Origin of the sequence: Euryhalocaulis caribicus (genome assembly GCF_000412185.1) — a bacterium.
Classification (GTDB): Bacteria; Pseudomonadota; Alphaproteobacteria; order Caulobacterales; family Maricaulaceae; genus Euryhalocaulis; species Euryhalocaulis caribicus.
Window position 1 is genome coordinate 57,672 of sequence record NZ_ASJA01000010.1, and the last position, 55,481, is coordinate 113,152.

Below are 55,481 nucleotides of genomic sequence, written 5' to 3' on the forward strand. Positions count from 1 at the left end.
TTGTGACTCCACCGGTCGCACCAAGTGATCGCCGTGAATGAAGTCAAGCGGAATGACTGTCATGTAAACGCCGCTCAGGGTCCAGAGCACGGCCTGAACCCCGACAATCAACGTCAGCCATTTATGATACTTCCGGAAGAAAGATACGGCGCGCATTGAGGACAAAGCTCCGCTTCAAGAAAAAAAGGACCGGGCGCGCGGGTGGAGGATCGCGCGCGCCCGGTTCAACTCGCCCTAGTAAAGGGAGTACCGGAGACGAGCGTAGAATCGACGACCCAGAAGATCATAAGTCATCGTGTCGGTATTGGCGTCCGTCCAGCTCTGGATGTACGGCGGTTCCTCGTCGAAAAGGTTATCAACGCCGGCAGCCAGGGAAACTCGTTCCGAGACAGCATAGCTCAGCTGGGCGTTATGATAGAAAACGTCCGGTGTCTGGTAGCCGATATCTCCCTTCGCGGCGTTGAAGTCAGTCGCCTCGCCAATCCACTGGATCGAGTAGGCTCCGCTCCATTTCTCCCCAGCCAGGGCAAAGCTCGCATTACCGCGCCACTCCGGATATCCGCCATTACCACCGCCGATGAAGCCATCAAAAACGATTGGGTCAGCCCCCTCAAACGGCGTGACCTCGTATTTCTTGAGATAGGTCACGTTGAGGTCGATGCTGGCGTCCAGTCCACCAAGATCAAATCCGTAGATCGTCGCAAAATCGATGCCCTCGACCTCTTCACGACCCGTGTTCACCGGTTGGGCCGACAGGAAGTCGATTTCCCCGCTGATCGGATTCCGGGTGAAGCTTTCAGGGCTACAGAAGGGGTGACTCAGCCCCTGGGATTCGTAACAGGTCGCGAGCTTGGTCGATCCCGGGATAGCGCGAATAGCGTCCTGAATGTCGATATTGAAGTAATCGACTGTGAAGGTGAGACCTTCGGTGAAGACGGGCTGCCAGACAGCTCCGATCGTATAGGATTCTGCGCTTTCCGGTTTCAGGTCCTGGTTGCCGCCCACCGTTGTCAGGATGGTGTTGCTCAACTGGACAAAGTCTTCCGGCACGCCATCGGCGCGGCAATTTACCGCCACGGTGGAACTGGCGGGAAGAGTGCCATAACCGCTGCAAGGATCAGTTGTCGTGAGATTGCCTTCGGCTACGCCCCCGAACAGCTCCGGTACATTGGGAACCCGGAATGCCGTGCCGAGGGTAGCGCGCGCGCGGAACTGCGGAACGACCTGCCAGTCAACACCCAGCTTGTAGTTGGTATCGCCGCCGAAAAGGTCATAATCGGAATAACGTAGAGCCGTATCGATCGTCAGGCGATCAAAAAACGGCTTGTTTTCAAGCACTGGAATGGAAAGTTCGACGAAGCCTTCCGTTGCGGTGGTCTCGCCCGAGATCGGGTCCTGCTGATTGGTGTTGGCCACGCCAAGCACCGTCAACGGATCAGGATCACGCCAGCCCTTCTCTTTGCGGTAAACCGCCCCAAGCGCGAAGGCCAAGGGCCCCGCAGGCAACTCAAACAGCTCGCCGGTCAGATCCGCACTAAGGCTGAGCTGCTCGTTGCCGCCCGTATCCCGCATTGTGAACAGAGCGTAATCGAGCGCCTCGTCGCTGAGATCTCCGAATCCGAGATAATCGCCGCAAGGAATGCCATTGCTTCCACAGATCGACGTATCCAACGTGTCGGCGACGCGCTCGAGATTCGCAATATTGGTTGCGCCGTCCACAGCGGTGTTGCGGCCATAATTCGCCGCGGCCTCCCAACTCCACCCGTTTGGCAACTGACCATCAAAACCGCCTACGACCCGCCAGGTATCGACATCCTGAAAGAATTCCCGCGGACCGGCTTCAAGCAGACGGCGGCGTTGCAGCAGGATATCGTCACCCGTTGGATTGGTCGGATGACCCGCGCCGATGGGAATATCGATCAGGGTGCCGGGTGTGGCGATCTGGTCGGTTTCGCGGTGTGTGAAAAGGAACTCGGAGAAGAAATCGATGTCATCGGTGACATTCAGCCGACCGAACGAGGTCACCGAATATCGCTCGATCGGGCTGACCGCATTCAGGTAGGGGAAGTAAGCGAAATTATGCTTCGCAGGATCATAGGTCTCGTAGAAATCACCGTCGCCACCGGGATTCTGGTTGAAGTTGATGCGCGTACCATCGGGCAACAGGGCACGTCCGCCGATCGTGCTTGAGCTTCCGAAACATTCGAGCGCGCCATTGACCTCTCCCAAGGCGCAAGGCTCGCGATCCGCCATATTGACGGTTCCTGTTTTCTGATAGCTGAACGAGGCAGTAATGTTACCGCGGTCTCCACTCAGCCCCCACAGCAGATCGGCGTTATACTCCTTGCCATCTCCTTCGCCAGTGACGCCATAACGGCCACTCGCCTCAAGCCCCTCGAACTCCCGCGTAATGATGTTCACCACGCCGGCAACAGCATCCGCGCCATAAACCGCTGACGCGCCATCCTTCAGCACTTCGATCCGTTCAATGACAGACACCGGGATAACTGACAGGTCCACCGAGCTGTTTGCACCCGTGCCCCCGCTCACGACACGGCGGCCGTTTAACAACACCAGCGTCCGGTTCACGCCCAGACCGCGCAGGTTAACCTGCGTCGTGCCCCAGCCATTGGATGTCCAGTATGCGCTTGTCTGGCTTCCGGCAAAGCCCGCCGTCGACGGAAGCCGGTCAAGCAACTGATCGACGGCCATAACACCAGTATTGTCGATCTCCGGCTTGCTGACCACGTTTGCCGGTCCAAGTCCGGTAATATCCTGGCGTTTGATACGGCTGCCGGTGACAACGATCTGATCAGATTGCTGCGCCTCGGCGGATTGCCGGGCCTCCATAGCCTCCGATTGGCTCTCTTGCGCGAGGACCGCCGCCGGCCCCAGAAGCGCCCCCGTAAAGGCTGATGTCACCAGTAGCTGAGACAGGCGTTTGCGCGTGTTCATGATATCTCCCCGATCCATACGTTAACTGGAACGCGCAACCTGCTTGAACCTGTATATACATGTCAACAGGGGATGTTTGATTCCGCTATCTTTCTATCGAAAATGTGATGAGCGGACATGCCGAACAATCATGATTATCGAGGACATGACCCCGACGCGTGGTTTGCAGCTTCTATCCCACGCCAAGCAACCTCATCGCTTCCAACAACCGCTTCAGGCCTCGAGGCCACCTGCATAATGACGCGGCATCGGCAGGTAGAGAACGCCGCCGCCCCGGAAAAGCATGAATCCGAGCCGTCCGGTCTCTTCCGATGTCACATCAAGATCAACGAACCGGTACTCCGGCACGGTGATGCCGCGTTTCGCCAGCTCCGCCTCGAGAAAGGCGGCCATTGAGTCCGGCGCTGGCCGGGTTGTCATCTCTGCCAGCGGATAGTCCTCGTCCAGAAACAGGTAGCGACCGTCAGGAAGGTTCTGCATGCTGATATCAATGCCGCGCTGATGGAGCAAATCTTCCACGTTCCTCAGTGAAAGCGGAAACCGGACATACATCATCACCGCAAGGCGGATCACCTCGGGCGATGTCTTGAAGTAGCGGAAGGGATTGGCCATCCGGAAACGCTGGGGGCGTCAGGGCCGCGGCTCAAGCCGGTTTCCTCTGATAATGCCCCACTGACCTCCAGGAGAGCCCCGAAAAACAAGAAAAACTGCGCACCGATCATCGCGCATTTGACAGTTTGGATTATGGCTGGGACAGTGCTCTAAGGTGCTGCATTATGCAGTTTCTTGCACCGCTCTAGCTGGTCCAGCCAAGCCCTCAAAACATCGCGTCTCGGTCAATCTCTCATCGGAAGAATATCGCGAGCTGGAAGCTCTTGCGAAAAAGACGCGGATTTCCAAGGCGTGGCTTGGCCGTCAGCCAATCATTAAGTTCCTTGATCGCTACCGCGACCGGGATCTTCAGTTGCCGCTCGATCTTGCCACGCCACGACAAAGCGGGGACTAAAAACATGAACCGGCACACCCTCTCGGATACGCAGATCGTCCCCGGAATCGCTACCACCGGCGTCTTCAATTCCGCCAACCTTGAGACGGCGCAGGCCGGAGGGCTTACGCTGTTTTGGAGCCACCGGCTTCAGGACCTGGTCGAGTTTATCGGCGCGACGAAAGGACAAACCCCATGAACCAGGCACATGGCGGTCACGCCGGACACATGCCATCCAGCGGACGTGGAATGGCGATCTCGGCCTGGCTCACAGGCATCTATTTCATCATCGAGATGGGCATCGGCCTCTGGACGGGCTCGATTGCGGTCATCTCGGACGCTCTCCATACCTTTTCGGCGGTCGGCGGCGTGCTGGTCGCAATCGTCGCCGCCAAACTCGCCCATCGCCCGGCCGACGAGGATCGCAGCTTTGGCTGGTACCGCGCCGAAATCATCGGCGCGCTCGTCAATGGCGGCTTTCTGCTCGGCATGGCCCTTATCGTCATCGTCATGGGCGCGATGCGGCTCGCCGACCCGATTGAGCTGCCGACCACCCCGATGCTGCTCGCCGCAGCGGGCGGGCTGGTGACGGAATTCATCTCGCTCGGCCTGATCTGGAAACAAAGCAAGAGCGATCTCAACGTCAAGGGCGCGCTCTGGCACATCATCCAGACCTTCATCGGTAGCCTGATCATTATCGTCACCGCCCTGGTGATTTACTTCACCGGGTTCCTGCTGATCGACCCGATCCTCGGCATGGCCTTCGGCTTTGTCCTGCTCTGGGCAAGCTGGGGCATTCTGCGCGACTCCGCCCATCTGTTGATGGAAGGCACACCGTCCGACGTCAGCCTGTCCGATGTCACCGGCGCACTGGAGCAGGTTGAGGGCGTTGCGAACGCCCACCACATCCATGCTTGGGCTCTGACCAGTGGTCGTTACGTCTTCTCCGGTCATGTGCGCGTCGCCGACGGCACCGATCCGCAAGCCGTCCTGTCGGCAGCGCACGCCATGCTCAAGGAAAAATTCGAGTTCTTCTTCGTCACCTTGCAGGTCGAGGACACCTGCCTTGACGAATCCGGGGCCGAGGCCATCGACGTGACCCGTGCGGCCAGAGGCCGGAAATGAAGACCGTTCTCCTGCTTCTGCTGATCACGCTGTCGGAGGCCACCATCGGCGTCTTCGTGAAGCTCACCGACGGGCTGATCCCGATCCAGACGCTGAATTTCTACGCCCTGAGCTTCGCGGCCGCCTTTTTGATGGCGGTCATGCCGCTGGCCACCGGCCGACCCTTGCGCTTTCCGAAGGGCAACCTGAAAGACACCGCCATCATCGGCGTGCTGATCGCCACGCAGATCAGCGTCTTCAACTACGCCATGACGCTGGTGCCCATCGCCAATGCGGTGATCTTCTGGAGCGTCGCGCCGTTCTTCGTGTTCATCTTCTCGGCGCTGTTTCTCGGCGAAAAGGCGCGCAAGAGCTACATACTGATCTTCGCCATCGCGCTGACCGGTATCGTCCTTGCCAAGCCGCTTGAGGGCGGCCACATGATCGGCAACCTCATCGCGCTCGGCGACGGCGCGATCTACGCCGCCATGGTCACCTACATGCGTTACGAAGGAAAGACCGAGACCGGCAACGACATTGCCTGGTCGATGCTCACGGGGGCGCTGATCCTTTCCCCGGCATTCATTCTCGCCGGTCCCGGCGCGCCCGCCGCAACCATCTCCTATGACGCGCTCGGGATGGACCTGCCGGTGATGCTCTGGGCAGCGGGGCTGGGCATTGTCTCGACCGGCTTCGCCTATTTCGGTATCTCCATCGTTCTCAAGACGCTCGACGCCAATGTCTATGCGCTCGTCGATATCATCGTCTCGCCGGTCGTGGCGTCAACGCTGGGCTATCTGATCTTCGCCGAATTCCCGGCACAGGGCATGATCTATGGCGGCGCAATGCTACTCGGGGCCGGTTTCTGGCTGACCCGCGAGATGTCGCGCGGCGCGGAAAACCGGGCCGTGCATCCCTGCCAGTGTGCGTGAACCGAACAGATCAACTCGTGTGAATCCAGTCAGCAACGACACGAGACCAGGCAAAAAATACCAGTAGGTCGTGAAGTTTCTGTCGCGAGACGGATAGAGAATAGGGTGGAAGCCGAGTGACCGTTGGAACCATCGCGCAAATCATTCTGGTCATGTTGCTTTGGGCTGCCTGCTTCCCGCTGATAACCGTCGGCATTGAATTTGCCCCTCACCTGACATTCGCCACGCTGCGCGCGTTCCTGGCGGGCGCAGCGCTGATGATCGTCGCGCTTGCGCTGCGGAAGCCCCTGCCGAAAAGCCGTCGAGTCTGGGCGATGTTGGCCATCGTCGGCGCGGGCGCCACCAGTCTGGGCTTTTTGGGCATGTTCCATGCAGCGGAATTCGTTTCCCCCGGCATCGCCACGGTGATCGCCAACACCCAGCCGCTGCTGGCAGCAGGCCTGGCGGGTATCATCCTCAAAGAACAGTTGACCGCACTGGGCAAAACAGGCCTTGCCTTGGGCTTTCTGGGGATACTCGTCATCACTTCGCCCCAGATACTCACCGGCGGGCAAGAAAATTACATTCTGGGAGTAGTCTATATTGTCCTGGCCGCACTCGGCGTCACGGTCAGCAACGTTGTGATTAAACGAATTGCCGGAAAGGTGGACGCCCTTATGGCAATGGGCCTCCAGTTGCTCATCGGCAGTATCCCGCTCGCTGTTGTCGCCTGGGCTACGGAGGAGCCGACAACGATACGGTGGTCGTTGGAGTTCGTCAGCGCTCTCCTCGTTCTCAGTCTGTTCGGATCGGCGCTGGTGTACTGGCTGTGGTTTTCAGTGCTGGAGAGAATCCCGCTGAATCGCGCGAATGCATTCAGCTTCCTGATCCCGATTTTCGGCCTGACGATGGGTGCGCTGTTTTACGGCGAGACCCTTGGCTGGACGCAGATCGTCGGTATTGCCCTTGCGATACTCGGAGTCGCTTTGGTGACGCACCGAGGAACCAGGTCGGCCAAATTGGCCGGATAAGGACGACAACGATGATAGACAGGGTGCTGTCAGGCAAAAGCGAACCGGTCTCCGTAGAGCCGAGTTAAGCCGACCTCAGGCCGCGCCAAGCTGACGCCACTCGGCAAGAGCGGCGGCGCGATGATCCTTGAACGCTGAGCGGCGGTTGATATGGCGGTCGTGGTTGAAGTGGTTGAAGACGGAAGAATGGACGGCGGCGAATTTCTGCAGACTTCGCATCCGCCGGAATCGCTGCATCGCCCGCTCCCGTCTTCGCAATGGAAGGTGTGAGTTTTCCCCCCGATTATTGAGCCAGCGGCCCGCTTCCTGGCGCCCCTCCAGCCCCAGCTCCTTTAGCGCCGCGCCATAAGATCTGAGCTTGTCGGTCACGATGGATCTCGGTTCGCCGTAACGCTTCATCGCCTTGCGCAAGAACCGAAGCGCCGCCTGGCGATCCCGCGTCTTCGTGACATACGTCTCCAGCACCTCGCCCTCGTGATCAACGGCCCGCCAGAGATAGTGCGTTTCGCCGCGGATCTTCACGAACATCTCGTCCAGGTGCCAGCGCCACTGTGGGAACGACCGCATTTGCTGGGCTCGCTTCCGCCTGATCTCGCCGGCGAACATCGGGCCGAACCGGTTCCACCAGCACCGCACCGTCTCGTGGCTGACATCGATGCCACGCTCGTGGAGCAGATCCTCCACGTTCCTCAGTGAAAGCGGAAACCGGACATACATCATCACTGCAAGGCGGATCACCTCCGGCGATGTCTTGAAGTAGCGAAATGGATTGGCCATCCGGAAACGCTACTGCCGCGAGGTTGGCCGCTCAAGCCGGTTTCCTCTGACAGTGCCCTCGCCCTGGCTGGTCGGCGAAGGCACCGATGTCTGGAGGCTGCTGCGCGCCATCGCGGCGGGCTATGTGTTCTACGATCCCGCCGACACGATCTACGCCGACGGACGGGCCAAGGTGCGCTCCCAGTGGCGGGTCAACGCGAAGGACCTGAAAGGTCTGATGTCGCTGCTCTACGGCAAGGTCTCGGAAGTCGGCGTCTAGCCGCGGACCTCTCCCCGCGCCTCGCCGCTCTCCAGCCATCGCGCTGCCAGCTCGACCGGCTCGCCGGGCTCAAGACGCGTCTTTCCCTTCAGGGCGCACTCCCAGACATCCAGGACGCGCCATCCGCCCTCCAGAAGCGCCTGCCGCGCCTCGGCGTCGCGCGCCCGGTTGCGGCCGATCTTCTCTTCCCAGAACCCGGGACGCGTCGAGGGCATGCGGAAGAGATGGCAGTCATGTCCGTGCCAGAAGCATCCGTTGACGAAGACGGCGGCCGAGTATTTCGGGAAGACGAGATCCGGCCGGCCCGGGAGGGTCTTCTCGTGAAGCCGGAACCGGTATCCGAGCGCGTGGAGCCCCCGCCGCATGACCAGCTCGGGACGCGTGTCCTTGCCCCGGATGCGGCTCATCATCCGGCTCCGGGTCGCCGGATCGACAATGTCAGGCAATGAGCGGTTCCACCCGCTCGGGTCGGATCTCGTCGGCCCTGCCGGCGGCGTCGATGGCCAGCGCCTTTGTCAGCCAGGGCTGCATGTGCCGGGCGACCGCCTCGACGACCGGAACCACCACGGCGTTGCCGAACTGGCGGTAGGCCTGCGTGTCGGACACAGGGATCTTCCAGTCGCGGCCGCCATATTCGAAACCCATCAGGCGGCCGCACTCGACCGGCGTCAGGCGGCGCGGCCGGTCGGCGTGGCGCTGCCCGATCAGGATTTCCGAGCCGTCCTTGTGATAGCGGGCCGACAGCGTGCGCGCCACGTCCCCGGGACCGCACAGGCTGAAGCCGAAGCCGTTGCCGGCCTTCGTATGCTTCTCGCGATAGGCCTGGAGATAATCCCAGAGCCGCGGGGTCAGCGTGTATTTCGGGTCGATCTCGTTGTGCGACTGGAGAATGTCGCCGAGCACCGGCCACTCGCTCTCGGGCGGGATCTGGCTCCCGAAGCCGTCGAAGCTGAACTCCACATCCTCGCGGAAGCCCACGATGAAGATGCGCTCGCGCTTCTGGGGCACCCAGGGACGCGAGCTGATCACCCGGAAGTCGATATTGTATCCGAGCTCTCCCTCCAGCGCCTCGCGGATCACCGCGAAAGTCTTGCCGCGGTCATGACGCTCCAGATGCTTGACGTTCTCCAGCACGAACGCCGCGGGGCGATGGTGGCTGAGGATGCGGGCGATATCGAAGAAGAGATTGCCCTGCTGCTCGCACAGGAAGCCGTGCAGGCGGCCGAGCGAGTTCTTCTTGGAGACGCCGGCCAGCGAGAAGGGCTGGCACGGAAACCCGGCCAGCAAGACATCGTGCTCCGGGATTCTTTCCGGCTCGTCGCCGTAGGGGCGGATATCGCCGGCGAATATGTGCTCGGCGTCATCGTCGGGGAAATTGGCGCGATAGGTCTCCTGCGAGAACCTGTCCCATTCGCTCGTGAAGACGCACTTCCCGCCGATCGCCTCGAATCCCAGCCGGAGACCGCCGATGCCGGCAAAGAGGTCGATGAAGCGGAATGCAGGTTTGTCGACGCTCTTCGCCCTCCGGCGTTCGGACGCCAGACGCTGGAGCTCCTTCATGACCAGACCGGGCGGCGTGCACTCGTCCGCGTCATAGCGGCGGACCTGCCGCTCGGACAGTTCCAGCGCGCCGGCCGCTTCGGCCAGCGTCAATCCGGTCTGCTCCCTCAGCCGTGCGAACCGGTTGCCCGTAACCTGTGCCATCCTGTTCCCCTGATCCGTTGCTGCGCATTCTCTGGGATGATTCGTGACAGGATGGCATCCCGAGTCCCAGGGTCAAGTCGTTTGTTTCTCGTTTGTTCCACTCACCGTAACAATTTCGGACGAGATTCTCCTGATGATGGACAGAGCTCCGATTATTGTCGGCTCGGTCGGTTGTCCTTATACATCCCTGCCATGGAGCGCTTCCGGCCGAAAAGAGAAGTTACCCCTGCAGGTGTCGAGCAATCGAAGCCTACATTCAATTTATACCTCGCCACAGCCGTTTCCGGGCCCTTTCATGCCTGCCCGATTCGGTATTGAGACCCCGCAGAGCAGACGTTCGCTCCGCGGCAAGTCTGCCCCCCCTTGCGGAGGTTGGAACATTGATACCGTTCATGGCAGAGAGCGCTCGAACCAGCCGGAGGACATCTCTGTGAAAATATACTTCGACGAGAGCGGCCAGACTGGAACCCATTTGTTGGATTCCGAACAGCCCTACTTCACGCTGGGCAGCACGAATATCGAGGAGGAAGAGGCGGCTGAGATCTTGGGGCGATGCTTCCCTCACCGTCAAGGCAGGGAGCTCAAGTCCCAAAAACTGCTCCGCCGACCACAGGGTCAACGCGGATTTCTTGACTTTGCTCGGGAGGTTGGCAGAACTCCTGAACGCTTCTGCACAGTGAAAATCGACAAGCGCTTTGTCATTGTCTCTAAGATGGTCGACTTCCTTGTCGAGCCACTATTGCGTTCACAAGGCTACGATTTCTATGCGGGTGACTATGCGGTTCGCTTCGCGAACTCGGCCTGCTTTGTCTTTGAGCATCTACTAAAGAAATCGGAAGCCGAGAACCTAATGCGGTTGTACAACAAGTTCGCACGGGAACCGAGTATTGCCACGCTGCGCCCGTTCCAAGCCGCCCTAGAAGCCGCGGAACGCAGCGGGCCTCACGGCAGCGAAGTTACGCTCGGTTTAATGGCTGAGGGTGCACGACGATTCAATGCGTTGCAGGATTTAAACGCGTTCCAGGACAGCAACGATGTCCACGTCACGGCTGTCGTACGATGTATGGCGCACTGGCAGGCGCTGAGTCCGGGTCCGTTCGATGTCGTTCACGATGAAAGTATACATTTTTTCAACCGGTCAGAGCGTTGGAAACTTCTGATCAAACCAGATATCGAACCCCAAGCTCTCACACTGGGTGAGAAAACGCTTACTTTGCCCATCCCTGTCGCCTCTACCATGAGTGCCCGTAGTCACGAATGTCCTTCTCTTCAGCTCTGCGACCTGATCGCCGGGTTTGTAAGTCGGGCATCGGCTCCACGAAGCTTGGATGAAGAAAGAGCTTTCTTTCAGCAAGCGATTGAGGCGGGCATCGGCGAGCTAACGATCTTCCCTGTCGACGCCGGGACAGAATTCGCAAATGGCCCTCCCGAGCGTGCGTCCGGCCCGGACATTGTCGACAGGATCACGCGACTGGTTGCATCCCCTCCAGAACTTGAGGGCTGAACTGGCCTCCGACATCCGATTCGAAGAGACGGACCGTGCGACATGCAAGTCTCGGTCGGGCGCGGGCTCGCCCTACCGATCGGAACTCCTCAACTTCACATCGGGGAGTCGAGGAGTTCCGGATTTGGTCAAACGTCTGTCCGCTCTGAAAGGGTCAGGGCATCTTCTATGTCGACACCGAGATAACGAACCTTGCTTTCGATCTTGCTATGACCCAGCCAGTTCACGGCGTTCGCCTGGACCGACACCCTCAAGCGGGCCGGCGTGCGCGTCTCTATGGACGGCAAGGGACGTTGCATCGACAACATCTTCATCGAGCATCCGTGGCGGTCGCTTAAGTATGAATGCGTCTACCTGCATGCCAAGGAGACCGGTTCGCAGGGTGCTGTCAGGCTAATGCGAGCCGGTCTCCGTAGAGCCGAGTTACGCCGATCTCAGGCCACATCGAACTGACGCCACTCGGCAAGCGCGGCGGCGCGGTGTTCCTTGAAGACTGAGCGGCGGTTGATATGACGGTCGTGATTGAAGTGGTTGACAACGGAGGAATGGACGGCGTCGAACTTTTGCAGACTTCGCATCCGCCGGAATCTCTGCATCGCCCGCTCCCGTCTTCGTAATGGAAGGTGTGAATTCTCCGCTCGATTATTGAGCCAGCGGCTCGCCTCCTGGCGGCCGTCCAGGCCCAGCTCCCTCAGCGCCGCGCCATAGGATCTAAGCTTGTCCGTAACGATCAAATGGGGCTCGCCATATCGTTTCATCGTCTTGCGTAGAAAGCGAAGCGCTGCCTCACGATTGCGCTTTTTCGAGACATAGGCTTCCAGCACCTCGCCCTCGTGATCGACCGCACGCCAGAGATAGTGTGTCTCGCCGCGGATCTTCACGAACAACTCATCAAGGTGCCAGCGCCACTGCGGAACCGCCCGCATCTGCTGCGACCTTTTTCGCCTGATCTCGTCGGCGAACATCGGACCGAACCGGTTCCACCAGCAGCGCACCGTCTCATGGCTGATATCAAGGCCGCGCTCGTGGAGGAGATCCTCCACGTTCCGCAACGACAGCGGGAAGCGGACATACATCATCACCGCAAGGCGAATTACCTCCGGAGATGTCTTGAAATAGCGGAATGGGTTAGCCATCCGGAGAGGCTGCTCACGCTCGGCGGCGTGCTCAAGCCGGTTTCCCCTGACAATGCCATATCATAGACTTATCATCAGCATTGCAATAAATTTGAATAGGGAGGAGACGCCATTGATTTTAAGTTTATTCAGCGGTTGCGGCGGACTCGATCTCGGATTCGAGTCAGCAGGGTTTGAAACGGGGTTAGCATACGATCTTCGTCAGTCGGCCGTCGACTCCTGGAACGCTAACCGAATGGACAATCAATGCGCACATGTCGCCGATATCGCAGAAATCCGGCTGTCCCGCTTCGACAAAGATTTTGGATCGAAATTTGCCCCGTCGGCCGTTATCGGCGGCCCGCCCTGCCAGAGTTTCTCACGCGCCAACACTTGGAAAAGGGATGATGATCCGCGCGAGAAGCTGGTTAGCAAGTTTATCTCGATTGCACTTCGTTTGCACCGCCATCGGCGTTCCCTTGATTTCATAGTTATGGAGAATGTCCAGGAGCTTGCTGCCGGAAAGTACCAACACATACTTAACCGTCAGGTGGAGCGGCTTGAAGCTGCGGGCTTTAATGTTGCGACGCATGTCCTTGATGCACTCGATTATTCGGTGCCTCAACGAAGAAAGCGTCTGATTCTGGTCGCGTACAACCCTGACGCTTTCAGTGAGCGATATTGGAAGCCGCCGCCAAAGGCCGAGGATCAGCTCAATGTTGAAGACGCCATAGCCGGATTGGAGCAGCCGGCATTTTTTGCGGTTAATATTGAGCCCGACGATATTCCTCTGCACCGAAATCACTGGTGCATGGTGCCCAAGTCTAAGAAGTTTTTTGATGGCAGCCTGTGTCCGGGGACGAGCTATGGCCGCAGCTTCAAGACCCTGACGTGGGACAAGCCCAGCTACACCGTCTCGTACGGAAACCGCGAAGTGCATGTCCATCCCAGCGGAACGCGCCGTCTGAGTGTCTATGAAGCGCTGTTGCTTCAGGGATTCCCCAAGACCTTCCATTTGGAAGGCAATCTCTCCGACCAAATCACGCAAGTCAGCGAGGCAGTTCCGCCTCCTTTGGCAACGGCCATCGCGGAGCAGATTGAGAGCGACCTGAACTCCTCCGCAAAAGCAAAGGAGAGCGATCACTTTACCGCATTGATGACTGACGCCGGATAACCAGCATCTTCAAGCAAAGCCTTCATCCCTGCCACCACCGCGGCGTTCAGATCTGGATCGTTGCTTAAGCGACGATCGAGGTCCTCCATCTCCGCCACCTTCTTTACGGCACGCATCGATAAACTGACCGGAGCGTCGTTGTGTGCGGGAGTCGCAGGCGCTACGGCGATCCCATACCGGTCCTCTAGATGGTCATCGGGCGGAATGAACTCGTACGCAAGGCAGGGCATTGATGGCTGGCGTGTGGGTTTAGGCGTGGTCGCGTAGTAAAACGAGCTGTGGACTTTCATCTGCCAACCCTTGCTCTCCGCAAGATGCAAAAGCCATTTAGATAGGCCCAGCGAAACTAGCTGCACGAAACGTTTTCCTGTTGCTGCCGAGGCGGCAGCAACAGCCTCGGGCGCATTGCTCGCGGACTTCTTGAAAAGCTCGATGGTTTCGGCTCTGAAATCCGATTCTGCCTTTGCATTGGCAATAATGGCCTTGTTCAGCTTATCCAGCGTGTCCTCGGCGATGTTGCCCTTTCGGGCATCGGTCGTCACAAACAGCAACCAGGGTCCGCGTGAAGCGGCGAGCTGATAAGCAACAATGCGATAAACAGCATCGATCAATCGTGGCGGCTTCTCCGTCCGGGATAGCGATCCACATGCATCGATATTGACGATGTGGAATGGACCCTTGTTCCGCAAATCTTTGTACGTCGTGCTCGTCTTGGCCCAGACCTCTTCAATACGCTTACCGTATGTATGGGAGTTGATCGTTATCAGTTTTCTGTCGATCAACTCTTGCTGGCGCATCTCGGCGCGCGCGCGATAAGGATTATCCTCACCGCCGGCCAAAAAGCCTATCGATGTAAGTTTGAAACCCTTGTCTACGCAGTGTCGGGCGAGCACCTCCACATCGAAATAATCAGCTCCTGGCAAGGTCAGGTATTTGACCTCCTTTGCGCCATCGGCTTGAGCGCTAAGCGCGTGCGTACCATCGACTTTTTCCAGGAGTCGCGCGGCGTGATAAAGCCATTGCTTCTCGCGAATGAACTGCTTTCGCGGACTGTGCCATGGCTGCGTCGCGTTCAGCTCTACCGGCACCGCAGGAACGACAACCTGAACTGGCAGGACGTCCTTGGCGATTTGCCTGTCTGATTTTGAATCTCCCCCCGCCATAATCTCACTCGAAAATCTTAAGCAGGTCGGAGATAAGGCGGGCTCGATCCTTTGCGTTGAGCGAGGAAAGCAAGCCGTAAGCTTCCAGGACGATTGCCACTGCAGTTGCTACATCGCGATCATACGAATCTTGGGCGGCGGACCAGTCTATCGCTAAGCCCGCGATTTCCCCCGATGACCCATCTGGTGCCCCGCCAGACGGGATAGGCGGGTCGGCTTCGACTCCATACCGTCGTCCCCAAATTGCTATCGCCTTAGATTCGCGAGCAGCGCGGTTCTCCTGCTGCCTCGTCTCTTTTTCCCGTTCCAGGTCTTCCTTTGCGATCGCCTTGAGGCGATTGACTAAGAGTCGCAGTGCTTTGTGAAGCCACTGCTGAATATAGAGATAGTGAGGATGGCTATAATTGAATGACTCCCTGTCAATATTTATAGCACTATCAAGGCCCTTTTTTACAAAAATCTCGGCCGTGATCTGGCGAAGCCGGGTTTGCTCTGAAACCTGATAATTCATAAAGCTCGCATCAAAGAGAGTGCCACTAGCCTCACGGATGCGCACCAAAGCCCCTACGGTGTCTTTCGGAACAATCTGACTGTTCCAGTAAAGATACGCTTCGAATTCCAGCTCGCCCCCAGCCAGCTTCAGGTTGTTTTTTCCAAAGGGGGCTTTCTCGGAAGTCACCATCATCACGGGTGCTCCGACGCGAGATTTTTTTCGCAGATGAGTTTGCAGATGAATCGGTCTGCGTAACTGTACCCCATCGACAATTACGTCGAAAACTCCAACTGTCGATTTCTTTCCGGCGCTGAGCCTTAACCGATGCCGCAAAGTTTCATCGTAGCCGATCTTCAGCTGCTCGGCCTGCCCCTTATTCTTCGGTATATTGAGAAAAATTAGGCCGCTGGACCCTGTCAAATCAAATGGATGTCCGTCCACGTAGTCCAACGGGAGGGACAAACTCAGTTTCCAAAGCATCCGCAGATACTCGTCAAAGTGCTCCAGCGTGGCGGCTTTCCGAGCGTGCGCGGCAGTATCACCCGCAGCCTCGACGAATTTTTCGAACTTGCAAGTGGGACTTTCGCTATCATCCCAAGGAAGATGCTCCTTCAACGCACGGCTGCCATCATCCAGCACACCCGGCAACAGACCGATGTGATAGGTGGGGGCTTCAGCAACGGTATCTCCATCGACACCAGCCGCCTGAGATGCATCCCAGAGACGGACACTTTGCATTACCCGCCGGACTTCCGGCCGCAGATGATACAATGTTACCGAGGTGCCGTGTGTATCGATCTCGTCCTCAGGCACCTCCTCCGATATGATTTTCACAATACCGGCGACAAATTCCTCGTCCGGGTCTTTGTTTGCTAGTACATCCTCATTGTGCGTTTCGAGGAGAACCGTGGCGGAGGAACGGAAGCGATCTCCTTTGGCCTTAGTGATGATCTGGAAATGCTGGGTTAGCTGGGCGACGGCGAACAAACCGATACCGATTTTGCCGATGAGCTGTCGTCCACCCGGGCTCTGATCAGGGTTGCCGCTTTTTGCTGTGTGAAGATCGACTCCCTCAACTGTTCGCTTGGAGCTGCCACCGATGTTCTTGATGACATACGCCAAGGTTTCCGGCGTCATTCCGTTGCCGTCGTCGCGGACGACTACTTTCTCAAACTGAGGCGCGCCCGTTTCCACGACGACATTCTTGGCGTCCGCATCATAGGCGTTAGCGATGAGCTCTCGAAAAGCAGCCCAAGGCTCCCGATAAATCCCATCCGTAACCCGCGCGATTATGCGCTGACTCGTCGCTAGCTGAGTTTGTATCGGAGTACCGCTTTTCGCGCTTGTCCGGATTCCCCGCGCCAGCTCCTCAGCTTCTATTTGCTTGCTAGCCATAAGCCCATATAAACAAAGTACTGTCTTCCCCAACTTGGCATAACGCGAAATCAGTGCAACGTGTCAGATAAGTATGATCGAAACTCCCGCAAATAGATATTCTTAGTTTTGCCCCAACAAGCGCTCCGATAACCCCACTCTCCGCCCATGCAGTCGTCAACGTTAGAGAGTTACGTTTCGAAACGGGTGGGGCCAAGAAAGCGAACCAGCCGGTCCGTCAGCCGCCCTGTAGATTCGAGTTCGCATTCCCATATCGTCATTACCTCCCAACCCGCTCGACGTAGCCAATTCACATATTTCCGATCACGCTCGACATTACGCGTTAACTTCGCATCCCAATCGTCGGTGTTCGATTTTGGGCTTCGTCCATCCAAGCATCCCTCGGCCTAGTGTTGATGCCAAAAGCATCCATGGACAAAGATGACCGTACGGCGCGCTTTGAAGACAATTTCAGACTTACCTAGCAAGTTGGCAGCATGAAGTCGGTAGCGATATCCTGATCCATGGAGAAGCCGAACAGCCCATTCGGGGCGACTGTTGCGAGAGCGAATTTTACGCATGTTTTCGCTACGCCTGAAGGGCGAGAGCTTATCGGCCATTTAGGACGGTTCCTCGATTCTCTCCCGCCGTATGTGTCTCGTCAGAAAGATAGCGTAGGAGACGAGGATGTAAGATAGCTGCAAGAACGATCACCACTGCCTCTCAATGAGGGTTAGAGGTTGAGCTTTCGGCTATGAGGCCGACGAAGGCACCATTCGTTATCCTCCTTGCAAGTTTGAATCATGCGACGGCGACCGCTGCAGGAACGGATTTTCAAGGCGCTAAAGCGACCAGTCACATGTCCTCTGGCGGTCTTATGGACTTCGATACGGGGAGACGTCCGCTATTGAGCGCGACAAGCGACAGCCCCAAAGACCGCAATGGGCACAGAGCGGACAATACGGGTTCAAAAGCAATCTTCACGATTCCAGCTTGGAATGGCTTCAATTCGCGTCGAGCCCAAGTGGAAATGGTCTTCAGATCCGTCTGAACAGGTCCGCCTCATCGACCTCCAGCGCCTTTGCGATCCGCTCGACAATATCGATCGTCGGATTCCGGACGCATCGTTCGATGCCCGAGACGTAGGTCCGGTCAACGTCCGCCTCATGACCAAGCGCCTCCTGAGACAGGCCCCTTTCCTTGCGGAGCCGGCGCACATTCATTGCGAGTCGCTTGCGGATTCCCATGCCCCAAGCGCACGCTGGTGTAGACAATCAATCCACGGACTATGAGTCTCATTTTCCTTGACTTCCCCTGCGCCGCAAGCGTGTCTGGAAGCATGGGAACTGCAGCCGGATATTCACCCAGCCCTTCATCCGCCCAACTCGGGGCGGCGGCAGAGATTCTCGTTGCCGGCCGTCTTATGATGGTCTCGGGCGGACGGCTCTCCTGTTACGCGCCTCTGGTGGACGATGACGCGGTCGACCTGCTGATCCTGGACAAGGTGACAGGAGAGACAGTCGGACTGCAGATCAAGAGCCGAACCTACAAAAAGGGGGAAGCGCGGCCGCGCACTGTCCAGTTCGATGTCCAGAAGCCCAGCTGGAGGGAACACAGCCGCCTCTTCCTCATGGCGGTTACTGTCGACGGCGTTTCAGGCCAGACCGAGACGATCTGGCTTGTTCCCTCTAACAAGGTTGCGGAAGTCGGAGGCGACAAAGAGCGAAAATGGGCGCTGACTCCCAATCCGCGCCCCCAGAGCAGCGACCGCTATTCCCCCTACCGGTTCGACGACATGAACGCGGTCGTCGACCGCCTCATCACTCATCTGGAGCGTGTTGCCTCGGCGACCGACTGACCTGCCGCACGTGCCGGGTTTCGGGCGATTCAATCCTGAAGCACACCCTCCTCGCGGCCATGTGCATATACCAGGCTACGCGCGCTTGACAGTCCTATAAATGGATAGCCTCCGAAAACTATCTGGAGGCTGACATGCCTTTCGAAAACACAGAAATCCCGCAGTATGCGGGTCTCACCTTCTTCGGCGTCATGCCGGTATTCTTCAGCGATGACCGCACGGGCGAGCGCATCTCGTTTCCGGTCTTCCTGTACGTGGACGACGCGTCCGGCGAGCTGGTGACGGTTGCCGAGGACCGGTACGAACCGCTCCTCGACCGGCTGATCGCGTCGGGCGCGTTCGCCGGGGAGCCGCTCCTGTGAGCGCCCGGATCCGCGACCTGGGCGTCGAGACGGTTTCCGTCTCGACGCTCTCGCCCCGCGCCTCGAACCCGCGGACGCACTCGAAAAAGCAGCTGCGCCAGATCGCGGGGTCGATCGAGACGTTCGGCTGGACCAACCCCATCCTGGTCGACGCCGGTGGCGGCATCATCGCCGGCCACGGTCGACTGGAGGCCGCGCGCATGCTGGGGCTGGAGACCGTGCCGGTGATCCGCATCGAGGACATGAGCGAGGCGCAGAAGCGCGCCTATGTCATCGCTGACAACCGGCTCGCCGAGACCGCCGGCTGGGACGAGGAGATGCTGGCGATCGAGCTGCAGGGCCTCCTCGAGATGGACCTGGACTTCGACATCCAGGTCATCGGCTTCGACGCCCCGGAGATCGACGGCCTGATCACCGGGCTGGACGAGGGTGAAGCCGACGACGAGGCCGACGCGGCGCCCGAGCCCGACCCCGGACCGCCTGTCACGGATCCGGGCGACCTCTGGCTCGCCGGCCGTCACCGCCTCCTCTGCGCCGATGCGACGCTCGGGGACTCCTATGCGCGCCTGATGGATGGCGCGAAGGCGCAGATGGTCTTCACCGACCCGCCCTACAACGTGCCGATCGCCGGCCATGTCTCGGGCCTCGGCAAGCGGACCCACGCCGAATTCGCGATGGCGTCAGGCGAGATGACCGCGAATGAATTCTCGGCCTTCCTGAAGACGGTGCTGGCGCATCTGGCGGCGCAGAGCGCGGACGGCGCGATCCACTTCGTGTGCATGGACTGGCGACACATCCGGGAGCTGCTGAACGCCGGCCGCGAGGTCTACAGCGGGCTGAAGAATATCTGCGTGTGGAACAAGACCAATGGCGGGATGGGCTCGCTCTACCGCTCCAAGCACGAGCTGGTGGCCGTCTTCAAGGCGGGCGACGCGCCGCACGTCAACAACGTGGCGCTCGGCGCGCACGGCCGCAACCGCACCAATGTCTGGGACTATGCCGGGGTGAACAGCTTCGGCTCCGGGCGGGACGACGCGCTCGCCATGCACCCGACAGTCAAGCCGGTGGCGCTGGTCGAGGACGCCATCCTGGACTGCTCGGACCGCGGCGGAATCGTCCTCGATCCCTTCATGGGGTCGGGCTCGACGCTGATCGCGGCCGAGCGCGCCGGGCGGACCGCCTGCGGGCTGGAGCTCGACCCCCGCTATGTCGACGTGACCCTCCGGCGCTTCCGCCAGCAGACCGGCGTGGAGCCCGTGCACGCGGCCAGCGGACTCACATTCGGCGAACTGGAATAGAGAAGAGAGGAAACCTGTAAATGACAAGGAAGCACAAAAAACGCGACTACGAGATCGGCTATGGCAAGCCGCCAAGGCATTCCCGCTTCAAACCGGGGCAGTCAGGGAACCCGAAAGGCCGTCCGAAGGGGGCGCGCAACGCCGCCACGGTCATCCGTCGTCTGCTTGATACGAACATTGCAGTACGTGAAGGCGGCAAGACGCGCCACGCGCCATTTATGGAAGTCATGTTGCGCAAGATGTCCCACGGGGCGATCAACGGCAGCATGAAAGATCAGGTGCTTTTTCTGAAAACGGTACAGACCTACATGCCGGAAGCGCTGGAAGAGCCCAAGGTGCCGCTGGATGTCCGGGTCCGCTTTGTCGAAGCCAGAAACGGACGTCCTGTAGAGGTTCCGGAAGAGGATCTGGTCACCTACACACAGGAAGAATGGCTGGCCCGGGCCGAAGCGGAAAAGACGACCGGGAAAGGCCAGGCCGATGACAAGGCAGCCGAGACTGCAGGGTCGGCAGAAGCCGACGAGGACGACGACATGTCATTCCTGGACTGAGCCCATCCCTCTCCTTCACTGACGCCGCGATGGCGCCGATGGCGCCAATGGCGCGTGGACTTGCCGCGCCGCCGGAGCGTCAGTGCGCGGAACGCCGGAGTTCACAAAAAGGAGAGGAAGCCATGTTTGTCGAGGACAAGGCGATCGCGGCGCGGCTCATGGCGGACGCGACCGCCCGGCTGGAGGAGGCCGCCGGACGCGCCGCCGACGGCCAGAACCGCAAGCGCGAGACTCAGGATCTTCGCGCCATCGCCGCCGAGACGGCGGACCTGGCGCGCAAGGGCGCGGATCTCGCCAGCGCCGCGCAACTGATCCTGGAGTTCCGGGGCCGTTGAGCCGGAACCCGGCGCGATCAGGCTATGCGCCCTGCCGGCCGGCCTTGGCTGCCGGTTTGCGGCCGAGCCCGAGGCGGCGCGCCATTTCGGAGCGGCGTCTGGAGTATTCCGGCGCCACCAGGGGGAAGTCTTCAGAAAGCCTCCACTTCTGACGATATCCGTCCGGTTCCAGATCGTGCTCGCTGGACAGATGGCGCTTCAGCGCCTTGAACTCCCGGCCGCACTCCAGACAGACAACTGCGCGCGGCTTTACCGCGTCTTTCACCGGGACAGCCGGGACCGGCTCCAGGGCCCCGCCGGCTCCTTCCGCTTCCGCCAGCGCCTCATGCACGCTCCCCAAGAGCGCCGGAAGTGCTGACGCGGGAACCGTGTTCCGGGCCACATAGGCCGAGACGATGCCGGCCGACAGACCGGTCAGGTCATTCATTTCGCGGTCCTTCATGAATCTGCTCCCCCGGATGGTTCAGGTTGTTCGCGACAGACAGGATAGGGGTCCGGCAATGAAAGTCACGGCCCGCCCCGTTCGCGGCCACTCTGCGTGACCAGACGCCAATCCCTGAGCGGATATCATGAAAGAAGCGGATTTTCCGACTGGACTTCCGCGGCCACAGGAGCGTGCATGCGGAGACGGCGGACGGACCGGAATCCGGACCGCCGAAGCCCGGGCGAACGCATCGCCGCGCCGGGCTCTCCGGGGTGCAGGCCCCGGCATGCCGCCGGCGCTTCGAACCGACGGAGAAAATCCATGAGCAAATCTGAAACGAAAAAGAACCGCACCCGCAAGACGCCAGCCAAGGCGACCGGGACGGCAAAGGCGGAGATCGCACCGGCGCAAACCGGAAAGACGCCGCGGCCGGACACCACCCGCGCAAGGCTGCAAGCGCTTCTCCGGTCCGGGGACGGCGCAACTGTTGCGGAGCTCGGCAAGGCCATCGGGTGGCAGGACCACTCGGTCCGGGCGGCGCTGACAGGATTGCGGAAGGACGGCATCGCCGTTGAACGGCTGGCGCCGCGCAAGGACGAGCGCGCCAGCCGCTACCGCATTGCATCTTCTGCCGGGTGAATGTCGCGATGGCCAATCAGGAATCCATCGCAGAGCGACTTGCAGAGCTGGAATCGCTGGACCGCGACCGGCTTTGTGAGCTCTGGTCGCGGGAGATGGACGCGCCGCTGCCGCATCGTCTCAGCCGCACATGGATGATCCGCTTCATTGCGGACGCCCTGGAGGCGAAGGCATACGGGGCTCTCCCGCTGCGCGTTCAGAAACGTCTTGCTGCCGCAGCGAAAATGCACTGTCGGTCCACGCCACGCCTGAAACCCGGCGCGCGGCTTGTGCGCGAGTGGAACGGGATCGTGTATACGGTCGATGTGCGCGAGGCGGGGTTCGAATGGCGCGGAGAGCGCTACCGGTCCCTCTCGGCCGTCGCCCGCGCCATCACCGGCGCCCGATGGTCGGGACCGCGCTTCTTCGGGCTGACCGACCGGAGCGGCAGGGCGTGACCGGGCGGCGCGCCGTTCGCTGCGCGATCTATACCCGCAAGTCGTCCGACGAAGGGCTGGAGCAGGACTTCAACTCCCTGGATGCGCAGCGCGAGGCCTGCGAGGCCTATGTCGCCAGCCAGCGGCACGAGGGCTGGAAGACGCTTGGCGCGCGTTACGATGATGGCGGCCTGTCGGGCGGGACCCTGGAGCGCCCGGGCCTGCAGCGCCTGCTGGATGATGTTGACGCCGGAAAGATCGACATGATCGTCGTCTACAAGATCGACCGGCTGACCCGGTCTCTCGGCGATTTTGCCCGGCTTGTGGAAAAGCTGGATGCCCGGAACTGCTCCTTTGTCTCGGTCACGCAGGCGTTCAACACCTCGACATCGATGGGCCGGCTGACCCTGAACGTGCTGCTTTCTTTCGCCCAGTTCGAGCGCGAGGTCACAGCCGAACGCATCCGTGACAAGATCGCCGCCTCGAAGAAGAAGGGCATATGGATGGGGGGCATGGTTCCGCTCGGCTATGACGCCCGGGAGCGCGCGCTTCATGTCAATGAAAGCGAGGCCGGAACGGTCCGGACAGTCTTTGATCTCTATCTCCGGCACGGGTCCGTCCGCCTCGTGAAGGAGGAAGCTGACCGGCTGGGCCTGGTCAGCAAACATCATGTCTTCGAAAGCGGAAAGACGTTCGGAGGCAAGCCGCTTTCCCGCGGGCGCATCCATCATCTCCTCATGAACCCGGTCTATGCCGGCATGATCCGCCACAACCGCACCAACTGGCCCGGCCGGCACAAGGCCATCATTGACCGCGAAAAGTGGGACCGGGTCCAGGCGATGTTGTCCGGCGGCGCGGCCCGCAAGCGCCGGGTGGGGCGGCGCAACCAGAAGCCTGAAAAGGTCCGGCACGGCTCGCCGCTCGCCGGCACGCTGTTCGACGGGACGGGCGACCGGCTGACGCCCTCCCACGCGCGATCGGCAGGATCACGCTTGCGCTACTATGTCTCCAGCCGCCTTCTCAGGAACGGCGCGAAATCCGACCCGGCCGGCTGGCGGCTGCCGGCGGCGGCCCTCGAGACCCTGGTGGCCAGGGAAGCGGCTGCGGCCCTGGACAGAGCCATCGCAGGACAAAGACTGTTTGCGAGCGGCGAGGACAATCTGGACAGCGGGTTGAAGGAGCGCGCAACCCGGCTTGCGAGCGCTCTGGAGTCCGACCATGACCGGCTCTCTTCATTGCTTGATCGCGTGACGGTGAGCCGCGGCGAGATCGGCATCTCCATTGACCGCGGCGCGCTGGCGGAAACGATCGGAATCGATGAGGCGGGAATTGTGGAAGAGGCGCTGGTGGTTTCCGCGCCCTTCCAGCTGCGCCGCCGCGGGGTCGAAGCGCGTCTCGTCTCGGGCGAGACCGAACCCGAGCCCGATCCGGTGATGCTGAGGATGATTGCGCGCGCCCGCCTCTGGCGTGAGCGCATCCTGGCCGGCGACAGCTTTGATCACATTGCGGAAGAGGAAGGCGTGACGTCGGGATTTATCCGTACCCGGATGCTGCTCGGCTTTCTGTCACCGGACATTACCAAGGCGGTTCTCGAGGGGCGACAGCCAGTCGAGACAACCCTGGAGCGGCTCGTCCGGACCGAACTGCCGCTGGACTGGCGCGAGCAGGAACGCGCTCTGGGCTTTACCCGGTAACAGCGAATTCAGCTTCCCTGTTCCGCTCCCTGGAACTCCCTGCAAGGCTCCTGAAATTTCCCTGTTATAGCTTTTAGGGAATTTGATGCTTAAGCCCCTGAAATAGCAATGGGAATTCCTAGAGCAATGGCCGGAATCGCCCCGATTTAATCAATTTTCCCTGCAGATTCCCTGTTTATCAGGGTAAGGGAACCGATGCGGAAGCCTGACAGAGACCAAGGGCCACAGATTGCAGATTTCAGGCGTAGAGACGCGTCTCCGTCCGATCGGGGTAGAGGTAAGCGCCGGAAATTCCGGCGGAATTTCCGTGAAATCAGAGGACGGGGGTTTTCCAGGTGACTGGATGGCGGAGAGAGAGGGATTCGAACCCTCGGAACGCTTGCGCGCTCAACGGTTTTCGAGACCGCCCCGTTCGACCACTCCGGCACCTCTCCTAATCCAAGCGATCGGGCGCGGAACCTAGCGGCGACTTTTGGCGGTTTCAAGCAGGGCGCTGCGCGTGGTATCGGACGTGTAGCGGCGCTGTATGCGGGGCCTGCAATTCCTGTCCCCTCCAATTGACTCTGTGAGGGCGCGGCGATAGCTAAGCGCCTTCGAGTTTTCGCCGGTGCGTCGTGACGCGCCGGCTTTCGCGTTTCCTCCGCGCTTATGAAGCGGGAAAGGGACGCGGGCCAAGAGAATACGGACGAATTTACGATGTTTGCAGTCATCAAGACCGGCGGAAAACAATACCGTGTGAACGAGAACGACGTGATCGTCGCCGAGCGCCTGGAAGGCGAAGTTGGCGATTCTGTCGATCTGGACGTTCTGATGAGCGGCGACGGCGCCGATGTTAAATCCGGCGGCTCCGTCAACGCCGAGATCATCGAACAGCGCAAGGGCGACAAGATCACGGTGTTCAAGAAGCGCCGCCGCTCCACCTATCGCCGCACCAAGGGCCATCGTCAGTTCGAGACGGTCCTGCGCGTGATCGGCATTGGCGGCTCCAAGGCCAAGGCCAAGCCGGCCGCCAAGAAGGACGAAGAAAAGCCCGCCGCCAAGGACGCGCCGAAAAAGGCTGCGCCCAAGAAGGAAGCCGCACCCAAGAAGGACGAGGCCAAGAAGGCTGACGCGCCGGCGAAGAAAACCGCTGCGAAAAAGGGCGTCACCGGCAAAGCTGACGATCTGACCAAGCTGAACGGCGTTGGCCCGGCCTACGCCAAGAAGCTGAACGCGGCCGGCGTCACGACCTTTGAACAGGTCGCGGCCTGGAAAAAGGCGGACATCGAGAAGCTGGACGAGCAAATCAGCGGTCTGCAGGCGAAAGCCGAAAACGAAGGCTGGGTTGCCCAGGCCAAAGACCTGGCGAAGGAGAACTAGAGATGGCGCATAAAAAAGCTGGCGGTTCATCGCGCAACGGCCGCGACTCAGCAGGCCGCCGCCTCGGCGTGAAAAAATCCGGCGGTCAGTCCGTGATCCCTGGCAACATCATCATTCGCCAGCGCGGCACGAAATATCGTCCGGGCGAGAATGTCGGCATCGGCAAGGATCACACGATCTTCGCCAAGATCGCCGGTGTTGTGACCTTCGGGCGCGGCAAGAACGACCGTCCGACCGTGTCGGTCATGCCTGCCGAAACCGAATAGGCGAACTGCGGAAAATTCTCGGTTTGCCTCAATGAAGGCGAACCGTAACGCGAGAAGCGAGGGGAGACGGGCCGCCTGTCTCCCCTTTTTCTTTGCCCCTCCGCCAAGGAACGCCGAAACCATGAGTCCCGTGATCACGACCGAGCAGCTGTCCCTGCGGCCCTTCCGGATCGAGGATGCGCAGCGAGTCTCGAAACATGCCGGACGCCCCGCGATCGCGCGCATGGTGCAGAACGTCCCCTGCCCCTATCCGCAGCTTGCCGTGGAAGGCTGGATCATGCTGCACGACTCCCTGCGCCGCCGCCGCCAGGCATTTCCGTTTGCCGTGGCGACCGATGATGACGGACTTGTGGGCGCGGCGGGGCTTCACCGCACGCGCGGGGGCTGGATTCTCGGTTACTGGATTGGCGAGCCCTGGCAGGGCCGCGGCTATGCCAGCGAAGCGGCGGGCGCGCTCCGTGACTTTGCCGCCGGCCAACTGAACCTGCCCGTCATCAGCGCGGAGTGGTTCGAGGACAACCCGGCCTCGGGACGCGTTCTCGAAAAAGCGGGTTTCACGCCGACCGGAAAAACCGCCGAACGCTTCAGCCTCGGCCGCCGCGCCCGCGCGCGTTCGGTCGAAATGGAGTGGCGCTCCGGCGCGGCTCACTGATAGAACCGGAACCGACATGAAATTTCTCGATCAGGCCAAGATCTATATCCGTTCCGGCGATGGCGGCGCGGGCAGTGTTTCGTTCCGGCGGGAGAAGTATGTTGAATTCGGCGGGCCGAACGGCGGCGATGGCGGCCGGGGCGGCGATGTCTGGGCCGAAGCGGTGGAGAACCTCAACACGCTGATCGACTATCGCTACCAGCAGCACTTCAAGGCCAAAAAGGGCGAGCACGGCATGGGCAAGGACCGCACCGGCGCCGATGGCGAGGACGTGGTCATCAAGCTGCCCGTGGGGACCGAGATCCTGGAAATGGACCGGGAAACCGTCATCGCGGACCTGACCGAACCGGGCCAGCGCGTGCTGCTGGCCGAGGGCGGCAATGGCGGCTGGGGCAATGCGCGCTTCAAGAGCTCCATCAATCAGGCGCCGCGCCGCGCCAATCCTGGCGCGGCGGGCGAGGAGCGCTGGATCTGGCTGCGCCTGAAACTGATCGCGGACGCCGGGCTGGTCGGCCTGCCCAACGCGGGCAAGTCCACCTTCCTGGCGGCGGTCAGCGCGGCCAAGCCCAAGATCGCCGATTATCCGTTCACCACACTGCACCCCAATCTGGGCGTCGTGGAATACGCCCAGAAGGCGCGTTTCATTCTGGCCGATATTCCCGGCCTGATCGAAGGCGCGCATGAGGGCGCGGGCATTGGCGACCGTTTTCTCGGCCATGTGGAGCGTTGCGAGACCCTGATCCATCTGGTCGACGCCACGGGCGAGGACCCGGCCGGGGCCTGGCGGACCGTGCGTCACGAGATCGAGGAATATGGCGGCGGCCTCGCCGGCAAGCCGGAGATTCTCGCCCTCAACAAGATCGACGCGCTGGACGCGGAATCCATCGAGGAGGCGTCTGCGGCCCTGGAGGCCGTGGCCGGCGTAAAACCCAGGCTCGTCTCCGGCGTCTCCGGCGAGGGGGTGACGGAGCTGCTTCAGGACGCGGCCCGCCTGATCGAAAACCGCCGGGACGAGGCGCGTAAAGCGGCCGAGGAACCCGAGCCTTGGACTCCTTAAGCCATCGCCTGCGCCGTCCCAGCATCGCCCCGATGACGCACGGCGCGCCCGGCGGGCCTCCGCTGCGCAGCGAACTGCTCTATCCCGGCATGTCGGTGGGACTGTTCGGCGGGTCGTTCAACCCCGCCCATGCCGGGCATCTCCATGTTGCGCGCACCGCCATGCGGCGGCTGCAACTGGACCGGGTCTGGTTTCTGGTCAGCCCACAAAATCCCTTGAAAGACGCTTCCGAGACCGATCGCTACTGGCGGCGCGCCGCCGGCGTCTGGGCGCTGGGCGACTATCCCCGCATGACGGTCAGCGATGTGGAGCGCCGTCTGGGCGCGGCCTATTCCATGGAAACCGTGCTGGCCCTGAGCCGCCGCTGGCCGGAGGTGAATTTCGTGTGGTTGATGGGCTCCGACAATCTCGCCGGGTTCCACAGATGGCGCGGCTGGCAAACCATCATGGAAACGCTTCCCGTGGCGGTCATCGCGCGCCGCGGAACCGCGACCGGCGCCCGGCTGGGCCGCGCCGCGCGGCAATACGCCAATCACCGCGTCCCGGAACAGGGGGCAAAAAATCTGGCCCTTATGCGGGCGCCGGCATGGACATATCTGACCGCGCCCTTACATCCCCAATCCTCCAGCGCGATACGGGCCGAGGCCCGTTCTTGAGAACCGGGCCGAAAAAGGACCCCGCACCATGACCGACGCAGCCTCGTCGCCGGATCAGGCGGGGGATGACCTCGCCTTCTTCATCGACCTTGAGCCGCAGGATTCCGACATGATGGCCGAGGTCGTGGAAGGCCTGTCCGCCACGCCCAAGGGGCTTTCGCCGAAATATTTCTACGACCAGCGCGGATCGGAACTGTTCGACCGCATCACCATGGTCCCGGAATATTATGTCGGCCGCACGGAGATCGCCCTGTTACGCCAGATCGGAGCGGAACTGGCCGCCGATATCGGCCCTGACGCCACCGTCATTGAATATGGCTCCGGCGCCAGCGTGAAGATCCGCACGCTTCTGGACGCGCTGGAAAAGCCGCACCTCTATGCCGGCGTCGATATTTCCAGGACTTTCCTGCTGGAATCCTGCCGCGCGCTGAAGGCCGACTATCCCGACCTTCCCATCGGCGCAATCTGCGCCGATTTCACGCGCCCGTTCGAGATTCCGGCCGAGCTGTTTGGCGATCACTGGCGGCTGGCCTTTTTCCCCGGTTCCACCATCGGCAATTTCACGCCGGATCAGGCCGTCGACGTTCTGAAAGCGATCCGCAGCGAATTGCGCCCGGACGACAGCCTGCTGATCGGCGTCGATCTGAAAAAGGACCGCGACGTGCTGGAGCGCGCCTATGACGACTCGCAGGGCGTCACCGCCGCCTTCAACCTGAATGTGCTGCACGTCATCAATCGCGTGTTGCAGGCCGATATTCCGGTCGAGAATTTCAGCCACCGCGCGGTCTATAATGAAGAGAAGGGCCGGGTGGAAATGCACCTGGTCGCGGAGGAGGCGGTCAGCTTTACGATTGGCGGGCATGATTTCTCGCTGGAGAAGGGCGAGACGATCCACACCGAGAACTCCCACAAATACAGCGAGGAAGAATTCAACGCCCTCGCCGCCCGGGCCGGATTCAAGCCGCACCGGATATGGATTGACGATAACCGCCTGTTCAGCGTCCGCCTGATGCGGGCTGTCTGACGCGCATGGCAAGAATCGGGCGTCCGTGTTAGAAAGCGGATGCTTTTTGGGTTGAACTGAAAAAGGATTAGACGCCCTGAACACCGAAGCGGAAAGACAGTCTGCACAGGCCGGCGATACGCCGGACCAGGCTGGCGCCCTTGAACGGGCCGAGGGTCTCGCCGAATTGATCCTCAACAAGCTCGACGACGACAAGGCGCAGGACGTCGTCGCCATTGACCTCACCGGAAAATCCAGCGTGACCGATTTCATGATCGTGGCGAGCGGCCGTTCGCAGCGGCACGTCAACGCGCTGGCCGATCACGTGACCCGCTCCCTCAAGGAGAGCGGCTACGGGAACGCGCGCGTGGAGGGCATGCCCGCCTGTGACTGGGTGCTGATCGATGCGGGCGACGTGATCGTTCACATCTTCCGGCCCGAAGTGCGCGAATTCTACAATCTGGAAAAGCTCTGGAACGTCACCAGCCCGGCCGACGCGGCAAACTAGGCTGACAAGGCCCCATGCGACTGGACCTGATCGCCATCGGCCGGCTGCGCGGATCGCCCGAACGCGCGCTCATAGACGACTATCTGAAACGCGCTGAGGGCCTTGGCCGCGGTCAGGGCCTCGCCCCGCTGGACGAGCGGGAAATCGAGCTGAAGGGCCGCGTTAGCGCGGCCAACGAAACCGCAGCGCTGGCGCGCGCGGCGGAGGCAAGCGACCGCATCTGCCTTCTGGATGAACGCGGCGAGCAGATGGGTTCGCGCGATTTTGCGAAAATGCTGGCGGACTGGCGGGATCAGGGCGCGTCCGGAGCAGCCTTCCTGATCGGCGGCGCGGATGGATTTGACGCAGGCGCCGCCCCGAAAGCCCATAAACGCATCGCATTTGGAAAGCTGACCTGGCCGCACCGTCTGGCGCGCGTCATGCTGGCCGAGCAGATTTACCGGGCCATGACAATTCTGGCCGGCTCCCCCTATCATCGCGACTAGATGCTGACCGCCCTCCTCTTCCTTCTGGCGCAGACCGCCGCCGAGCCGCCGGACCCGGACCGGCTGGAGCAGGTTCGCGAGGAACAGGCCGAGGCCGAGAAGCGCGCAGAACAGCTGCGCGAGGAAGCCGAGGCGGCGGCCTCCGAGATCGAGGATCTGGAATCCGATCTGATCGCCTTGGCCGACGAAATCGCCGCCGCCGAGAAGCGCGCGAACGATCTGACCGGCCGCCTGTCGCGCCTGTCGGTGGAAGAGGCCGTGCTGACCGACGCGCTGAAAGAGGACCGCGCCACCTTGATGCGGGTCATGGCGGCCCTGCAGCGGGCGGAGATGCAGCGGCCGCCACCGCTGGCCGTCTCTCCTGACGACGCCTCTGACGCCGCCCGCTCCGCCGCCCTTCTGGCCGCTGTCGCCCCGCAGCTGGAGGAACGCGCCGCCGAACTTCGAAACCGCATCGATTCGCTGGCCGAGATCCGCGCACAGATTGGCGAGGACCAGACGGCGCTGGCCGAGGAAGAGGCCGAGCTGGAAAGCCGCCAGACCGAAATCGCCGGCCTTGTCGACGAACGCCAGGACCGCCGGGCGCAGCTGGACGAGACCGCCCAGGCCGAGGCTAAGGAGGCTGCGCGGCTGGCGGAGGAAGCGGAATCTCTGGAAAACCTGATCGCCGAGTTCATCAAGCGCCAGGAAGAGGAGCGCCGCCGCGCCGAGGCGGCAGCCGCCGCCGCCGCCGCGGCTCAGGCCGAAGCGGAGGCGGAAGCCGAGGCAGAGGCCGGGCGTCAGGTCGCATCCCGCGAAAATTCAGGTCCCGCGGTCAGCTTCGCGGCCGCCCGCGGCGCGCTGCGACCGCCCGCACAGGGTCAGGTTATCGTCGGTTATGGCGAGGATGACCGCATCGGCGAATCCTCGGGCCTCAAGATCGTGACCCGCGCCCAGGCGCAGGTCGTGTCCCCGTTTGACGCAAAGGTGGAATTCGCCGGCCCGTTTCAGGGCTACGGAGAATTATTGATCTTAAGCGTCGGCGACGGTTACCATATCGTGCTTTCCGGCCTCGCGCGCCTATATACCGTGTCAGGACAAAGCGTTCTGGCGGGCGAGCCGGTGGGCCAGATGCCGGATCGCGCTGATCCGGCGCCGGAATTGTATTATGAAATCCGGAAAGACGGCGCGCCCATTGACCCGGCCCCATGGATGAGGCCGGGTTCCAGGTCCGGTTAGAACGGGCTGCGGGGATAAAGAAGGTGAGGAAGACAATGCGGAAATGGTTTTTGGCTCCTGTGCTGGTCGCGGCGGCGGCCGCTGGCGCCCTCGCCTTCTCGGCCGAGGAAAGCGACAAGTCCGAAACATTCCGGCAGCTTGAGCTGTTTGGCGACATCCTGGCCCGCGTCCAGAGCGACTATGTCACCGAGACCGACGATCCGGAGCTGATCGAGAACGCTATCAACGGCATGCTGCGGTCGCTGGACCCCCATTCCAGCTACATGCCGCCCGACGCCTTCCGCGACATGCAGGTACAGACCAGCGGCGAGTATGGCGGCCTCGGCATCGAGGTCACGCTGGAAAGCGGCGTGGTGAAGGTCGTCGCCCCGTTTGACGACACCCCCGCGTCCCGCGCCGGGGTCGAGCCCGGCGATTACCTGACCGCCATTGATGGCGAGAGCATCGTCGGCACGACGCTGGACGAGGCTGTCGAGCAGATGCGCGGACAGGTGGGCGAACCCATCACCATCACCATCGCGCGCGAGAATGAAGACCCGTTCGACGTCGAACTGGTGCGCGAAACGATCGAAGTGAAACCGATTGCATGGCGCGTGGAAGACGGCTTCGGCGTTATCCGCGTTTCCACCTTCAACGAGAAAACCACGGACTCCCTGGCCGCCGCGGTGAAATCTCTGCAGGCCGAGCTTGGCCCCAACCTGCCGGGCCTGGTCCTGGACCTGCGCAGCAATCCCGGCGGTTTGCTGGATGAGGCCGTGGGCGTTTCCGGCGTGTTCCTGAATGGCGGCGAAGTGGTTTCCACGCGCGGCCGCGACCCGCGCGACACGGAACGCTATAACGCCGATGGCGGGGACATGACCGATGGCTCGCCGATTGTCGTGCTGATCGACTCCGGCACCGCCTCCGCCGCGGAAATCGTGGCCGGCGCGCTGCAGGATCGCGAACGCGCGACCGTTGCGGGCATGACCTCCTTCGGCAAAGGCTCCGTCCAGACCGTGATCCCGCTGCGCGGCGGGCGCGACGGCGCCATCCGCCTGACGACCCAGCGTTATTACACGCCGTCGGGCCGTTCCATTCAGGCCACCGGCATCGTGCCCGATCATGAGATCGCCAACGAGATCCTTGACGAATCCGCCCTCAAGCGGCTGCGCGAATCCGATCTTCCCAACGCCCTCAAGGCGGAGCTGGAATCGATGGCCGAGAACGAGGAAATCGAGCACGATATCGAGGAGCCGCCGGCCGATTACGAAGGCGAGGACTTCCAGCTTCAGCGCGGTCTGGAGATTCTGGCCGAGCTGAACGCCAGCCGGAAAACCGCCGCGGTCGCGCAATAATTCGCAAACGGATCAGTTCTGACGCGGTCTCTGCGCCGCGTTAGACTAATCTTTACCCTGTTATGGTTAATGCTGCTGGCGCGGCGCTGTATACCGGCGTCTGCGCCAGTAGCGATCTAGGAACCATGTCCGCGGCAATGCGATCCTCTTCATCCGTGAACCCTCATTTGCTGGGCGCCCTGGGCCTGACCCTGGCGACGGCCGCGGTGCTGGCCGCGATCCTGCTGTTTGGCGATCCCGATGGCGGCCGCCCGGCCGTACAGGTCAGCGTGCCGCCCGCCCCGGAAATCGATGTCGCCGAGAACACGCCCGTCGCGCCCCTGCGCGGCGATCAGGTCTCTCTGGACGATCCGTCACTGGATCAACTGGCGCCGCCGCCTGAGAATGCCTCTGACGTCTCGCTGGACGGTCTGGACCCGATTGATCCTGACGCCCCCGTCCGCACGCGCGCCGAACTGGCCGCCGCGCAGAAAGCCAACAGCAATGCTCTGCCCAACGCCCCGGTCGCCGGTCTGACGGAACCCGGCCCCGGCGGCCCGCTTCCGGTTATCGGCCCCAATGGCCAGAGCCCGGCTGACGCCTATAAGCGCCCGTTCGAAAATAACGGCAAGCCGGCGATCGCCCTGGTCGTCGGCGGTCTTGGCATGTCGGAGCAACGCACCCGCACCGCCATTGAAACTCTGCCCGCCGAAATCACGCTGGGCTTCGTTCCCTATGCGGAAAATCTCCAGAACTGGATCGATCTGGCGCGCGAGAACGGTCACGAAGTGATCCTCGAACTGCCCATGGAGCCGTTCGACTATCCGCAGAACGATCCCGGCCCCCACACCCTGCTGACAGAGGCCGATTCCGGCGAGAATATCCGCCGTCTGGAATGGCTGCTCTCCCGCACCACGGGCTATTTCGGCGTTACCAATTATCTCGGCGCGAAATTCACCGCCTCGGAAAGCGCCATGCGCCCGGTCTGGGATGCGCTGGCCGATCGCGGGCTGGTTCTTGTGCATGACGGCGCGCAGTCGCGCTCGCCGCTGGGCCGCGCCGCCGAGCAATCGAATCTGGACTGGGCGGCCGCTGACCGCATCGTGGATTCGCCGCCCGCCCCCGATCAGATCGACAAGCAGTTCCTGCAACTCGAGGCGCTGGCCCTGCAGAACGGTTCGGCGCTGGGCATGGGCTTCGCCTATCCGGTGACCATTGATCAGGCGAAAGCCTGGTCGGAGGGTCTGGAGGCCAAGGGCTACGCCCTGGCCCCGGCTTCGGCCATTCTGGAAATGCGGGCCAACTCTTCCTGATGCAGCCGCCTGAAGGCTACCGCCCCAATGTCGGCATTGCCCTGTTCCATCCGGACGGGCGCGTTTTTATCGCGCGCCGCGCGGGCGAGCGCGGCGATTATTGCTGGCAGATGCCTCAGGGCGGCGTCGACAGGGGCGAAGACCCCGCGCTGGCGGCAGAAAGGGAGCTGCGCGAGGAAACGGGCGTCGCGCCCTCCCTCATCACGCCGCTGGGCCGCACGGAAAACTGGCTGACCTATGATTTTCCGGCGGAGATCCGCGACCTGCCCAAATTCGCGCGCCATAAAGGCCAGGCCCAGCTCTGGTTCGCCTACCGCTTCAACGGCGCTGACAGCGACATCGACCTGGAAGTCCACGATCCCGAATTCGACGCCTGGGAATGGGCGGCGCTGGCTTCGACCCCGCAACTGGTCATTCCGTGGAAGCGGAAAGTCTATGAAGCCGTTGCGGAGACCTTCGCGCCGTTCGCGGGCTGAGTTTCAGGCCGCGGCGCGCCGCGGCCCCCATTGATCCATTTCAGCCCGTCCGGCCAGACCCGCGCCGCAATCTCGACAATCGCAAAAGCGCCCGCAAAGGCGATCACCGGGCCAAGCGCGAAGAACACCGGGTATAGCGCCCCGTAATAACCGCCAAACAGCTTCTGCCAGACGAACCAGACGGCGGTGGTCACGATCAGGTGGCTACAGAAGGCAATGAAGACGTAAGGTTCCACGGCGCGCACGCGCGCGCCGGCAGAAGAACGCGACAACCATCCCGCCGCCATCCACGCCGCCGGGGCCGCCGCCAGTCTCAGGACGTCATATCCCGCGGCATGAAGCCCGGCCCAGGCTTCGCCCCGCCCCAGAGCCAGCTGAACCTCGCCCCAGGCCAGCAAGCCGCCGCCCAGTATAAACGCCGTCCAGACCAGCACCGTGAACGCCGGGCCGAACCGCGCCGGCGCATAGCCCTTGCGGCCAAACGCCAGACCCAGCGTGAAGAAGAACAGGATATTCGCCGAAACCAGAAGATCGATGGATACCGGCCCCACCATGACCGCAAACAGTCCGGTCAGCATCAAAGGCGTGGAAAACCGCAACCCCGCCGCCAGCAGCGGACTCAACAGCGCGCAGACAAACACGTCGCGCAGAAAGGCCAGCGGCCCGTTCGCCGGTTCGCCGCTCAGCCCGAACAGCCAGTCAGGCAGACCGCCCAGCCCGAAATCCCGTCCGAAAGTCTGCGCGAAATAGCCCGGCGACACCGCCTCGCCCAGCAACACAAAGCCCAGGAACGCCGCGCTCCATAACGCCATGGGTATCACCAGGCTGCGGATCCGCTTGGCGACCAGCCGGCCATAAGGGGTAACCGCCACGGCCCGCGCGGCCAGAAACCCCGATACGATAGACAGCAGGCCGATACTGGCCCGCCCGGCGGAGTCGGCAATCCACAGCCGGATCCAGTCGAAAGCGCGAACGCCGTGAACCGCCGGCTCGAACGCCGCCGACCCCGGGTTCACGTGCACATAGATCATGAAGAAAATGCACAGCACCCGCGCGACCTTGATCTGGTCGGACAGGGCCGCGCTGACACGCGGCGCGGCGGCCGCCGCGCCCTGCGCTGGCGCATTCTGGAACAAAGAGACGGGCCGGAACCGGTTGAGCGCTTTCATGCAAGGCGCGAAGCAAGTTTCGTGCGAGGCGCGAAATTTGTCCGTGAAAGCGCGTTTCATCCGCGCGCGCTGTCATCGCCTGCATCCATAAGCGCGCCGCTCCGCATCCTTCTTGAAAACAACACGCGACCCTTGCGGAGAAAATGATGCACTTCCCCCGCCCAGCCGTATTTGCCGCCTTGATCCTTGGCCTGATATGCGGCCTCGCCGCCTGCACGGCGGAGAACCATGCGCCTTCTGACACGTCTGAACAGGCCGCCGGGGAAACCTTTACCCGGGATCAGATCGCCGCCGTCATCGCCAATGGGCGCCGCATCGTCACGCCTGACGGGTTGGAGGAAACGCTGGAAATTCCGGTCGCCGAAACCAGGCAATGGATCACGGTTCGCGGGCGCGACCGCGATAACCCGGTGCTTCTGGTCATCCATGGCGGGCCGGCATCGCCGGAAATGCCGGCCAGCTGGGCGTTCCAGAACGGGTGGGAGGATTATTTCACGGTCGTTCAATGGGATCAGCGCGGGTCCGGCAAGACCTATAACGCCAACGATCCCGAAAAAATCGCCCCGACCCTGTCGCTGGACCGGATTACCGAGGACGCCGCGCTGGTCGTCGACTATCTGCGCCAGCGTTACGGCAAGGAGAAGATTTTCGTCATGGGCCATTCCTGGGGCAGCCTCGTGGGACTGAGTCTGGCCCATCGCCACCCGGACCGCCTGCACGCCTATATCGGCATGGGTCAGGTGATCAACGGGCAGGAGAACGAGCGCCTCAGCTACGCCCACGCCCTTCAGGCGGCGCGGCAGGCGGGCAACGCCGTGGCCGTGGAGGAGCTGGAGTCCCTGCTGCCTTATCCGGAACCGGACGGGACCGTGCCGTTGGAAAAGATCGATACGCAGCGCAAATGGTCGGTGCGCTATGGCGGCCTGACCTATGGCCGCGACAGCATCGACTATTATTTCCAGCTGGCGAAATTCTCGCCCGATTACACCGCCGATGACTATGCCGCGATCGGGAAAGGGTCAGCCCTGTCGCTTCCCCGCCTTTTGCCTGATCTCGCCGGGTTCAATTTCAGCGATGTCACCGCCTTTGATTGCCCGGTCATCCTGTTTGAAGGACGGCACGATTACACCACGCCGTCCGTGATCGCGGCGGAGTGGCTGGAGCGGGTGGACGCCCCGGCCACGAAGCTGATCTGGTTCGAGAATTCGGCGCACATGATGATGCTGGAGGAGCCGGGCCGCGTCCTCGTCCATCTGGTGAACGACGTGCGGCCGCTGGCGGATTCGCAGCTTTAGGCGGCGGGCAGGCGGCGCGCCTTGCGGCGGATCAGGAACGACCAGACCAGCATCAGGGCGCCGGTGATCAGCGTTACCGCCGCCGGCGATTCATGGCCCAGCAGCGCCGCGCCAAGGAAGGCGGTCAGGGAGATCAATATGGCCAGCGAGACATACCAGCGCGTGCGCTGCAGCCAGGCATGGGGCAGGAAATGCGCGCCCAGAACCGCCGCCCACACCGCCGGAGAATAGCTTGGCTCCACGAACCACATGATCAGCGGCGCCGGCAGGCCCAGCACCAGCACCAGCGAAAGCGCGGCCGCCAGTAGCGGAAACGGGTTGGAGGTCGAGGGCGCGGGAAGGTTCAGCGCGGCCTGCATGACGAAGGCGAGCGGCATGGTCACCGCGCCGGTGAAAATCAGCGCCAGCGCCGGCCAGCGCACATCCACGCCCGCGGCATTCGTCCAAAGGAAAACGCCGCCCATGATCAGCCATGCGACGGCGTTTACAAATACGAACGGGAACCCGCCCAGCGAGCCCCGGACGAAACCGGTTCGTGCGTCTTCGAGATCAATCCCCATAAGGGACGATTGTTACGCGGCTTTGGCCGCTTCCTGCAAGACCAGCAGGTATTCCAGACGGTCCTGAGCGGTTTCGCGCTGTTTGTCCGTGTCGGCGTCGGCCGCATCCTCACGGGCGTTCTGGATCGCCTGCGCGATTTCGTCGGCGTTCAGCTCGCTGGCCACCGCCGCCTCTTCCGCCAGCACGGTCAGACCTTCCGGGGTGACTTCGGCGAAGCCGCCGCGGATCACGATCTTCGTTTCGTCGGACCCTTCAATCACGGTCAGCCAGCCCGGACGGATGGTGGACATCAGCGGCGCGTGTTCGGGCAGGACGCCGAAATCGCCCTCCGTGCCCGGAACCACAACCTGGTCCACCTCGCCCGAAACGACTTCGCGCTCCGGCGTCACAAGAGAAAAGTGAAGCTTGTCGGCCATTAATTTTGTCCTGTCTGGAAGTCTAACGACGCATCGATAGCTTGCTTCGTATCATCAGTGCAGGAGACCCCATTATTGGCTGGAATTGCCTGTCCCAACCCGTGCAACGCGCCCAGGATCGCCATCCGCCGGTTAGGCCAGCCCATGTCCCGGCGAAAATAAGCCATCATCGGGAGAAAATTACGGGCCTGCCAATCCAAACCACATATCTCGCCAACGCCAGAGGTCATGCCGCGTGACACGACAAATGCGGCGACCTCGTCAGGCACCGGCGGGTTTCGCAACTCTTCCCGAGTGGCTGGCGCGCACGCGGTCTCACCACACATCAACTTATCCATATTCTCTAGAACCATCGAGCGGTAATCGACGGCCAGCGAAAGCAATTGCTGATCTGTGTTCTGCTGCGCGGAGACCGGAGTGGTAATCGCAACCACTCCAATCAGCGCGAGCAGGAAGCGAAACATCTTACGCCGCTTCCGCAGCCAGCTTCTCGGCCTTCTTCACGGCGTCTTCGATGGTGCCGACCATGTAGAACGCCTGCTCCGGCAGGTGGTCGTAGTCGCCGTTCACAAGGCCCTTGAAGCCTTTGACGGTGTCCTTGATGTCGACCAGCAGGCCCGGCGAGCCGGTGAAGACTTCGGCCACGTGGAACGGCTGCGACAGGAAGCGTTCGATCTTCCGGGCGCGCGCCACGGTCAGCTTGTCCTCTTCTGACAGCTCGTCCATGCCCAGAATGGCGATGATGTCCTGCAGTTCCTTGTAGCGCTGCAGCATCTCCTGAACTTCGCGGGCCACCTGATAGTGTTCCTCGCCGACGATGCGCGGCTCCAGGATGCGCGAGGTGGAGTCCAGCGGGTCCACGGCCGGGTAGATGGCCTTCTCGGCGATGGAGCGCGACAGAACGGTCGTCGCGTCAAGATGGGCGAAGGAAGTCGCCGGGGCCGGGTCGGTCAGGTCGTCAGCCGGCACATAGATGGCCTGCACGGACGTGATCGAGCCCTTGTTGGTGGAGGTAATACGCTCCTGCAGGCCGCCCATGTCGGTGGCCAGCGTCGGCTGGTAGCCCACCGCGGACGGGATGCGGCCCAGCAGGGCCGACACTTCGGCGCCCGCCTGGGTGAAGCGGAAGATGTTGTCGACGAAGAACAGAACGTCCTTGCCTTCCTGGTCGCGGAAATATTCCGCCTGGGCCAGGCCGGTCAGGGCGACGCGCGCGCGCGCGCCCGGCGGCTCGTTCATCTGGCCGTAGACCAGCGTGGCGCGGGATTCGCCGCCGCCGCCCATCTCGTTCACCTTCGACTCGATCATCTCGTGATACAGGTCGTTGCCCTCGCGGGTCCGCTCGCCAACGCCGGCGAACACGGAGTAACCGCCATAGGCCTTGGCGATATTGTTGATCAGTTCCTGGATCAGCACGGTCTTGCCAACGCCGGCGCCGCCAAACAGGCCGATCTTGCCGCCTTTGGCGTAGGGGCAGAGCAGGTCAACGACCTTGATGCCCGTGGCCAGCATTTCCGCTTCGGTCGATTGCTCGTCGAATTCCGGCGCGGCGCGGTGAATCGGGGCCGAATGCTCGGTCTCGATCGGGCCGGCTTCGTCCACCGGCTCGCCGATAACGTTCATGATGCGGCCGAGCGTCGCCGGGCCGACCGGCACGCGGATCGGCTCGCCCGTGTCGGTCACGGGCTGACCGCGGACCATGCCTTCCGTGGCGTCCATCGCGATGGTGCGAACCGTGTTCTCGCCCAGATGCTGCGCGACCTCGAGGACAAGGCGGTTGCCCTTGTTCTCGGTCTCAAGCGCGTTCTGGATATCGGGAAGGTGATCGTCGAATTCGACGTCCACAACGGCGCCGATCACCTGGGAAATGCGTCCGGTTTGCTTGGTGCTCATTGCTCTTCGCTCTCTTGCTCGGTCCCATCCGCATCGTCGGCGGGGCCTTCATTCTGTTCCGTTTCAGCTTCAGCCGGAGCATCCGCGGCGGGCTCTTGCTCCGCTGCTTCGCTCAATTCTTCCTGCGCCTCGGCGGCCGCTTCGGCAGCCAGCGCGTCTTCCAGTTGCGCGGCCAGTTCGGCGTTCTCTTCGCACTCGAACGCTTCGCCCGCCACACGCACGCGCACCGTCCCGGCCGGGACGTGCAGCATCTTCGACTTGGCGGCGCTCAGATCGGCCGCGATCCAGGCCGGGCCCGTGACCTCGCCGGTCAGCACGCCGTCCTCGTCCGCCAGCGCCGCGTCCGCCTCGCTCCAGACCCGCAGATTGCGCACGCCGTCGCGCAGTTCCTGAACCTTCAGGCCGGACGACGAAACCTCGCGTCCCCAGACCATCGGCTCGAGCTGCTCGACACCGCAGGCCGCCGTCTCGGCCGTGAACGCAGCTGCGTTCGCCGCGCCATCGGCTTCGTCCGCGCCTTGCGAACACGCCGCCAGCACGCCCATCGCCGCGGCGGGGATGAGGAAACGCAGACGCATGATCTACAGCGCCTCCGCGCCGGAGATGATCTCGATCAGCTCCGTCGTGATCTTGGCCTGACGCGAACGGTTATAGTCCATCGTCAGATCGTCGATCAGCTCGCCGGCGTTGCGCGTGGCGTTGTCCATGGCGCTCATCCGCGCGCCCTGTTCGCCCGCCGCGTTCTCCAGCAGCGTGAAGAATATCTGGCTGTTGATATAGCGCGGCAGCAGCTCTTCCAGGATCTCTTCCTGGCCGGGCTCATAGATATAGACCGCGCCCTTCAGGTCCGGCGCTTCGGCGGCTTCGTCATCGCTCAGCGACTCCGCCGCCGGGATGATCGTCTTGCCGGTCGGGACCTGCGTCAGCACGTTCTTGAACTCGGCGAAGAACATGGTGGCGACATCGAACTCGCCCGCCTCGAACATGTCCGTGATCTTCTTGCCAAGATCGATGGCGATTCCCGCATCGATCTCTTTCTTGTCGCGCAGCGAGATTTTCTCGACGATCAGGTCGCCATACAGGCGGCGCAGCTGGTCCGCGCCCTTGCGCCCGATGGTCATGATCTTGACCGTCTTGCCCTCGCGCTGCAGCTCCACAATCCGCTCGCGCGCCTTGCGCACGATATTGGTGTTGAAGCCGCCGCACAGGCCCCGGTCCGCCGTCATCACTATCAGAAGATGGGTTTCCGACTGCCCGGTGCCGATCAGCAGCTCCGGCGCGCCCGGCTGGCCCGCCATGGACGCGGACAGGTTCGCCACCACGCGCGCCATATTCTTGGAATACGGGCGCGCGGCTTCGGCGGCGTCCTGCGCTTTGCGCAGCTTCGCCGCGGCCACCATCTGCATCGCTTTCGTGATCTTCTGCGTGGATTTCACGCTGGAGATCCGATTGCGTAGGTCCTTGAGACTCGCCATGAGCTAAGCCTTCTCTCCTGACCGCTTTCGCGCGTTTGTTAGACCGCGAACCCTTTGGCGAAACTGTCCACCGCCTCTTTCAGGCGGCCTTCCAGTTCATCGGAAAGCTTCTTCTCGTCGCGGATCGCGTCGAGCAGGTCTTTCTTCTCGCCATTCAGATAGTGCAGCAGCTCGGTCTCGAACCGGCGCACGGCGGATGTCGGGATATCGTCGAGATAACCGTTCGTGCCGGCATAGATCACGCAGACCTGTTCTTCCATGCGAAGCGGGGAGAACTGGTCCTGCTTCAGAAGCTCGGTCAGGCGGTCGCCGCGGTTCAGCAGACGCTGCGTGGAGGCGTCGAGGTCCGAACCGAACTTCGCGAACGCCGCCATCTCGCGGTACTGGGCCAGCTCGCCCTTGATCTTGCCCGCAACCTGTTTCATCGCCTTCACCTGCGCGGCGGAACCCACGCGGGAGACCGACAGACCGACATTAATGGCCGGGCGGATGCCCTGATAGAACAGGTCGGTTTCCAGGAAGACCTGGCCGTCGGTGATCGAGATCACGTTGGTTGGAATATAGGCCGACACGTCATTGGCCTGGGTCTCGACAATCGGCAGCGCCGTCAGCGAGCCCGAACCATGGTCCTCGTTCAGCTTCGCCGCGCGCTCCAGCAGGCGGGAGTGAAGATAGAACACGTCGCCCGGATAGGCTTCGCGGCCCGGCGGGCGGCGAAGCAGCAGCGACATCTGGCGATAGGCGACAGCCTGTTTGGACAGGTCGTCATAGATGACCAGGCCGTGCATGCCGTTATCGCGGAAGAATTCGCCCATCGTGCAGCCGGTGTACGGCGCAAGATATTGCAGCGGCGCCGGCTCGGAGGCCGTCGCGGTGACGATGATGGAATATTCCAGCGCGCCGCGCTCTTCCAGGTTCTTCACGAGCTGGGCGACGGAGGAGCGCTTCTGGCCGACCGCGACATAGACGCAGTACAGCTTCTGGCTCTCGTCATCGCCGTCGTTCAGCGGCTTCTGGTTCAGCATGGCGTCGATGCAGACGGCGGTCTTGCCGGTCTGGCGGTCGCCAATGATCAGCTCGCGCTGGCCGCGGCCGATCGGGATCATGGAGTCGATGGCCTTGATGCCGGTCTGCATCGGCTCGTGCACGGATTTACGCGGGATGATGCCCGGCGCCTTCACGTCCACCTGCTTGCGCTCGACCTCGCCCTCGATCGGGCCCTTGCCGTCCACCGGTTCGCCCAGCGCGTTGACGACGCGGCCCAGCAGGCCCTTGCCCACCGGCACGTCGACGATCTCGCCAAGGCGTTTGACGGTGTCGCCTTCCTTGATGCCGCGGTCGTCGCCGAAAATAACGACGCCGACATTGTCGCGTTCCAGGTTCAGGGCCATGCCCTTGATGCCGTTTTCGAACTCGACCATCTCGCCGGCCATCACTTCGGCCAGGCCGTAGATGCGGGCGATGCCGTCACCGACAGAGAGCACCTGGCCGACTTCGGCGACCTCGGCCTCTTCGCCGAAATTCTGGATCTGGGTCTTCAGGATCGCGGAAATCTCCGCGGCGCGAATGTCCATGTCTCTCACGCCTCTTTCATTGTTGCGCGCAGTCTCTCCAGACGGGTCCGGAGAGAGGAATCGAATAGTCGGGATCCAACCTTGATCTTAAGGCCGGCAATCAGTGCGGGATCGACCTTCGCGTCGATCTCCACGTCACGCCCCAGCGCCGTCTTGAGCGAAGCGCGGACAGCGTCCAGCTCCTTGTCGCTCAACGCTTCGGCGGAAGTCACTTTCGCCCGGGTCGCGCCGCGTTCTTTCGCGGACAGCGCCTCGAAGGCGTAAATCATGTCCATCAGGGCGCCGGCGCGCCGGTTCTCGGCCACCATGCCCAGGAACTTACGGGTCAACCCCTGGAAGCCGGCCTTGTCGGCCAGCGCCGTCATGGCGGACGCCTTGTCTTCTGCGTCGACAAGCGGGCTGTTGACCGCGCGCCGCAGATCCGCGCTTTCGCGCAGCATGGATTTCAGGCTTGCGAGGTCGGCTTCGACTGCCTCGGCCGCCTTGGCCTCGGTCGCCAGCTCGAAGAGCGCTTCTGCGTAGCGCTCCGCCGCCTCGTTCACGATTGCGTGTTCGTCATTCACTACAATGTGCGCTTTCGTAGACGTTTTTCGCCTGTCCCGTCCGGGACAAAAGGAAATCGGGAATTACGTTGCTGATACTGCAACCACAAGGGGTCTCAGCGGACTTATCCGCCAGCCCGGCGGGCTGATAGCATGGCCCCTTGTGACCGGCAAGCGGGCGATGGCGCCCTGTAACAGACGCCGTCCGCCCCGCGCCTCTATTCTGCCGCCGCCTTGCCTTTCCGCCGCGCCCGCGACGCCAGCACGTTCAGCACTTCCACGGTCAGCGAGAAGGCAATCGCAAAGTAGAGATAGCCGCGCGGAATATGGAAGCCCAGCCCGTCGGCCACAAGCGCCACGCCCACCAGCAGGATAAAGGCCAGAGCCAGCATCTTCGTCGTCGGGTGCTTTTCCAGGAAACTGCTGATCGCCTTGGCGGAGAACACCATCACCGCCGTCGACAGCACAATGGCCACGATCATCACGCCAAGCCGCACGCCCGACCCTTCGTCGCCGCCCAGCTCCGAGGTCATGCCCAGCGCGGTCAGCACCGAATCCAGAGAGAACACGACATTGATGAAGGTCATCTGCATGACCACCGTCCAGAACGCCGATTTCTTTTTCGCCGCGCCGTGGCCGTGCTGGCCTTCCAGATTGTCGTGAATCTCGTCGGTGCCCTTCCACAACAGGAACAGGCCGCCAAACAGCAGGATCAGATCCTCCAGCGTCACCTGCACGAAGCTTTCGGGGTGGGAGTCGCCGCCCATGAAGTGCAGGAATTCCGGCATTTCAAACAGGGTCGCGTGGGAAAGCGAGGCCAGCCACACCAGTCCGAACAGCAGGACAATCCGCATCGCCGCGCCGGAATAGATGCCCAGATCCCGCGCCTTGGCCTGCTGGCCGTCCTTCACCCGCGTCGCGGCGACGGAGACGAAGACGACATTGTCTATGCCAAGGATGATTTCGAGAAATGTCAGCGTGAGCAGGCTCAGCCAGACTTCCGGTGACGCAATCCATTCCATCGGCTTTTACTCCCGCCCGAACGCAACTCTGACTTTCATCAAATGATTCTTTACTTCTCTAGCGCATTTTCTGTCACATTCGGACGGGGAAACATGAAAATTTCAGACGTTTTCACAGGCGGGCGGAACGCCATGCGCCTTGTTCTAATGGGGTCCGCGCTGGTCATTACCGTGGCCGCGGTCGGGGTCGCGGCCTTTGGCATGAACCGTCTTGTGGACGATCTTCAGGATGCCGCCGAACACCAGGCCAAGCTTTCGCAGGTCCAGCGGCAAGTCATGGCGCTGTCCTACGGCATGACCGACGCGGTGGAGCGCGCCGTCGAGGGCGACCGCGCCGCCATTGACCGCCATGACCAGCTCAGCCGGGAGCTGGACGACACCCTGACCGAACTTCTTTCCCTGTCGGTGGACGAGACCGGCGCGCGGATCGAACAGAGCCTGAACGCGGAACGCGAAGCCTATCTGGCGCTGGAAGACGTGGCCGTCGCCTTCGCGCGGCGCGGCGACTATACGCGCGCCGAGGAAATGTTGAGCGGCGAGTATCGCGACCTGAAACTGGTCTATACGAACCGTCTGGACGAGGCGCTGGATTACGCCGCCAGCATCATGGATCTGGAGCTTCAGCGCGCGCGGTCGACCGCCACCTGGCTGACCGCCATTGGCGGCATTGTTCTGATTGTCATCGCCATTCTATGGGGCCTGGTCGCCTATGACGCCCACGCCCAGCACCGCAAGTTGCTGATCGCCCGCCGCGCCCTGCAATCCCACAATGAACGCCTGGAGCGCGCCGTCGCCGAACGCACCGCCGATCTGGAATCGGCCAAGGAGCGCGCAGAACAGGCCAACCGCGCCAAGTCCGAATTCCTGGCCACGATGAGCCACGAAATCCGCACGCCGCTCAACGGCGTCATCGGCATGGCCGGCGCCCTGAAGCGCACCCAGCTGGAAGACAGCCAGCACAAGATGATCGAGGTGGTCGAAAATAGCGGGCAGACCCTGCTGGCCATTCTCAATGACGTGCTGGACCTGTCGCGCATCGAATCCGGGCAGGTGGAGCTGGAGGAAGCGCCGTTCGAGGTCGACGAGATCGCCTCCGCCGCATCCGCTCTCTTCACGCCTCTGGCGCAGGAAAAGAATCTGGAATTCGCCATCACCGTCACCCCGGCCGCCCGCGGCATGTGGGTGGGCGATTCGCTGCGCCTGCGTCAGGTCCTCCACAATCTTCTGTCCAACGCCATGAAATTCACGTCGGAGGGCTCGGTCACCGGTCGCATCTCCACCTCCGGCGGTCACATGGTCGTGGAAGTGGCCGACACCGGTATCGGCATCAGCCAGGACCGGCAGGACGCGATTTTCGAACGCTTCACCCAGGCCGACAACTCCACCACCCGCAAATATGGCGGCACGGGTCTTGGCCTCGCCATTACCCGCAAGATCGCCAAGCTGATGGGCGGCGACGTCCAGCTTGAATCGGAAGAAGGCAAGGGCTCCACCTTCCGCGCGCGGCTGAAACTCAAGCGGGCCGAGCGCACGGCCGACCCGAAAGCCGCGCAGGCCGCCTGAACTCAGACGAAACTGTAAGGGTCGATATCGACCTGCACGCGGATCGAAGGCGGGATTTTCACCCGCGTCCGCCACGCCGCAATATAGGCCGACAGATCAATCCCCGGATCGGCGCGCGCCAGAATGCGCCGCCGCCAGCGCCCGCGTATCACCGCGATGGGCGGCTCGGCCGGGCCGAAAATCTCCACCCCGTCCGTCACCGGCGCCGCCGCCGCCATGCGCCGCGACCACTGGTCCAGCTTCTCCTGATCCGGTCCCGACAGCACGATCGCGGCCAGCCGGCCGTATGGCGGCAACCCGTAAGCCTGCCGGGCTTCCAGCTCCGCATCGATGAACGCGTTGCGGTCGCCCGCAATCAGCGCCTGAATCGCCTCGTGCTCTGGCGCATAGGACTGGATCAGCGCCCGCCCCGGACGCGCCGCGCGCCCCGCGCGCCCTGCCACCTGCACCAGCAATTGATAGGTGCGCTCCGCGGCGCGCAAATCGCCGCCCTTCAGCCCCAGATCGGCATCGATCACGCCGACCAGCGTCAGATTCGGGAAATTATGCCCTTTCGCGGCGATCTGGGTGCCGACCAGAATATCGATCTCGCCCGCCTCCATCCGGCTGACCAGCCGCCGCACCTCGCCCGGCGCCTGCGCGCTGTCGGACGAAAACGTCTCCACCCGCGCCTCCGGGAAGCGCGCCTTCGCCTCTTCCTCGATGCGCTCCACGCCCGGCCCCACCGGGCGCAGCGTGTCTTCGGCCCCGCATTCCGGGCAGGTTTTCGGCTTGGGCATGGAAAACCCGGTCAGATGACAGACCAGCCTTCCCGTATAGCGGTGCTCGACCAGCCATGAATCGGTCTCGGGCGAGGTCATGCGATGGCCGCAGGCCTGGCAGATGACCAGCGGCGCATAGCCCCGCCGGTTCAGGAACAGCAGGCTCTGCTCGCCCCGCTCCAACGTCTCGGCCACCGCCTTGACCAGAGCCGGCGACAGCCAGTGGTCGCGCTCGGGCGGCTGCTCGCGCAGATTGATCGCCTCGGTTTGAGGCAGCGTCGCCGCGCCGGGCCGGGACGGCAGCTGCACATGCGCGTACCGCCCCCGCCGCGCGTTCACCAGCGTCTCCAGAGACGGCGTGGCGGACGCCAGAATGGCCGACGCGCCCGCGAATTTCGCCCGCGCCACCGCCAGGTCGCGGGCGTTATAGACCACCCCGTCATCCTGCTTGTAGGAGCCGTCATGCTCCTCATCGACCACGATCGCCTTGAGGTCGGTGAAGGGCAGGAACAGCGCCGAACGCGCGCCCAGAACGATCCGCGCCCGTCCCTTGGCCACTTCCCGCCAGACCCGCCGCCGCTCCACCTGGCTGACATCGGAATGCCAGACGGCCGGCGCAGCCCCGAACCGCTCCGCGAAGCGGCGCGTCACCGCCTGTGTCAGCGCGATTTCCGGCAACAGGACCAGGCATTGCGCGCTGTCGCTGCGGCGCAGCGCCTCGGCAATCGCCTCGAAATAGACTTCCGTCTTGCCTGATCCGGTCACACCGTCCAGCAGCACCGGGGCGTAGGCGTCCCGTTTCACCAGAGACACCAGCTCGTCCGCCGCGCGCTTCTGCCCGTCTGTCAGATTCATGCCGGCGCGGTCGGGATCGGGAATATCGAAGGGCGGATCCAGCCGCCGTTTGACCCGGCGCAGCGCCCCCGCCTTCTCCAGCCCCGTCACCACGCCCGAACTCACCCCGGCGCGCCGGGCCAGATCGGCCGCCGTTCCCGCGTCCGCCGCCGCCTCGGCCAGCACGGCGGCGCGCGCTTCGGTGGCGCGGGGCGGCGTCCGGCCCGTCGGTTCGAACACGTCCTGCGTGCGCGGCTCTCCGGCCGAATCGCGATGGCGCAGCGCCATGCGCAGGAAAAACCCCCGGCGGATGCACGGTGTAGCGGGCCGACCAGTCCAGAAACGCCCGTAATTCATCGGTCAGCGGCGGCGCTTCCTGCCGCGATTCGACGGCCTTCAGCGCCCGTTCGCCCTCATCGGGAACCACCTCCCAGACCACGCCGCGCTGCGACCGGCCGGACAAGGGGGCGATCACCACATCGCCTGCAGTCAGGTCCATCCCTTCCGGAATCGCATAATCAAAGGGTTCTGGCAGCGGCATCGGGAAAAGTATCCGCGCTTTAAGCGGTTTTCTCCGATCGGCTTGGCGCTTCTTTAACGCCTCGTCGTTTAGGGTCGCTGTCATGAATGGTGATCTCAATACTCTTCCGCGCCCATCCGATGACGAGGCGCTGGAGCTGGTCAAGTCCGTGCTGCTGGAAAACCCGCACTGGCTGACCGAGGATTCGGAACTGAACGCGCTGGCGCGCCGGGCCGGGGGGAATGTGGTTGATCTGGAAGCCGCGCGCGTGGCCCAGATTCAGGAACGCGCCCGCCGCATGGCCGACACGCATCAGGCGATTGTGGAAACCGCCCGCGCCAATCTGGCCGTGCAGTCGCAGGTTCATGCCGTCGTGCTGACCCTGATGAGCGCCGAATCGGCCGAAGAAGCCGATGAGCGTCTCAGCTGGATGCTGCGCGGCGCGCTGGGCGTGGATTGCGCGAAAGTGCTGGTCGAGGACCTGCCCGTTTCCGATGGCGCCTCCATCATGTCCGCCGAGGCCGGCCTGATCGAATCGACCATCGGCGTCAGCCGGTGGGAGCGTCTGGGCCGCATGGGCCGCGGCGCGCGCGTCATCTTCGGCGACGACACCGACCGCCTGCGGTCCGAGGCGATCATCCGCCTGGACATCAATGGCCGCCGCGGCCTGATGGCCCTTGGCTCGCTCGATCCCGAGACTTTCCGCGAGGATAACGGCACCGAACTGCTCAATTTCCTCGCCCGCGTTCTGGAGCGCAGGCTGGGGGAATGGCTGTCGCGCTAGACCTTTCCGCGGAAGAGGCGCTGTCGCGTTTCGTCACGCATATGCGGGACGAACGCCGCCTCAGCCCGAAAACCGTCGACGCCTATCTTTCGGATCTCTCCGCCTTCTTCGCTTTTCTGCGGGATCATCTTGGCGGGCCGGTGACGCTTGGCGCGGTCGCAAGGCTGGAGGCGCGTGACGTTCGCGCCTATCTCGCCAGACGCCGCTCCGGGCCGGACCCGCTGTCCGCCCGCTCGCTTTCGCGGCAAGTCTCCTCGATCCGCGCTTTCGTGCGCTTCGCCGTGCGGCGGCTGGGCGTAAAGGCGGATGGCCTCAACGATCTCCGCACCCCGCGCTTCGCCCGGTCCAAGCCCCGCCCCGTCAGCCCCGCCGCCGCGCGGGAACTGATCGAGGCGGCCTCGGACCAGACCGTCACGCCGTGGATCGCCGCGCGCGACGCCGCCCTGATCACGCTTTTATACGGCGCGGGCCTGCGCATATCGGAGGCCCTGTCCCTGACCGGCGCGGACCTGCCCCTGGGCGAGGCGATCCGCGTCACCGGCAAGGGCGGCAAGGCGCGCGTCGTGCCGGTCCTGAAGGCCGCCCGCGACGCCGTGGCGGACTATGAAAATAAATGTCCCTATGCGCTGGATGGCGAGCAGCCCGTATTCCGCGGCGCCCGCGGCGGGCCCTTGAACCCGCGTCAGGCCCAGCGCCTGATGCAAAACCTGCGCGGCCAGCTGGGCCTGCCGGACAGCGCCACCCCGCACGCCCTGCGCCACGCCTTCGCCACCCACCTTCTGGCCGGCGGCGGCGATCTCCGCACCATTCAGGAATTGCTGGGCCATGCCAGCCTGTCGACCACGCAAGTCTATGCGGAAATTGACGCGGCGGGCCTGATGTCGGTCTATGACCGCGCTCATCCGCGCGCGCGGAAAGCCTGACGCAGCCATCGCCTCTTGGCGAAATGCGCTTTCCTCCTCTAAAGAGGGCGCACAGGGGACATGACTTTTAAGACTTGGACTGTTTGCCAATGACCACGCTACGCATGGCTTTCGCCGCATTTTTGCTTTCCGCCGGCTCCGCCGCCGCGGTTCCCGTGGTTACCGACGACTGGGATTACGACCGGAATTACGACAATTTCGACGACTCCCTGTCCACCGTCGCCTGGACCGAACAGTCGGAGGGTTTGAACCGCATTCGCGTTCAGGTCCGTTGCGACGCCTTTCAGGGCCTGTCCGCCGCGGTCAGCTTCCCGCAATATATCGCCGCCGCCGCGACGCCGGTGCGCTATCGCGTCGATGACGGGGAGATCGTGACCGAGACCTGGTACGCCGCCGAGGATGACCGCGCCATGCTGGTCGCCCCGAACCCCGAAACCTTTGCCTGGCGGATGATCAAGGGCCGCCGCCTGTTCATCGAGGCGCAGAAGGATCGCGGCGATCCCATCCGCCTGACCTTCACGACCGGCGGCGCGGACGCGGAAATCTATCGCGTCATGCGCGACTGCAATGTCTATGACGACCGTCTGGTCGACGATATTCCGCTGTTCGGTGATTTTATCGGCGGCGCGCTGGACCCGAAAAAGCCGGGCGAGGAAGGCGAATACCTTCAGCGGTCTAAGGAAGAAAAGCGCCAGCAGCGCAATACGCGAACGCCGAACACGCTTTCAGACGTGTTCGGCGGCATGTTCGGTCGCGACAAGGACAAGAAGGACTAGGGCCTAGTCCTTCTTCTTTTTCTTGTCGTCCTCTTCGTCGGGATCGTCCGGCGCGGGCGGCATATAGCTCGGCGGATCGGACGCCGGGAACGTCTCGTCGAGACTTTCGTCAATCTCTTCTTCGCGGGACTTGTCGTCCTTGGGTTTCTTCGGATCACTCATGGATCGAGCCTCCTTCGGGGCGGTTTTTGTTCACCGGTTGAACGCATCGTCGCCCAAAAGGCTCCATCGGCCGCGCGCCTGTCTGCATATCACCGCAAGGAAAAAGGCCGGGCGTTTGCGCCCGGCCTTTCTTCATTCTTCCTCATCCCCCGGCGCGGGGTCGTCCCGGTCTGAACCGGGCGCCGTCGCCGTGGGCGGATCGGAGGCGGGGAAGGACTCGTCGAGCCCCTCCTCCAGCTCCTCGTCAGGCGGCATGACGTCCCTGCCCTTGCCGGACACGGGTCAGGCCGCCTTCTTCTCGTCGCGGCCGAAGCGGCCATAGAAGGTCTCGCCCTTGCCGGCCATCTCGCGCAGAAGCTCGGGAACCTCGAACGGATCGCCATATTTGGCTTCCAGCTCATCGGCCCGTTTCACGAAGGCCTCCGTTCCCACCGTATCGATGAAGCTCAGCACGCCGCCCGTGAAAGGCGCATAGCCCCAGCCGAGGATGGAGCCGACATCGGCTTCCCGCGGATCGTCCACGATGCCCTCTTCCATGGAGCGCGCCGCCTCGATGGCCTGCGAATACAGGACGCGGTCGCGGATCAGGTCCGTGGAGGGCTGTTTCTTCTCGGGCAGGACGCCGTCCTTGGCGAACTGGTCCAGCTCTTCCCAGAGACGTTTCTTGCCGCCGTCCGGATAGACATAGAAGCCCTTGCCGTTCTTGCGGCCCATGCGGTCGGCCTCATACATCACCGTCAGGATGCGCTCGGTCGGGCCGTCGGCGGCCTCCGGGCCCATATCCTTCTTGGTGGCCTGCAGCACCTTGTAGCCAAGATCGATGGCGACCTCGTCCTGAAGGGAAAGCGGCCCCACCGGCATGCCGGCCATCTTCGAGCCATTCTCGATCAGGGCCGGCAGATAGCCTTCCTCCAGCATATGCATGCCCTGCTGGATATAGCGCATGACGCAACGGTTCGCGTAGAAGCCGCGCGTATCCTCGACCACGATCGGGGTCTTCTTGATCTGGGCGACGAAATCGATGGCGACGCTGATCGCCTTGTCGCCCGTCTTCTCGCCCTTGATCAGTTCAACCAGCATCATTTTCTCGACCGGCGAGAAGAAGTGCACGCCGATGAAGCGGTCCTGATCGGCGCCGTATTCGGCCAGCGAGGAGATCGGCAGGGTCGAGGTATTGGACCCGACAATCGTGTCCGGGCCGACCGACTCGTAGATCTTCTTGATCACCGGCTCCTTGACGTCGCGCGCCTCGAAGACCGCCTCGACCACGATGTCCGCGTCCTTCAGGCCGGAATAGTCCGTGGTCGCGGTGACGCGGCCCAGGATCTCGGCCTTCTTCTCCTCGGTCATCTTCTTGCGCTCGACGCGCTTGGCCAGGTCTTTCTCGATATGCTGGTAGCCGCGGTCCGCGCCGTCCTGATCCTTGTCGATCAGGATGACCTCGATTCCGGCCTGGGCGGAGACATTGGCCACGCCCGCGCCCATGAAGCCCGCGCCGACGACGCCGATCTTCTTGATTTTTTTGGACTCCTGACCCGCCGGGCGCGCCGCGCCCTTCTCCAGCGCCTGTTTGGACAGGAAGATGGAGCGGATCATGTTGCGGCTTTCGGGCCGCATCAGCAGCTTGGCGAAATACCGGCTCTCGATCCGCAGACCGGAATCGATATCCAGCTGCAGCCCCTCATAGACGCAGGACAGGATGAAACGCTGGGCCGGGTAATTGCCCCAGGTATTCTTGCGCAGCATGGAGGCCGCGCCCATGAAAACCTGCGCGCCGGACGGATGGTATGGTCCGCCGCCCGGAACCTTGAATTTCTCCTGGTCCCACGGCGCCTTGGCGTCCGGATTGGCTTTCACCCAGTCCTTGGCCTTCTGGACGATCTGATCGCCCGGCGCGGTGTCCACCAGGCCCAGCTCGGCGGCCTTCTCCACGCGGATCTGCTTTCCCTGCAGCATCAGGTCGAAGGCGTTCATCGCGCCGACAAGGCGCGGCAGGCGCTGCGTGCCGCCGCCGCCCGGCAGGACGCCGACCATGGCTTCGGGGAGGCCGACTTTCAGCTTCGGATTGTCATTCGCGGCCACGCGGTAATGGCAGGCCAGCGTAATCTCGAACCCGCCGCCCAGCGCCAGGCCGTTGATCGCCGCGGCGATCGGCTTGCCGCAGGTCTCCAGACCGCGCAGCGTCTTGTTCAGGCGGAACGCGCTGTCGAAGATTTCCTGTTTCAGCTCGTCTTCCGACTTGGCGGCGCCGGACCCGCCAAACAGGCCGCCGCCCATTTCCCCAAGATCGGCCCCGGCGCAGAAGCCGGACGCCTTGCCGGACGTGATCACCGCGCCCTTGATGGCGTCGTCGCTGGCGATCTTTTCGGCCAGTTCGTCGATCTCGCCGATCACTTCATTGGTCAGCGTGTTCATGGACCGGCCCGGCACGTCGAACGTGACCAGCGCGATGCCGTCATTGTCGATGTCGATGGTGAAATTATTCATCTGTCTCGTCCTTTCCGCCCGTCGGGCGGTCTTTCTCAATCAGTTGCGCGCCGAAGGCGGGGGACAGCGCGATGCCGATGCCCATGCCAAGGGCCGGCCCCATCGCCACGCCCAGCGCGAGATTGTCCAACATCAAGCCAAACAGCAGGCCGAAGGACACGCCAATCGCAATGCCCACGCCGATCCCGATGGGCAGGCCGCGCTGGAAGGCGGCCTGCTGGCGTTCGCGTTGCTCGTCGTTTGTGTCTTTCCGACCCGCCATGGGGTTACACCCGCTCGATGATCGTCGCCGTGCCCATGCCGCCGCCGACGCAGAGCGTCACAAGGGCGGTTTCCTTGCCCGTGCGCTCCAGCTCATCGAGGACGGTGCCCAGGATCATCGCCCCGGTCGCGCCCAGCGGGTGGCCCATGGCGATGGCCCCGCCATTCACGTTCATCTTGTCGTGGTCGATGTCATAGGCTTGCATCAGGCGCAGGACGACAGAGGCGAACGCCTCGTTCAGCTCCCAGATATCGATGTCCTTGGCCTTCATGCCGGCCTTGTCGAGCACCTTCTGGGTCACCGTCACCGGGCCGGTCAGCATGATCGTCGGTTCGGAGCCGATGGAGGCCATCGCCTTGATCCGGGCGCGGGGCTTCAGGCCCGCCGCCTTGCCGGCGTCCTTGGACCCGACCAGCACCGCCGCGGCGCCGTCCACAATGCCCGAGGAGTTGGCCGGCGTATGGACGTAGTTGATCGCCTCGACTTCCGGGTAGCGCTGGATGGCCACGCTATCCAGGCCCGCAAATTCCGCCAGTCCCTGGAAGGACGGGTTCAGCGAGCCCAGCGACTGCATGTCGGAATCCGGGCGCATATGCTCGTCATGGTCAAGCTGGGTCAGGCCCAGCTGGTTCTTCACCGGAACGATGGAGTTCTTGAACCGGCCCTCGTCCCAGGCCTTGGCCGCGCGCTTCTGGCTCTCCACCGCATAGGCGTCCACGTCATCGCGGGAGAAGCCGTACTTGGTGGCGATCAGGTCGGCCGAGATGCCCTGCGGCACCATGTAATGGTCGAAGCTCATTTCCGGGTCGGACATCATCGCGCCGCCATCGGAGCCCATGGGCACGCGGCTCATGGATTCCACGCCGCCGCCAATGGCGAAATCCGCCTCGCCCGACATCACCTTGGCCGCCGCCATGTTGGTGGCTTCCAGGCCGGAAGCGCAGAAGCGGTTGATCTGCACGCCCGCCGTCGTCTGCGCATACTCGGCGTTGATGACCGAAGCGCGGGCGATATCGGCGCCCTGCTCGCCCACCGGCGAGACGCAGCCCAGCACGACGTCGTCCACTCTGGACGTGTCCAGCTCGTTCCGGTCGCGGATCGCTTCCAGCATCTGGGTGGACAGGGACAGCGCGGTAATCTCGTGCAGCGCGCCGTTCTTCTTCTTGCCGCGCGGCGTGCGCACGGCGTCGTAGATATAAGCCTTGGTCATGCGGAGGCCTCCAGTGTCTCGGGGGTATTGTTCTGCAAAGGCATCACGGCGGAGCTGCAGGTCGCCCGCGCGCACAGGCGGCCGCGGGAATCGAACAGTTCGGATTCGCCGAAAGCGATGGTGCGGCCCATCTGGGTCACGCGCGCCTTCACCGTGATGGGGCCCGGTTTCACGGGCCGCAGGAAATGGGTGTGCAAGTCGATGGTCGGCGCGAATTTCTCGCCGTTTGAAACGATCACCATGGCCGGCCCCATCGTGTCGTCCATCATGGCGGCCAGCATGCCGCCCTGGACGTTGCCGGTCGGGTTGGTGAAGTCCTCCCGCCCCACGAAGCTCAGCGTCAGCTCGCCCTTTTCGGCGTCGAACGACTCGAACTTCCAGCCGAGCAAATCGGCCAGCTTTGGCTTGGGCAGCTTGCGGAGGACTTCAGGGTTCACAGCGTCCTCGAAATCAGCAGTTTCATGATCTCGTTGGTGCCGCCATAGATGCGCTGGACGCGGGCGTCGCGCCACATCCGGGCGACCGGATACTCGTTCATATAGCCGTATCCGCCGTGAAGCTGCACGCATTCGTCGATGACTTCGCATTGCGTGTCCGTGACCCAGTACTTGGCCATCGACGCCGTCGCGGCGTCCAGGGTTCCTTCCAGCAGCCGTTTTGAACAGTCGTGGCAGAAGCTCTCGGCGATGGTCGCCTTGGTCTTCATCTCGGCCAGCTTGAACTGGGTGTTCTGGAACGCGATCACCGGCTTTCCGAAGGCGTGGCGCTCCTTGACGTAGGCGATGGTCTCGGCCAGCGCGCGCTTCATCATGCCCACGCC

At 62.6% G+C, this 55,481-nt stretch carries 61 protein-coding genes, 1 tRNA gene and 3 pseudogenes (2 of these 65 cut by a window edge); 34 read left to right on the forward strand and 31 right to left on the reverse strand.

The features are described from left to right. From L338_RS09575 to L338_RS18220, 3 genes and pseudogenes are all read right to left on the reverse strand, one after another. Positions 1-156, reverse strand: the beginning of a protein-coding gene (locus L338_RS09575; RefSeq protein WP_022698155.1) for a hypothetical protein. The gene continues 561 nt to the left of window position 1, outside the view; 156 of the gene's 717 nt are visible here — the first part of the coding sequence; it begins with the start codon at positions 154-156; its stop codon lies beyond the left edge, outside the window. Between the two features lie 78 nt (positions 157-234). Continuing rightward, positions 235-2,955, reverse strand: coding sequence for a TonB-dependent receptor (locus tag L338_RS09580; RefSeq protein WP_022698156.1), 2,721 nt, complete (start codon positions 2,953-2,955; stop codon positions 235-237). Between the two features lie 468 nt (positions 2,956-3,423). After that, positions 3,424-3,567, reverse strand: a pseudogene (locus tag L338_RS18220) (IS6 family transposase); the annotation flags it as partial. Between the two features lie 154 nt (positions 3,568-3,721). On the opposite strand from L338_RS18220, the gene L338_RS18225 reads away from it, so the two are divergent. The 5 genes from L338_RS18225 (at position 3,722) to L338_RS09600 (ending at position 6,986) form a co-directional block, all read left to right on the forward strand. Beyond that, positions 3,722-3,961, forward strand: coding sequence for a ribbon-helix-helix protein, CopG family (locus L338_RS18225; RefSeq protein WP_161624619.1), 240 nt, complete (start codon positions 3,722-3,724; stop codon positions 3,959-3,961). A 4-nt stretch (positions 3,962-3,965) separates the two neighbouring features. Continuing rightward, complete coding sequence (locus L338_RS17595) at positions 3,966-4,139, forward strand: hypothetical protein (RefSeq protein WP_022698159.1); 174 nt, start codon at positions 3,966-3,968, stop codon at positions 4,137-4,139. Beyond that, positions 4,136-5,065, forward strand: coding sequence for a cation diffusion facilitator family transporter (locus tag L338_RS09590; RefSeq protein WP_027068428.1), 930 nt, complete (start codon positions 4,136-4,138; stop codon positions 5,063-5,065). The genes L338_RS17595 and L338_RS09590 overlap by 4 nt, the downstream gene beginning before the upstream one ends. Then, the gene (locus L338_RS09595; RefSeq protein WP_022698161.1) at positions 5,062-5,976 is read left to right on the forward strand and encodes a DMT family transporter; all 915 of its coding nucleotides are present in this window, start codon (positions 5,062-5,064) and stop codon (positions 5,974-5,976) included. Before L338_RS09590 ends, L338_RS09595 begins: the two co-directional genes overlap by 4 nt. 116 nt (positions 5,977-6,092) lie before the next feature. After that, positions 6,093-6,986 carry a DMT family transporter gene (locus tag L338_RS09600; protein WP_022698162.1) on the forward strand — a complete coding sequence of 298 codons (894 nt, stop codon included), beginning with the start codon at positions 6,093-6,095 and terminating at the stop codon, positions 6,984-6,986. Between the two features lie 75 nt (positions 6,987-7,061). On the opposite strand, the gene L338_RS09605 is transcribed toward L338_RS09600, so the two are convergent. Further along, complete coding sequence (locus L338_RS09605; protein WP_022698163.1) at positions 7,062-7,763, reverse strand: IS6 family transposase; 702 nt, start codon at positions 7,761-7,763, stop codon at positions 7,062-7,064. On the opposite strand from L338_RS09605, the gene L338_RS09610 reads away from it, so the two are divergent. Further along, positions 7,756-8,022, forward strand: coding sequence for a hypothetical protein (locus L338_RS09610; RefSeq protein ID WP_022698164.1), 267 nt, complete (start codon positions 7,756-7,758; stop codon positions 8,020-8,022). The two genes, L338_RS09605 and L338_RS09610, sit on opposite strands and share 8 nt — an antisense overlap. On the opposite strand, the gene L338_RS09615 is transcribed toward L338_RS09610, so the two are convergent. Next, on the reverse strand, positions 8,019-8,468 hold the full coding sequence (locus L338_RS09615) for a very short patch repair endonuclease (protein WP_022698165.1): 450 nt from the start codon (positions 8,466-8,468) through the stop codon (positions 8,019-8,021). The genes L338_RS09610 and L338_RS09615 overlap by 4 nt on opposite strands. Next, on the reverse strand, positions 8,461-9,726 hold the full coding sequence (gene dcm, locus L338_RS09620; RefSeq protein WP_022698166.1) for a DNA (cytosine-5-)-methyltransferase: 1,266 nt from the start codon (positions 9,724-9,726) through the stop codon (positions 8,461-8,463). Before dcm ends, L338_RS09615 begins: the two co-directional genes overlap by 8 nt. A 133-nt stretch (positions 9,727-9,859) precedes the next feature. Between dcm and L338_RS09625 the strand changes: the two genes are divergently transcribed. Then, positions 9,860-11,230 (forward strand): DUF3800 domain-containing protein, encoded by a 1,371-nt coding sequence (locus tag L338_RS09625; RefSeq protein WP_081639563.1) that lies wholly within the window; start codon positions 9,860-9,862, stop codon positions 11,228-11,230. Between the two features lie 216 nt (positions 11,231-11,446). Continuing rightward, positions 11,447-11,641: pseudogene (locus L338_RS17955) on the forward strand (IS3 family transposase); the annotation flags it as partial. 23 nt (positions 11,642-11,664) lie between these two features. Here L338_RS17955 and L338_RS09635 read toward each other — a convergent pair. After that, positions 11,665-12,366, reverse strand: coding sequence for an IS6 family transposase (locus L338_RS09635; protein ID WP_022698169.1), 702 nt, complete (start codon positions 12,364-12,366; stop codon positions 11,665-11,667). Between the two features lie 112 nt (positions 12,367-12,478). Here L338_RS09635 and L338_RS17065 point away from each other — a divergent pair, with 112 nt between their 5' ends. Continuing rightward, positions 12,479-13,519: a DNA cytosine methyltransferase gene (locus L338_RS17065; protein ID WP_206740817.1), complete on the forward strand. Its 1,041-nt coding sequence runs from the start codon at positions 12,479-12,481 to the stop codon at positions 13,517-13,519. Here L338_RS17065 and L338_RS09645 read toward each other — a convergent pair. The 4 genes from L338_RS09645 to L338_RS09655 form a co-directional block, all read right to left on the reverse strand. Then, positions 13,486-14,682, reverse strand: coding sequence for a PP_RS20740 family protein (locus tag L338_RS09645; RefSeq protein WP_022698171.1), 1,197 nt, complete (start codon positions 14,680-14,682; stop codon positions 13,486-13,488). The genes L338_RS17065 and L338_RS09645 overlap by 34 nt on opposite strands. 4 nt (positions 14,683-14,686) lie before the next feature. Then, positions 14,687-16,570, reverse strand: a complete 1,884-nt coding sequence (locus L338_RS09650) for an ATP-binding protein (protein ID WP_022698172.1) — start codon at positions 16,568-16,570, stop codon at positions 14,687-14,689. Positions 16,571-16,956: 386 nt separating this feature from the next. Next, a complete protein-coding gene (locus L338_RS18230) occupies positions 16,957-17,169 on the reverse strand; it encodes a hypothetical protein (protein WP_206740818.1) in 213 nt (70 codons plus the stop codon). Between the two features lie 417 nt (positions 17,170-17,586). Then, entirely contained in the window at positions 17,587-17,772 is a 186-nt protein-coding gene (locus L338_RS09655) for a helix-turn-helix domain-containing protein (protein ID WP_241762254.1), read from the reverse strand. Between the two features lie 242 nt (positions 17,773-18,014). Here L338_RS09655 and L338_RS09660 point away from each other — a divergent pair, with 242 nt between their 5' ends. The 5 genes from L338_RS09660 to L338_RS09680 all read left to right on the forward strand — a co-directional run bounded on the left by L338_RS09660 (position 18,015) and on the right by L338_RS09680 (position 20,953). Then, positions 18,015-18,407, forward strand: coding sequence for a hypothetical protein (locus tag L338_RS09660; protein ID WP_206740819.1), 393 nt, complete (start codon positions 18,015-18,017; stop codon positions 18,405-18,407). A 134-nt stretch (positions 18,408-18,541) separates the two neighbouring features. After that, positions 18,542-18,769, forward strand: coding sequence for a hypothetical protein (locus tag L338_RS09665; RefSeq protein ID WP_022698175.1), 228 nt, complete (start codon positions 18,542-18,544; stop codon positions 18,767-18,769). Continuing rightward, positions 18,766-20,067 (forward strand): site-specific DNA-methyltransferase, encoded by a 1,302-nt coding sequence (locus tag L338_RS09670; protein ID WP_022698176.1) that lies wholly within the window; start codon positions 18,766-18,768, stop codon positions 20,065-20,067. Before L338_RS09665 ends, L338_RS09670 begins: the two co-directional genes overlap by 4 nt. A gap of 20 nt (positions 20,068-20,087) precedes the next feature. After that, on the forward strand, positions 20,088-20,618 hold the full coding sequence (locus L338_RS16560) for a DUF5681 domain-containing protein (RefSeq protein ID WP_022698177.1): 531 nt from the start codon (positions 20,088-20,090) through the stop codon (positions 20,616-20,618). A gap of 122 nt (positions 20,619-20,740) precedes the next feature. After that, positions 20,741-20,953, forward strand: a complete 213-nt coding sequence (locus L338_RS09680) for a hypothetical protein (RefSeq protein WP_022698178.1) — start codon at positions 20,741-20,743, stop codon at positions 20,951-20,953. A 22-nt stretch (positions 20,954-20,975) separates the two neighbouring features. Here L338_RS09680 and L338_RS09685 read toward each other — a convergent pair whose 3' ends face one another. Further along, a complete protein-coding gene (locus tag L338_RS09685) occupies positions 20,976-21,395 on the reverse strand; it encodes a Ros/MucR family transcriptional regulator (RefSeq protein ID WP_022698179.1) in 420 nt (139 codons plus the stop codon). A gap of 303 nt (positions 21,396-21,698) precedes the next feature. Between L338_RS09685 and L338_RS09690 the strand changes: the two genes are divergently transcribed. From L338_RS09690 to L338_RS09700, 3 genes are read left to right on the forward strand one after another with little or no spacing between them, the layout of a single operon-like run. Then, on the forward strand, positions 21,699-22,016 hold the full coding sequence (locus L338_RS09690; RefSeq protein WP_022698180.1) for a DUF3489 domain-containing protein: 318 nt from the start codon (positions 21,699-21,701) through the stop codon (positions 22,014-22,016). Between the two features lie 8 nt (positions 22,017-22,024). Then, entirely contained in the window at positions 22,025-22,453 is a 429-nt protein-coding gene (locus L338_RS09695; protein WP_081639574.1) for a DUF2924 domain-containing protein, read from the forward strand. After that, positions 22,450-24,126 carry a recombinase family protein gene (locus tag L338_RS09700; protein ID WP_022698182.1) on the forward strand — a complete coding sequence of 559 codons (1,677 nt, stop codon included), beginning with the start codon at positions 22,450-22,452 and terminating at the stop codon, positions 24,124-24,126. The genes L338_RS09695 and L338_RS09700 overlap by 4 nt, the downstream gene beginning before the upstream one ends. Before the next feature lie 344 nt (positions 24,127-24,470). On the opposite strand, the gene L338_RS09705 is transcribed toward L338_RS09700, so the two are convergent. After that, positions 24,471-24,560: transfer RNA gene (locus L338_RS09705), tRNA-Ser, on the reverse strand. Positions 24,561-24,822: 262 nt separating this feature from the next. Between L338_RS09705 and L338_RS09710 the strand changes: the two genes are divergently transcribed. The 12 genes from L338_RS09710 (at position 24,823) to L338_RS09765 (ending at position 34,432) form a co-directional block, all read left to right on the forward strand. Further along, a complete protein-coding gene (locus tag L338_RS09710) occupies positions 24,823-25,485 on the forward strand; it encodes a 50S ribosomal protein L21 (RefSeq protein WP_027068433.1) in 663 nt (220 codons plus the stop codon). A 2-nt stretch (positions 25,486-25,487) separates the two neighbouring features. After that, positions 25,488-25,751: a 50S ribosomal protein L27 gene (gene rpmA / locus L338_RS09715; RefSeq protein ID WP_022698184.1), complete on the forward strand. Its 264-nt coding sequence runs from the start codon at positions 25,488-25,490 to the stop codon at positions 25,749-25,751. Between the two features lie 121 nt (positions 25,752-25,872). Beyond that, positions 25,873-26,403, forward strand: a complete 531-nt coding sequence (locus tag L338_RS09720; protein ID WP_022698185.1) for a GNAT family N-acetyltransferase — start codon at positions 25,873-25,875, stop codon at positions 26,401-26,403. 16 nt (positions 26,404-26,419) lie between these two features. After that, on the forward strand, positions 26,420-27,460 hold the full coding sequence (obgE, locus tag L338_RS09725) for a GTPase ObgE (protein WP_022698186.1): 1,041 nt from the start codon (positions 26,420-26,422) through the stop codon (positions 27,458-27,460). Then, on the forward strand, positions 27,448-28,116 hold the full coding sequence (locus tag L338_RS09730) for a nicotinate-nucleotide adenylyltransferase (protein WP_241762255.1): 669 nt from the start codon (positions 27,448-27,450) through the stop codon (positions 28,114-28,116). Before obgE ends, L338_RS09730 begins: the two co-directional genes overlap by 13 nt. A gap of 28 nt (positions 28,117-28,144) precedes the next feature. Continuing rightward, positions 28,145-29,140, forward strand: a complete 996-nt coding sequence (egtD, locus tag L338_RS09735; protein WP_022698188.1) for an L-histidine N(alpha)-methyltransferase — start codon at positions 28,145-28,147, stop codon at positions 29,138-29,140. A gap of 76 nt (positions 29,141-29,216) precedes the next feature. After that, entirely contained in the window at positions 29,217-29,627 is a 411-nt protein-coding gene (rsfS, locus tag L338_RS09740; protein ID WP_081639567.1) for a ribosome silencing factor, read from the forward strand. 14 nt (positions 29,628-29,641) lie between these two features. After that, positions 29,642-30,112, forward strand: a complete 471-nt coding sequence (locus tag L338_RS09745; RefSeq protein ID WP_022698190.1) for a 23S rRNA (pseudouridine(1915)-N(3))-methyltransferase RlmH — start codon at positions 29,642-29,644, stop codon at positions 30,110-30,112. After that, entirely contained in the window at positions 30,113-31,330 is a 1,218-nt protein-coding gene (locus L338_RS09750; protein WP_022698191.1) for a murein hydrolase activator EnvC family protein, read from the forward strand. It begins immediately after the preceding gene. 59 nt (positions 31,331-31,389) lie between these two features. After that, entirely contained in the window at positions 31,390-32,664 is a 1,275-nt protein-coding gene (locus tag L338_RS09755) for a S41 family peptidase (RefSeq protein ID WP_241762257.1), read from the forward strand. 137 nt (positions 32,665-32,801) lie between these two features. Then, complete coding sequence (locus L338_RS09760; protein WP_161624620.1) at positions 32,802-33,956, forward strand: divergent polysaccharide deacetylase family protein; 1,155 nt, start codon at positions 32,802-32,804, stop codon at positions 33,954-33,956. Further along, positions 33,956-34,432 carry an RNA pyrophosphohydrolase gene (locus tag L338_RS09765; protein ID WP_022698194.1) on the forward strand — a complete coding sequence of 159 codons (477 nt, stop codon included), beginning with the start codon at positions 33,956-33,958 and terminating at the stop codon, positions 34,430-34,432. Before L338_RS09760 ends, L338_RS09765 begins: the two co-directional genes overlap by 1 nt. On the opposite strand, the gene L338_RS09770 is transcribed toward L338_RS09765, so the two are convergent. Then, positions 34,390-35,601, reverse strand: a complete 1,212-nt coding sequence (locus L338_RS09770; RefSeq protein WP_161624621.1) for an acyltransferase family protein — start codon at positions 35,599-35,601, stop codon at positions 34,390-34,392. The genes L338_RS09765 and L338_RS09770 overlap by 43 nt on opposite strands. A gap of 146 nt (positions 35,602-35,747) precedes the next feature. Between L338_RS09770 and L338_RS09775 the strand changes: the two genes are divergently transcribed. Then, a complete protein-coding gene (locus L338_RS09775; protein ID WP_022698196.1) occupies positions 35,748-36,896 on the forward strand; it encodes an alpha/beta fold hydrolase in 1,149 nt (382 codons plus the stop codon). On the opposite strand, the gene L338_RS09780 is transcribed toward L338_RS09775, so the two are convergent. From L338_RS09780 to L338_RS09820, 9 genes are all read right to left on the reverse strand, one after another. Beyond that, entirely contained in the window at positions 36,893-37,456 is a 564-nt protein-coding gene (locus L338_RS09780; protein WP_022698197.1) for a DUF7010 family protein, read from the reverse strand. The genes L338_RS09775 and L338_RS09780 overlap by 4 nt on opposite strands. Before the next feature lie 12 nt (positions 37,457-37,468). Next, positions 37,469-37,873 (reverse strand): F0F1 ATP synthase subunit epsilon, encoded by a 405-nt coding sequence (locus L338_RS09785; RefSeq protein ID WP_022698198.1) that lies wholly within the window; start codon positions 37,871-37,873, stop codon positions 37,469-37,471. Continuing rightward, a complete protein-coding gene (locus L338_RS09790) occupies positions 37,873-38,337 on the reverse strand; it encodes a hypothetical protein (protein ID WP_022698199.1) in 465 nt (154 codons plus the stop codon). The genes L338_RS09785 and L338_RS09790 overlap by 1 nt, the downstream gene beginning before the upstream one ends. Position 38,338: 1 nt before the next feature. After that, positions 38,339-39,766 carry a F0F1 ATP synthase subunit beta gene (gene atpD / locus L338_RS09795; RefSeq protein WP_022698200.1) on the reverse strand — a complete coding sequence of 476 codons (1,428 nt, stop codon included), beginning with the start codon at positions 39,764-39,766 and terminating at the stop codon, positions 38,339-38,341. Beyond that, positions 39,763-40,344: a hypothetical protein gene (locus L338_RS09800; protein WP_022698201.1), complete on the reverse strand. Its 582-nt coding sequence runs from the start codon at positions 40,342-40,344 to the stop codon at positions 39,763-39,765. Before L338_RS09800 ends, atpD begins: the two co-directional genes overlap by 4 nt. Before the next feature lie 3 nt (positions 40,345-40,347). Then, a complete protein-coding gene (locus L338_RS09805; protein ID WP_022698202.1) occupies positions 40,348-41,241 on the reverse strand; it encodes a F0F1 ATP synthase subunit gamma in 894 nt (297 codons plus the stop codon). Between the two features lie 38 nt (positions 41,242-41,279). After that, complete coding sequence (gene atpA / locus L338_RS09810; protein WP_022698203.1) at positions 41,280-42,815, reverse strand: F0F1 ATP synthase subunit alpha; 1,536 nt, start codon at positions 42,813-42,815, stop codon at positions 41,280-41,282. A gap of 5 nt (positions 42,816-42,820) precedes the next feature. Continuing rightward, positions 42,821-43,378 (reverse strand): F0F1 ATP synthase subunit delta, encoded by a 558-nt coding sequence (locus tag L338_RS09815; RefSeq protein WP_022698204.1) that lies wholly within the window; start codon positions 43,376-43,378, stop codon positions 42,821-42,823. 197 nt (positions 43,379-43,575) lie between these two features. After that, positions 43,576-44,379 (reverse strand): TerC family protein, encoded by an 804-nt coding sequence (locus tag L338_RS09820; RefSeq protein WP_022698205.1) that lies wholly within the window; start codon positions 44,377-44,379, stop codon positions 43,576-43,578. A gap of 132 nt (positions 44,380-44,511) precedes the next feature. Here L338_RS09820 and L338_RS16565 point away from each other — a divergent pair, with 132 nt between their 5' ends. Next, positions 44,512-45,942 carry an ATP-binding protein gene (locus L338_RS16565; RefSeq protein WP_161624622.1) on the forward strand — a complete coding sequence of 477 codons (1,431 nt, stop codon included), beginning with the start codon at positions 44,512-44,514 and terminating at the stop codon, positions 45,940-45,942. A gap of 2 nt (positions 45,943-45,944) precedes the next feature. On the opposite strand, the pseudogene L338_RS09830 reads toward L338_RS16565, so the two are convergent. Continuing rightward, positions 45,945-48,078: pseudogene (locus L338_RS09830) on the reverse strand (primosomal protein N'). An 82-nt stretch (positions 48,079-48,160) separates the two neighbouring features. Between L338_RS09830 and L338_RS09835 the strand changes: the two are divergent. The 3 genes from L338_RS09835 to L338_RS09845 all read left to right on the forward strand — a co-directional run bounded on the left by L338_RS09835 (position 48,161) and on the right by L338_RS09845 (position 50,540). Beyond that, entirely contained in the window at positions 48,161-48,841 is a 681-nt protein-coding gene (locus L338_RS09835; protein ID WP_022698207.1) for a DUF484 family protein, read from the forward strand. After that, positions 48,826-49,764 carry a tyrosine recombinase XerC gene (locus tag L338_RS09840; protein ID WP_022698208.1) on the forward strand — a complete coding sequence of 313 codons (939 nt, stop codon included), beginning with the start codon at positions 48,826-48,828 and terminating at the stop codon, positions 49,762-49,764. The genes L338_RS09835 and L338_RS09840 overlap by 16 nt, the downstream gene beginning before the upstream one ends. An 89-nt stretch (positions 49,765-49,853) precedes the next feature. Next, the gene (locus tag L338_RS09845) at positions 49,854-50,540 is read left to right on the forward strand and encodes a hypothetical protein (protein WP_022698209.1); all 687 of its coding nucleotides are present in this window, start codon (positions 49,854-49,856) and stop codon (positions 50,538-50,540) included. Positions 50,541-50,543: 3 nt separating this feature from the next. Here L338_RS09845 and L338_RS17725 read toward each other — a convergent pair whose 3' ends face one another. The 7 genes from L338_RS17725 to L338_RS09870 form a co-directional block, all read right to left on the reverse strand. After that, the gene (locus tag L338_RS17725) at positions 50,544-50,702 is read right to left on the reverse strand and encodes a hypothetical protein (protein WP_022698210.1); all 159 of its coding nucleotides are present in this window, start codon (positions 50,700-50,702) and stop codon (positions 50,544-50,546) included. Between the two features lie 132 nt (positions 50,703-50,834). Continuing rightward, entirely contained in the window at positions 50,835-50,981 is a 147-nt protein-coding gene (locus L338_RS17690; RefSeq protein ID WP_022698211.1) for a hypothetical protein, read from the reverse strand. Between the two features lie 3 nt (positions 50,982-50,984). Continuing rightward, the gene (locus tag L338_RS09850) at positions 50,985-53,189 is read right to left on the reverse strand and encodes a 3-hydroxyacyl-CoA dehydrogenase NAD-binding domain-containing protein (protein ID WP_022698212.1); all 2,205 of its coding nucleotides are present in this window, start codon (positions 53,187-53,189) and stop codon (positions 50,985-50,987) included. Beyond that, positions 53,182-53,451 (reverse strand): hypothetical protein, encoded by a 270-nt coding sequence (locus L338_RS17695; protein WP_022698213.1) that lies wholly within the window; start codon positions 53,449-53,451, stop codon positions 53,182-53,184. The genes L338_RS09850 and L338_RS17695 overlap by 8 nt, the downstream gene beginning before the upstream one ends. 4 nt (positions 53,452-53,455) lie before the next feature. Further along, on the reverse strand, positions 53,456-54,661 hold the full coding sequence (locus L338_RS09860) for an acetyl-CoA C-acetyltransferase (RefSeq protein WP_022698214.1): 1,206 nt from the start codon (positions 54,659-54,661) through the stop codon (positions 53,456-53,458). After that, positions 54,658-55,098 carry a PaaI family thioesterase gene (locus L338_RS09865; RefSeq protein WP_022698215.1) on the reverse strand — a complete coding sequence of 147 codons (441 nt, stop codon included), beginning with the start codon at positions 55,096-55,098 and terminating at the stop codon, positions 54,658-54,660. The genes L338_RS09860 and L338_RS09865 overlap by 4 nt, the downstream gene beginning before the upstream one ends. Beyond that, positions 55,095-55,481: the final stretch of an acyl-CoA dehydrogenase family protein gene (locus L338_RS09870; protein WP_022698216.1), read on the reverse strand. Its footprint extends 780 nt past the window's final position; 387 of the gene's 1,167 nt are visible here — the last part of the coding sequence; the start codon falls outside the window, past its right edge — the gene reads right to left on this strand; it ends in the stop codon at positions 55,095-55,097. The genes L338_RS09865 and L338_RS09870 overlap by 4 nt, the downstream gene beginning before the upstream one ends.

Coding starts and splice junctions, on each gene's coding strand:
- L338_RS09580 (WP_022698156.1), bottom strand. CDS start 2,955: ATGAACACGCGCAAACGCCTGTCTCAGCTACTGGTGACATCAGCCTTT.
- L338_RS17595 (WP_022698159.1), top strand. CDS start 3,966: ATGAACCGGCACACCCTCTCGGATACGCAGATCGTCCCCGGAATCGCT.
- L338_RS09590 (WP_027068428.1), top strand. CDS start 4,136: ATGAACCAGGCACATGGCGGTCACGCCGGACACATGCCATCCAGCGGA.
- L338_RS09595 (WP_022698161.1), top strand. CDS start 5,062: ATGAAGACCGTTCTCCTGCTTCTGCTGATCACGCTGTCGGAGGCCACC.
- L338_RS09605 (WP_022698163.1), bottom strand. CDS start 7,763: ATGGCCAATCCATTTCGCTACTTCAAGACATCGCCGGAGGTGATCCGC.
- dcm (WP_022698166.1), bottom strand. CDS start 9,726: ATGGCACAGGTTACGGGCAACCGGTTCGCACGGCTGAGGGAGCAGACC.
- L338_RS09625 (WP_081639563.1), top strand. CDS start 9,860: ATGATGGACAGAGCTCCGATTATTGTCGGCTCGGTCGGTTGTCCTTAT.
- L338_RS09635 (WP_022698169.1), bottom strand. CDS start 12,366: ATGGCTAACCCATTCCGCTATTTCAAGACATCTCCGGAGGTAATTCGC.
- L338_RS09645 (WP_022698171.1), bottom strand. CDS start 14,682: ATGGCGGGGGGAGATTCAAAATCAGACAGGCAAATCGCCAAGGACGTC.
- L338_RS09650 (WP_022698172.1), bottom strand. CDS start 16,570: ATGGCTAGCAAGCAAATAGAAGCTGAGGAGCTGGCGCGGGGAATCCGG.
- L338_RS18230 (WP_206740818.1), bottom strand. CDS start 17,169: ATGGCCGATAAGCTCTCGCCCTTCAGGCGTAGCGAAAACATGCGTAAA.
- L338_RS09655 (WP_241762254.1), bottom strand. CDS start 17,772: ATGAATGTGCGCCGGCTCCGCAAGGAAAGGGGCCTGTCTCAGGAGGCG.
- L338_RS09665 (WP_022698175.1), top strand. CDS start 18,542: ATGCCTTTCGAAAACACAGAAATCCCGCAGTATGCGGGTCTCACCTTC.
- L338_RS16560 (WP_022698177.1), top strand. CDS start 20,088: ATGACAAGGAAGCACAAAAAACGCGACTACGAGATCGGCTATGGCAAG.
- L338_RS09680 (WP_022698178.1), top strand. CDS start 20,741: ATGTTTGTCGAGGACAAGGCGATCGCGGCGCGGCTCATGGCGGACGCG.
- L338_RS09685 (WP_022698179.1), bottom strand. CDS start 21,395: ATGAAGGACCGCGAAATGAATGACCTGACCGGTCTGTCGGCCGGCATC.
- L338_RS09690 (WP_022698180.1), top strand. CDS start 21,699: ATGAGCAAATCTGAAACGAAAAAGAACCGCACCCGCAAGACGCCAGCC.
- L338_RS09695 (WP_081639574.1), top strand. CDS start 22,025: ATGGCCAATCAGGAATCCATCGCAGAGCGACTTGCAGAGCTGGAATCG.
- L338_RS09710 (WP_027068433.1), top strand. CDS start 24,823: ATGTTTGCAGTCATCAAGACCGGCGGAAAACAATACCGTGTGAACGAG.
- rpmA (WP_022698184.1), top strand. CDS start 25,488: ATGGCGCATAAAAAAGCTGGCGGTTCATCGCGCAACGGCCGCGACTCA.
- L338_RS09720 (WP_022698185.1), top strand. CDS start 25,873: ATGAGTCCCGTGATCACGACCGAGCAGCTGTCCCTGCGGCCCTTCCGG.
- obgE (WP_022698186.1), top strand. CDS start 26,420: ATGAAATTTCTCGATCAGGCCAAGATCTATATCCGTTCCGGCGATGGC.
- egtD (WP_022698188.1), top strand. CDS start 28,145: ATGACCGACGCAGCCTCGTCGCCGGATCAGGCGGGGGATGACCTCGCC.
- L338_RS09745 (WP_022698190.1), top strand. CDS start 29,642: ATGCGACTGGACCTGATCGCCATCGGCCGGCTGCGCGGATCGCCCGAA.
- L338_RS09750 (WP_022698191.1), top strand. CDS start 30,113: ATGCTGACCGCCCTCCTCTTCCTTCTGGCGCAGACCGCCGCCGAGCCG.
- L338_RS09760 (WP_161624620.1), top strand. CDS start 32,802: ATGCGATCCTCTTCATCCGTGAACCCTCATTTGCTGGGCGCCCTGGGC.
- L338_RS09765 (WP_022698194.1), top strand. CDS start 33,956: ATGCAGCCGCCTGAAGGCTACCGCCCCAATGTCGGCATTGCCCTGTTC.
- L338_RS09770 (WP_161624621.1), bottom strand. CDS start 35,601: ATGAAAGCGCTCAACCGGTTCCGGCCCGTCTCTTTGTTCCAGAATGCG.
- L338_RS09775 (WP_022698196.1), top strand. CDS start 35,748: ATGCACTTCCCCCGCCCAGCCGTATTTGCCGCCTTGATCCTTGGCCTG.
- L338_RS09780 (WP_022698197.1), bottom strand. CDS start 37,456: ATGGGGATTGATCTCGAAGACGCACGAACCGGTTTCGTCCGGGGCTCG.
- L338_RS09785 (WP_022698198.1), bottom strand. CDS start 37,873: ATGGCCGACAAGCTTCACTTTTCTCTTGTGACGCCGGAGCGCGAAGTC.
- L338_RS09790 (WP_022698199.1), bottom strand. CDS start 38,337: ATGTTTCGCTTCCTGCTCGCGCTGATTGGAGTGGTTGCGATTACCACT.
- atpD (WP_022698200.1), bottom strand. CDS start 39,766: ATGAGCACCAAGCAAACCGGACGCATTTCCCAGGTGATCGGCGCCGTT.
- L338_RS09800 (WP_022698201.1), bottom strand. CDS start 40,344: ATGCGTCTGCGTTTCCTCATCCCCGCCGCGGCGATGGGCGTGCTGGCG.
- L338_RS09805 (WP_022698202.1), bottom strand. CDS start 41,241: ATGGCGAGTCTCAAGGACCTACGCAATCGGATCTCCAGCGTGAAATCC.
- atpA (WP_022698203.1), bottom strand. CDS start 42,815: ATGGACATTCGCGCCGCGGAGATTTCCGCGATCCTGAAGACCCAGATC.
- L338_RS09820 (WP_022698205.1), bottom strand. CDS start 44,379: ATGGAATGGATTGCGTCACCGGAAGTCTGGCTGAGCCTGCTCACGCTG.
- L338_RS16565 (WP_161624622.1), top strand. CDS start 44,512: ATGCGCCTTGTTCTAATGGGGTCCGCGCTGGTCATTACCGTGGCCGCG.
- L338_RS09835 (WP_022698207.1), top strand. CDS start 48,161: ATGAATGGTGATCTCAATACTCTTCCGCGCCCATCCGATGACGAGGCG.
- L338_RS09840 (WP_022698208.1), top strand. CDS start 48,826: ATGGCTGTCGCGCTAGACCTTTCCGCGGAAGAGGCGCTGTCGCGTTTC.
- L338_RS09845 (WP_022698209.1), top strand. CDS start 49,854: ATGACCACGCTACGCATGGCTTTCGCCGCATTTTTGCTTTCCGCCGGC.
- L338_RS17725 (WP_022698210.1), bottom strand. CDS start 50,702: ATGAGTGATCCGAAGAAACCCAAGGACGACAAGTCCCGCGAAGAAGAG.
- L338_RS09850 (WP_022698212.1), bottom strand. CDS start 53,189: ATGAATAATTTCACCATCGACATCGACAATGACGGCATCGCGCTGGTC.
- L338_RS17695 (WP_022698213.1), bottom strand. CDS start 53,451: ATGGCGGGTCGGAAAGACACAAACGACGAGCAACGCGAACGCCAGCAG.
- L338_RS09860 (WP_022698214.1), bottom strand. CDS start 54,661: ATGACCAAGGCTTATATCTACGACGCCGTGCGCACGCCGCGCGGCAAG.